Source organism: Pseudomonas sp. BF-B-30, assembly GCF_019956305.1.
Taxonomy (GTDB): Bacteria; Pseudomonadota; Gammaproteobacteria; order Pseudomonadales; family Pseudomonadaceae; genus Aquipseudomonas; species Aquipseudomonas jessenii.
The window spans coordinates 1-53,792 of record NZ_JAHBDG010000038.1 but is presented as its reverse complement, the minus strand read 5'-3'; the positions used below and the strand labels follow the sequence as shown (position 1 = coordinate 53,792).

Genomic DNA, 53,792 nt, shown 5'->3' with positions numbered 1-53,792 from the left:
GGCTTGCTCGCGAAAGCGGTGTGTCAGGCGACGTTGATGTCGACTGAAACACCGCTTTCGCGAGCAAGCCCGCTCCCACAGGGTATTGAGGTGCTTGATAGGGCGGGTTACACCAGAATCGAAGTCCCGGTCATTTCCTTGGGCTGCTCAAGGCCCAGCAACTTCAGCATGGTCGGCGCCACGTCCGCCAGCACGCCGCCTTCGCGCACCTTCAGGTCGCGCTTGCCGACATAGATGAACGGTACCGGCTCGGTGGTGTGCGCAGTGTGCGCCTGGCCAGTGGTTTCATCGGACATTTGCTCGACGTTACCGTGGTCAGCCGTGATCAAGGCTTCGCCGCCGACTTTTTCCAGGGCATCGACGATGCGACCCACGCACCGGTCCAGGCATTCAACGGCCTTGACCGCCGCTTCGAACACGCCGCTGTGGCCAACCATGTCGCCGTTGGCGTAGTTGACCACGATCACGTCGTAACGCTGGTTTTCGATGGCGTCGACGATGCGGTCGGTGACTTCCGGTGCGCTCATTTCCGGCTGCAAGTCATAGGTGGCGACTTTCGGCGACGGAATCAGGATGCGTTCTTCGCCCGGGAACGGTTCTTCGCGGCCGCCGGAGAAGAAGAAGGTCACGTGGGCATATTTTTCGGTTTCGGCGATGCGCAGCTGGGTCTTGCCGTTTTTCGCCAGGTAATCGCCCAGTACGTTTTCCAGGCTGCCGGCCGCGAAAGCCGACGGCGCAGGAATGCTGGCGGCGTATTGGGTCAGCATGACGAAACCGGCCAGTTTCGGCTGGCGGGTGCGCTCGAACTCACTGAAGTTGTCTTCGACGAACACGCGGGTCAGCTCGCGGGCACGGTCGGCGCGGAAGTTCATGAACACCACGGCATCGCCGTCTTCGACTTTTACCGGCTCACCGATGGAGGTGGCCTTGACGAATTCGTCGCTCTCGCCACGCTCGTATGCCGCCTGCAGGCCTTCCTGGGCGGTGGCGGCGTTGAATTCGCCCTGGCCATCGACAATCAGGTTGTAGGCCTGGGACACTCGGTCCCAACGGTTGTCGCGGTCCATGGCGTAGTAGCGGCCGATGATGCTGGCGATCCGGCCTTTGCCCAGGGCCTGGAAGGTAGCGTCGAGCAGTTCGATCGACGACTGCGCGCTTTTCGGCGGAGTATCGCGGCCGTCGAGGAAAGCGTGCAGGTAGATGTTTTGAGCACCGCGCTTGAAGGCCAGTTCGGCCATGGCAACCAGGTGATCCTGGTGGCTGTGTACGCCGCCATCGGACAGCAGGCCCATGAAGTGCACGGCTTTTCCGGCGGCGACCGCTTTGTCCACGGCAGCGCAGATGGTCGGATTCTCGAAGAACTCGCCGTCGCGGATCGATTTGGTGACGCGAGTGAAGTCCTGATACACCACGCGGCCGGCGCCCAGGTTCATGTGGCCGACTTCGGAGTTGCCCATCTGGCCGTCCGGCAGGCCGACGTCCATGCCGCTGCCCGAGATCAGGCCGTTCGGCACGGTGGCCCACAGGCGGTCCAGTACGGGCTTCTTCGCGGCGAAGATAGCGTTGGATTCAGGGCTGTCACTGTGACCGAAGCCGTCGAGAATCATCAGGACCAAAGGTTTAGGCGTGGTAGTCATGGAATCCACTCGTGGCTGAGGTAAAAGGGGTAATGGAAAAAGGGAGTCGCAGTTTAAAGCGAAGTTCCGGCCGCGTCACCGCCGGACGGGGTTTGGCCCACCATAGTGGCTGTGTATACTGGCCGACATTTTAACGCCCTGGAACCTCCTTCGATGGTTGCTAACCTGATTCAATTCGCCACTAACCACTACATTCTCGTCGGTATCTTCGTCGTACTGCTGGCGTTGCTGATTGCCTATCAAATGCAGGGCGGCGGCCGTAGCCTGAGCACCGGCGAACTGACCGGGCTGGTCAACAAGGACGCAGGCGTAGTGATCGACATTCGTCCAACCAAGGATTTCGCCGCCGGTCACATTGTCGGCGCGCTGAACATCCCTCAGGACAAACTGACCGCTCGTGTAGGTGAGCTGGAAAAGCACAAGGCCAAGACCATCATCCTGGTCGATGCCATGGGCCAGACCGCCGGCACCCACGCCCGCGAATTGATGAAATCCGGCTTTACCGCCGCCAAGCTGTCCGGCGGTATCTCCAGCTGGAAAGCCGACAATCTGCCGTTGGTGAAGTGATATGAGTAGCGTCGTCGTCTATTCCAGCGATTACTGCCCTTACTGCTCGCGAGCCAAGTACCTGCTCGAGAACAAAGGTGTGGCCTTCGAAGAGATCAAGGTCGATGGCAAGCCGCAGGTTCGCGCTGCGATGGCCCAGAAGGCCGGGCGTACGTCCGTGCCGCAAATCTGGATCGGCAGCACCCATGTGGGCGGTTGTGATGATCTGTTCGCCCTGGACCGCGCCGGCAAGCTCGACGCGCTGCTCAAGGCCTGACGGCAATACCCCAAACAAGCAAACCTAAAAGAACCCTGGATCAAGAAGGATCTGCGATGACTGACCAACAGAACACTGCTGCGAACGAAGAAGAAACTGCACCGCAATTCTCCTTGCAGCGCATTTATGTGCGTGACCTGTCCTTCGAAGCTCCGAAAAGCCCGGCGATCTTCCGCCAGCAGTGGGAGCCGAGCGTCGGTCTGGATCTGAACACCCGTCAGAAGACGCTGGAAGCCGACTTCCACGAAGTCGTGCTGACCCTGTCGGTTACCGTGAAAAACGGTGACGAAGTGGCGTTCATCGCTGAAGTGCAACAGGCTGGGATCTTCCTGATCAAGAACCTGGATGACGCTTCGATGAGCCACACCCTGGGTGCGTTCTGCCCGAACATCCTGTTCCCGTACGCTCGCGAAACCCTGGATAGCCTGGTGACCCGCGGTTCGTTCCCGGCACTGATGCTGGCTCCGGTGAACTTCGATGCGCTGTATGCGCAAGAGCTGCAACGCATGCAGGCTGCTGGCGAGACTCCGACCGTTCAGTAAGCCTTTCTGAGCGTCGAAGCAAGTCCAATGTGGGAGCGGGCTTGCTCGCGAAAGCGGTTTTTCAGTCAACATTCATGTTGAAGCTGATGACCCCTTCGCGAGCAAGCCCGCTCCCACATTTGCTATGCGGTGTTATTTGAAGTCGTTCTGACGCCAGGCTTCGTAAACGGCCACCGCCACGGTATTGGATAGATTCAGGCTGCGGCAGCCCTCGCGCATCGGCAGGCGCAGGCGTTGCTCGCCGGGCAGGGCATCCAGCACTTCGGCGGGCAAGCCACGGCTTTCCGGGCCGAACAGGAATGCGTCGCCCGGGGCGAAGCTGGCATCGTGGAACGGCCGCGAACCCTTGGTGGTGAAGGCGAACAGTCGTGGATGGCCGAGGCTCTCCAGGCAGCTGGCAAGGTCCGCGTGGCGTTGCAGGGTGGCATACTCGTGGTAATCGAGGCCGGCCCGGCGCAGGCGCTTGTCGTCCATCTCGAAGCCCAGCGGTTCGATCAAATGCAGGTGGCAGCCACTGTTGACGCACAGCCTGATAACGTTGCCGGTATTCGGCGGAATTTCTGGTTGGAAAAGGATGACGTGAAACATGCACGGCTCCGAAGGCAAAGATGACGCGCATTCTACGCCGCCAGAAGGCGTGCGTTCGAAACTATTCCTGCGGGTAATGGGCTCGCTGGCGATTGTCGGGGTGATGGTCGGGATGATGATCGGTCGCCTGACCACGCCAGACCCCAGTCAGTTGCAGCAGGTGGAAGTGACGAACGACGGGCTGGTGGTGTGGTTCAACAATGAACCCAAGACCCACGGCGAAATTGTAGACGGCAGTGTCGCGCTGCTGTTTGGCGCCGAGGGCCAGGCGCAGAAAGGTCAGCTCAAGCTCGGCGGCAAGGACGTGAACTGGCGGGTACGTTTGAGCGATGGGGGGTTGTTGCTGACACTGGTAGCGGCCCGGCCCCTGCGGGGCGAATGGACCGGTAGCGAGGTTGATGACCGCTGGCGACTGGAGATCCATCTCCGGGAGCAATAAAAGAGGGAATCCCCGGCCTGCCTGTACCAAGGTTCCCGAAACGGGAGGCTCGTCGCGAGTGCGGTGTGAGCCTGGTGTAAAGAAGGAACCCCTGACCTGCCTGTATCAAGGGCCCCAAAACGGCTGGGCTCGTCGCGGGTGCGGTGTGAGCCCGATGTAAAGAGGGGAATCCCCGGCCTGCCTGTACCAAGGTCCCCGAAACCGGGTAGGTGAACTGATTCACTTGAAAGGGTTGTTGCAGGGGGCGTGCCAGGTTTTAACAACTTGGAACAAAAAATCGCTTTGAAGCGTTGAAGGCCCCGAGATCCGGGGCTTTTGTGTTTTTGGGTGGCGGGTAGTATCGGGTTTTATGGCGAGGTTTCAGGACAGTGGTTGTGCGCGATTGCGGTTCACGGTGCATTCAGTCGGTGCATTGATGGCTCTAAAAGCATCGCGAGCAAGCTCGCTCCCACAGGGTTCGATGGTGTCTGCACGATCGTGAAAACACCGAAAATCCACTGTGGGAGCGGGCTTGCTCGCGAAAGCGGTGTATCAGTCAAAATTGAAGTCGACTGACACATCGCATTCGCGAGCAAGCCCGCTCCCACAGGATCGTGTGCTCAGTGATTACTTAGCCCTCATCCCCCTCATCTTCATCCCCGCCATCAACCTTCATCCCCAATTCCTTGATCTTGCGAGTCAGGGTGTTGCGTCCCCAACCCAGCAAGACGGCGGCATCGCGGCGGCGACCGGCGGTGTGCTTGAGGGCGGTCTCGATCATGATCCGCTCGAAGGCCGGTACGGCGCTGTCGAGCAGGCTTGACTGACCACGGGCCAGCGCCTGGTCGGCCCACTGGCGCAGGGCCTGCTCCCAGTTGGTCACGGGTGCCGAGTCCTGAGGCAGGCTCAGCAGCTCCGGCGGCAGGTCGCCGATGTGCACTTCGCGACCCGAAGCCATCACCGTGATCCAGCGGCAGGTGTTCTCCAGCTGACGCACGTTGCCGGGCCACGGCAAGTTCTTCAGGTATTCCTCGGTTTCGCTTTTCAGCAGCTTCGGCTCGACTGCCAGTTCCTGGGCAGCGCGGCCGAGGAAGTGCTTGGCCAGGGTCGGGATATCTTCGCGGCGATCCGACAGGCGCGGGATATGGATGCGGATCACGTTGAGGCGATGGAACAAGTCCTCACGGAATTTCCCGGCATGCACCAGGGTTTCCAGATTCTGGTGAGTCGCGGCGATGATGCGCACATCGACCTTCACCGGCACGTGACCGCCGACGCGGTAGAACTCGCCGTCGGCCAGTACCCGTAGCAAGCGGGTCTGGGTGTCAGCGGGCATGTCACCGATTTCGTCGAGGAACAGCGTACCGCCGTCGGCTTGCTCGAAACGCCCGCGACGCAGGTTGGCCGCGCCCGTGAACGCGCCTTTCTCGTGGCCGAACAGTTCGGATTCCATCAGGTCTTTGGGGATCGCCGCCATGTTCAGCGCAATGAACGGCGAAGCGGCGCGCGGGCTGTGGCGATGCAGCGCGTGGGCCACCAGTTCTTTACCGGTACCCGATTCACCATTGATCAGCACGGTGATGTTGGAGTGGCTCAAGCGTCCGATGGCGCGAAACACTTCCTGCATCGCCGGCGCTTCGCCGATGATTTCCGGGGTGCGGGTCAGGGTCGGGGCAACTTCCAGGCCTTGTTGTTCCTGAGCGTGCTGGTTGGCGCGCTTGACCAGGGAAACCGCCTCGTCGACATCGAACGGCTTGGGCAGGTACTCGAAGGCGCCGCCCTGATAGGACGCGACAGCGCTGTCCAGATCGGAGTGCGCGGTCATGATGATCACTGGCAGCCGTGGGTGCTGTTCGCGAATCCGCGCCAGAAGCTCCAGACCGCTGGCGCCGGGCATGCGGATGTCGGAAATGATCACGTCCGGCTGCTGGCGCGCCAGACGGCTCATCACGCCATCGGCGCTGTCGAAGCTTTGCGTGGTCATGCCTTCCTGTTGCAAGGCTTTTTCCAGGACCCAACGGATAGAACGGTCGTCATCGACGATCCACACGGTTTCACTACGGCTCATGTCGATGTGGCTCCTTGTTCCAGTGGCAGAAAGATCGAGAAGGTGGTGTGGCCGGGGTGGCTGTCACACTCGATCAGGCCCTGGTGCTGGCTGATGATGTTCTGGGTAATGGCCAGGCCCAGCCCGGTACCGTCCGGACGACCGCTGACCATGGGGAAGAAAATGGTTTCCTGAAGTTCTGCCGGGATGCCCGGACCGTTGTCTATGATTTCGATCTTGGTCACCAGGCGATGGCGCACGTGGCCGATGGTGAACTGGCGCATGGCGCGGGTGCGCAAGCTGATGCGACCCAGGCGCAGTTCGTTCTGGCTGCTGATGGCCTGCATCGCATTGCGCACGATGTTCAGCACGGCCTGAATCATTTGTTCGCGATCGATCAGGACGTCGGGGATGCTTGGATCGTAGTCGCGCACCAAGGTGATGCAGCCCTGGCTTTCAGCCTCCACCAGATGGCAGACACGCTCAAGCACTTCATGGACATTGCACATGGCCAGCGACGGCAGTTTGTTGGAGCCGAGCATGCGATCCACCAGATTACGCAGGCGGTCGGCTTCTTCGATGATGACGTTGGTGTAGTCGCGCAGGCTCTCTTCCGGCAGTTCCCGGGCCAGCAATTGTGCCGCGCCGCGAATCCCGCCCAAGGGGTTCTTGATTTCATGGGCAAGGCCGCGCACCAGCATCTTGCTGGTTTCCTGTTTCGACAGCTGTGCTTCTTCCTTGGTGATCCGCAGCAGGCGGTCACGGGGGTGGACTTCGAGCAGCAGCATCGTGTCGCCGTTGCTCAGAATCGGTGTTACCGCGTAGTCGACGGTCAGGGTCTGGCCGGTGAGGGCGGTGAGCATGGCTTCGCGCTTGGTGAACGGGTGCGCCTGTTCGACGGCCTGGCGCAACGAGTTCAGCGCTTCGGTCGATTCGGTAAACAACTCACTGATGAACTGCCCATGGCTGCGCTGACCGCTGATGGCCAGCAGCATCTCCGCCGCCGGGTTCATGTACTCGAGGCGCAGTTCGGCGTCGAGCAGGATGGTGGCAGTGGTGAGGTTGTCGAGTAGCAAACGGTGGAGTGCGTCGCTAATGGTCATCGGGACCTCTTTTAGGGCAGAGCGTGCGTAAAAAAATGCAGATACGGGCAAAATGCAAAAACCAAACCAAGGCTCCGAAAAGAAGCGTTCAGCGCCTGAAACAGGCGTTTGACGCTCGTTTACGTGGCGTTCTGCCAGCTATTGCGGGTACTTTCGAACCAAAATGGGTTGGAGCGTGAGTACGGCGCAAACAATTGCACCAATATAGTGCGTAAGCCTGGACGAGGTTAAAAAAGTCTCAAGAAAGGATTTTTTTCTTCGCCTGGTCTGTCGCTGAGCGGGCATTCCGGCCGCTGGCCGTAGTCTTCGAGAGTGCAGGGTTTGATCCTGCGCTTCTGGGCGAGAGACGTGCGCTGCATGTGGAAAGGTTGGTTGGCGGTGCGTTCGACGATGCGCCCCTGTTCGTCGAGGATTTCCACGGACAGGGTATGGCTGCCGCGATCGATGTTGCTCAGCGGGAACACCGGGCTCAGGCCGGGTTCGGCGGTGGGCTGGCCGTCGAGCAGCAACCGGTAGTGGTGACCGGGTTGCAGGGCCGGTTCGTTGGTGGCGCTGACAATGACTTCGCCAGTGTTGCTGCGGATGGTTGCGTCGGGTTCCGGGATCAGGATACGCAGCACCTCATAGTGGAACAGCGCCTGTACTTCAGGACTGCTCTCGGCGATCAACGGTGCTGTGCTGGTGGGGTTGGCCGCTATTCGATTGCTCCTTGTCAGCGGTACACGCCGGGCGTCGCCGGGTTTGGGCTGGTCGGTGAAAACCCGGTTGCCCTGAGCATCGACATACATGAAGACCTCTGCCGAGGCGGGCTGGGCGAACAGGCAGGCGATCAGTAGCCAGGCCTTCAAGGTTTGTGCACCCGCTGTACGGTGAATGTCACCGCAGGGCTCTGCTGCACAACGTTTTCGCCATCGATCACTTGCACGGCGAGGCGGTGTTCGCCGCGATCGATGTTCACCAGTTGCAGGGTCGGCACGTTGCCTGGCTGGCCGTAGGGCTGGCTGTCCAGCAGCAGGCGCAACAGGTGGGGGCCTTGCAGGCGGGGCTTGATCAGTACTGTTACGGTGAACGTGCCGTTGTTGGCGCGCAGGGCTTCGGTGCTGGGCAGGCCTGTCAGCTCCAGCACTTCATAGGTTTTGTGAGGCTGTTCATTGTGAGCGGCTTCAGCAGCAGGCGCGGCTTCGCCGGAAGGCTGGCGTTCGACGCTGTTGAGGGGCGGCAAGTCGACCGGTTGGGCGCTGATGCCATCAGGCGGTTGATTGCTGTACGCGGTGGCGCCGTTGGCGTCCGTGTACTTGTAGATCTGCGCCGTGGCGGGCAGAACAACCAGCAGCAGGATGAAGAGAAAACCACGACCCATGGAATCGACCGGAAACGAAAGCGTTGGGTTGCAGCATAGGCCAGGCTGGGTGGTTATCCCAAGCTACGACACATTCGGGCATGGTTTGCGAAGGAAGTCCGGCAACCCAGATCCCCTGTGGGAGCGGGCTTGCTCGCGAAGGCGCCAGTACATTCAAGATCTATGTGTCAGACAGATTGCTTTCGCGAGCAAGCCCGCTCCCACAGGGTACTTTGTCGGCCATTGAATCGCAGGCAATAAAAAAGGCCTCCCGAAGGAGGCCTCTTTTTGTCACGCCGCGTGCCGCGACGCTACCGGATCAGCAGCTGTAGTACAGCTCGTATTCCAGTGGGTGTACGAAGGTACGTACCTTGATTTCTTCTTCGCTTTTCAGGGCGATGTAAGCGTCGATGAAGTCGTCGCTGAAAACGCCGCCTTTGGTCAGGAACGCACGACCTTTGTCCAGCTCTTCCAGGGCTTCTTTCAGGCTGCCGCAAACTTGTGGGATCTCTTTGGCCTCTTCAGGCGGCAGGTCGTACAGGTTTTTGTCAGCGGCGTCGCCAGGGTGGATCTTGTTCTGGATGCCGTCCAGGCCAGCCATCAACAGTGCGGCGAAGCACAGGTACGGGTTGGCAGCCGGATCCGGGAAGCGTGCTTCGATACGACGGGCTTTCGGGCTCGACACGTAAGGAATACGGATCGAAGCGGAACGGTTGCGAGCCGAGTAGGCCAGCATCACTGGAGCTTCGAAGCCTGGAACCAGACGCTTGTAGGAGTTGGTCGCCGGGTTGGTGAAGCCGTTCAGGGCCTTACCGTGCTTGATGATGCCGCCGATGAAGTACAGGGCGGTGTCGGACAGGCCGGCATAGCCTTCGCCAGCGAAGGTGTTCTTGCCATCTTTCCAGATGGACATGTGTACGTGCATACCCGAGCCGTTGTCGCCGTACAGAGGCTTAGGCATGAAGGTCGCGGTGCGGCCGTAGGCATCGGCAACGTTGTGCACGACGTACTTCAGGGTTTGGGTTTCGTCGGCTTTCTTCACCAGGGTGTTGAACTTGACGCCGATTTCGTTCTGGCCGGCAGTCGCCACTTCGTGGTGGTGAACTTCGACGGTCAGGCCCATTTCTTCCAGTGCGTTGCACATGGAGGTACGGATTTCGTGGTCGTGGTCGAACGGCGGAACCGGGAAGTAGCCGCCTTTGACGCCTGGACGGTGGCCTTTGTTGCCGCCTTCGATGTCCTGGTCGGACATCCACGAACCTTGTTCGGAGTAGATCTTGAACATGGAGCCGGAAATGTCGGACTTGAACTTCACCTGGTCAAAGATGAAGAACTCTGGCTCCGGACCTGCGTATACGGTGTCACCGATAGCGGTGGCTTTCAGGTGCTCTTCGGCGCGCTTGGCGATCGCACGTGGGTCGCGGTCGTAGCCTTGCATGCTCGAAGGCTCGATGATGTCGCAGACCAGGATCAGGGTCGGCTCTTCGGTGAACGGATCCAGAACAGCGGTGGAGTCGTCCGGCATCAGGATCATGTCGGAGGCTTCGATGCCTTTCCAGCCGGCGATGGAGGAGCCGTCGAACATTTTGCCGACTTCGAAGAAGTCGTCATCCAGCGCATCGCGAGCCGGCATGGTCACGTGGTGCTGAGTGCCTTTGGTGTCCGTGAAGCGCAGATCAATCCACTTGACGTCATGATCTTTGATGAGTTGAACCGACTTCGACATAGTGTCCTCCGGGTGTATTAGGGCTGGTAGTGGATGCCCTTAAATGTTTGTGATGCCGGCGCGAATACTCTGCCAAGGCAACCTGCCTCACAAGGGAGCAAATTGCATGCCAGTGCCCCAGCATGGATTTTTTGCCCCAAAATCACGCTTGAGAGGGCGTTTTGCCCTTTAAAGCAGAAAAGCTCGCCCTGTTATGTGGCGTCATATCCAATAAATGACCTGTTTTGGTGCGCGAGAAACCTTCTGCACATTAACTGGTTAAACCTTGAGCAATTTCCGCTATAATCCGCGCCCCCCTTTTTCGGCAGGCCATGCGCGCGCTGTTTCCATGAAATTAATCGTAAAAGTCTTCCCCGAGATCACCATCAAGAGTCGACCTGTCCGGACGAAATTTATCCGCCAGTTGGCCAAAAACATCCGCGCCGTGCTCCGTGATCTGGACCCGGTCGTGGTGGTGAACGGCGTGTGGGACAATCTCGAGCTGGAAACCCGTGTTACCGACCCGAAAGCCTTGAAAGAGATGGGTGAGCGCCTGACCTGCATGCCGGGCATCGCGCACTTTCTGCAGATCGACGAGTACCCGCTGGGCGACTTCGACGACATCACCGAAAAGTGCAGGCAGCACTACGGCGATGCGCTGGCCGGGAAAATTTTCTCGGTGCGCTGCAAGCGTGCGGGCAAGCACACGTTCAGCTCGATGGACGTCGAAAAATACGTCGGCAGCAAGCTGCGTCGCGAGTGCGGCGCCGCCGGGATCGACCTGAAAGCGCCGGAAATCGAAGTCCGGATCGAAGTTCGCGACCAACGGTTGTTCGTGATCCACAGCCAGCACAACGGCATCGGCGGATATCCGCTGGGCGCGCTGGAGCAGACCCTGGTGCTGATGTCCGGTGGCTTCGACTCTACCGTAGCGGCCTACCAGATCATGCGCCGCGGCCTGATGGCGCATTTTTGCTTCTTCAATCTGGGCGGACGTGCCCACGAACTGGGCGTCATGGAAGTCGCGCATTTCATCTGGAAGAAGTACGGCAGCTCCCAGCGCGTGCTATTTGTCAGTGTGCCGTTCGAAGAAGTGCTGGGCGAAATTCTCGGCAAAGTCGATAACAGTCATATGGGCGTAGTATTGAAGCGTATGATGTTGCGCGCTTCCTCCCAAATTGCCGATCGACTGCACATCGACGCACTGGTCACCGGTGAGGCGATCTCCCAGGTGTCGAGCCAGACGCTGCCGAACCTGTCAGTGATCGACTGCGTGACCGAAAAGCTGGTACTGCGCCCGCTGATCGCCAGTCACAAGCAGGACATTATCGACACAGCAATCGAAATCGGCACCGCCGATTTCGCCCGGCACATGCCGGAATACTGCGGTGTCATCTCGGTCAATCCGAAGACCGCGGCCAAGCGCTATCGCGTCGAGCATGAAGAGAAAGAATTCGATATGGCGGTACTCGAGCGTGCGCTCGAAAACGCCAAGCTGGTGCCGATCGATCGCGTGATCGATGAACTGGGCCAGGACTTGCAGATTGAAGAAGTCAGCGAAGCGCTGGCCGGTCAGATCGTCATCGACATCCGTCACCCGGATGCCGCTGAAGACGACCCGCTGGACCTCGCTGGCATCGAGGTACAAACGATGCCGTTTTATGCAGTGAACGCTCGTTTCAAGGAACTGGACCCTACTCGCCAGTACCTGCTGTATTGCGACAAAGGCGTGATGAGTCGCCTGCATGCCCACCATTTGCTCAGTGAGGGGCATGCCAATGTGCGCGTTTATCGACCGAGCTAAGTGCCCGGGGCTGTTTGCCTGTGGCCTGCGTCACCGGCCCCCCGATGCCACCGTCAAGCTGTAACGGCTTTCACGGACGCTACTGTTAATCGCTGCCAAGACTTGTCAGCACACCGAATCCTCTGATCGAGATACACAAGTGATCGAAAATCTACGCAACATCGCCATCATTGCCCACGTTGACCATGGTAAGACCACCCTGGTAGACAAACTCCTGCGTCAATCCGGCACCCTGGAGCGCAACGAGCTCAACGACGAGCGCGTGATGGACTCCAACGACCAGGAGAAAGAGCGCGGTATTACCATTCTGGCGAAAAACACCGCCATCAACTGGAACGGCTACCACATCAACATCGTGGACACCCCGGGCCACGCCGACTTCGGCGGCGAAGTTGAACGCGTAATGTCGATGGTCGACTCCGTTCTGCTGCTGGTTGACGCTCAAGACGGCCCTATGCCGCAAACCCGTTTCGTGACCAAGAAGGCTTTCGAAGCCGGCCTGCGTCCGATCGTGTGCATCAACAAGGTTGACCGTCCAGGCGCGCGTCCGGACTGGGTTCTGGACCAGATCTTCGACCTGTTCGACAACCTGGGTGCCACCGAAGAACAGCTGGACTTCAAAGTCGTCTACGCCTCGGCCCTGAACGGTATTGCCGGTCTGGACCACACCGAAATGGCTGAAGACATGACCCCGCTGTACCAGTCGATCGTCGACAACGTACCGGCGCCGGCTGTTGACCGTGAAGGTCCGTTCCAGATGCAGATCTCCGCACTGGACTACAACAGCTTCCTGGGTGTTATCGGTGTTGGCCGTATCGCTCGTGGTCGCGTCAAGCCGAACACCCCGGTTGTGGCTATCGGTGCCGACGGCAAGAAGCGTAACGGTCGTATCCTGAAGCTGATGGGTCACCACGGTCTGCACCGCATCGACGTTGAAGAAGCTGCAGCAGGCGATATCGTGTGCATCAGCGGTATGGACTCGCTGTTCATCTCCGACACCCTGTGCCACCCGGACACGGTCGAAGCGATGAAGCCGCTGACCGTCGACGAGCCAACCGTTTCCATGACCTTCCAGGTAAACGACTCGCCATTCTGCGGTAAAGAAGGCAAGTTCGTGACTTCCCGTAACATCAAGGAACGTCTGGACAAAGAGCTGCTGTACAACGTTGCACTGCGCGTTGAAGAAGGCGACTCGGCTGACAAGTTCAAGGTTTCCGGCCGTGGCGAACTGCACCTCTCGGTACTGATCGAAACCATGCGTCGCGAAGGCTTCGAAATGGCTGTAGGCCGTCCGGAAGTGATCATCCGTCTGGTTGACGGCGTGAAGCACGAACCGTTCGAAAACGTCACCATCGACCTGCCGGAAGAATCCCAGGGCAAGGTGATGGAAGAGATGGGCCTGCGTAAAGGCGACCTGACCAACATGGTGCCGGATGGCAAGGGCCGTGTACGTCTGGAATACAACATCCCTGCTCGCGGTCTGATCGGTTTCCGTAACCAGTTCCTGACCCTGACCAACGGTGCTGGCATCCTGACCTCGATCTTCGACCGTTACGACGTGATGAAGTCCGGCGACATGTCCGGCCGTCAGAACGGCGTTCTGGTTTCGGTTGAAACCGGCAAGGCACTGACCTACTCCCTGGAAACCCTGCAGGCGCGTGGCAAGCTGTTCGTAGAACACGGTCAGGAAATCTACAACGGTCAGATCGTTGGTCTGAACAGCCGTGACAACGACCTGGGCGTTAACCCTACCAAGGGCAAGAAGCTCGACAACATGCGTGCTTCGGGTAAAGACGAAACCATCGCTCTGGTTCCACCTGTTCGCTTCACCCTGGAACAGGCTCTGGAATTCATCCAGGACGACGAGCTGTGTGAAGTAACTCCTAAGTCCATCCGTCTTCGCAAGAAGATCCTGGACGAAAGCGAGCGTACCCGCGCTGCCAAGAAAGCCAAGGCATAAGATTTAGCCCTGGCTGAACGAAAACGCCCCCGGTCGAGAGACCGGGGGCGTTTTTGTTTGTCTGGGGTTTATGCGGTGTTTGTGCTGGCCTCTTCGCGGGCAAGCCCGCTCCCACATTGGATCTTCAGTGAACACTTGATTTGTGTACATCAGAGATCCCCTGTGGGAGCGGGCTTGCTCGCGAAGGCGGCGGATCAACCGCCGCAGAAATCAGGAAATATCAGAACCGCTCAATCGACCGAGAATTCTGCACACGCTCCACTTCCTTGGGCTTGTACGCGCAATACCCCGGCCGCGGGCCGATTTTCGGGTGATTGCGGCAAGTATCCGGGCGCTTATCATAAATAGTGCACAGACGGCTCTTACGATCCAGGTACAGGCAATCGTTGTTGCTCATGCGCTGGAGGGTAAAGATTCCTGACTTCTGATTGAAGCGTTCGACCAAACCTTCCTTTTGCAGGCGCTTGGCGATGTTCTTCGGCGGATCACCCAGCTCGAACTCATCGACCACGCCGATGCGGATCAGATCCTTGATCTTGACCTCGACGGGCAGGGTGCAGCAGCTGGACATGCACGAGCCGCACATCGGGGCAGAGTACTTGGCCCAGGTATCGAGGCGGTCGATCTCTGCGGCAGCGATCAGGTTCGGCTTCATCATCGTTTGTTACCAGCGTGTGCATCAGGGCGCGCGATCATACCGGGACTGGTGGATTTTTGAACAACCTTTCGCCAGATTTTTTCACGGCCGGCCAATAAACCGCTAATCCGGCACGGCCCCTGCATTGAATCAGGTACACGACAATGTATTGCCGACCCGATTCGCCCTTACAGGAAAAACTGCCGAACCAGAGCCTCTACCGCCTGTCAGACCGTCTAGGCTCAGACAACTCCAAGCTCGCTCGAGGTCCTATCGATGACTCAAGAACCACTTGTTCGCGAAGCAGAGGTGGCCGCATTCCGCGACGCCGTCTTGACCAAACTCACTTATGCAGTGGGTAAAGACCCGGATCACGCCTTCGACCACGACTGGTTCGAAGCCATTGCCCTGGCCGCGCGGGATCACATGGTCGAGCACTGGATGGACCACACGCGGCAGATCTACCGCAAAGGTCAGAAGCGCGTCTATTACCTCTCCCTGGAATTTCTCATCGGTCGGCTGTTGTTCGACAGCCTGAGCAATCTCGGCCTGCTCGACGTGGCCCGCGAAGCCCTGACCGAACTCGGCGTCGACCTTGAGCGCATCCGCACGCTGGAGCCCGATGCGGCCCTGGGCAACGGCGGCCTCGGGCGTCTGGCGGCGTGTTTCCTGGAAAGCATGTCGACCCTCGGCATCGCCGGTCATGGCTACGGCATCCGCTATGAGCACGGGTTGTTCCGCCAGGCGATTGTCGATGGCTGGCAGCAGGAGCAGACCGAACACTGGCTGGATTTCGGCAACCCGTGGGAGTTCGAGCGGCCGGAAGTGGCTTACACCATCGGTTTCGGCGGCAGTGTCGAGACCCTGACCGACGACACCGGCAAATCCCGACAAGTCTGGTCCCCGGCGGAAACCGTGCGAGCGATTGCCTACGACACGCCGGTGGTCGGCTGGCGCGGGGCGAGCGTCAACACGCTGCGCCTGTGGCGTGCCCGGGCCATGGAAGATCTGCACCTGGAGCGTTTCAACGCCGGTGACCACCTGGGCGCCGTGGCCGAAGTGGCCAGGGCCGAAAGCATCTCCCGGGTGCTGTACCCGGCGGACAGCACCGAGGCCGGCCAGGAGTTGCGCCTGCGCCAGGAGTACTTCTTCGTCGCCGCCTCGTTGCAGGATCTGCTGCGCCGCCATCGCAACATGCACACCTCGGTGCTGACCCTGGGCGATCACGCCTCTATCCAGCTCAACGACACTCACCCCTCGATTGCCGTGGCTGAACTGATGCGGCAACTGGTCGACGTTTATGACGTGGCGTGGGACGCCGCGTGGCAGGTCACCGTCGATACGCTGTCCTACACCAACCACACATTGCTGCCCGAAGCGCTGGAAACCTGGCCGGTCGGCTTGATGGAACGCATGTTGCCGCGGCACATGCAGATCATTTACCTGATCAACGCCCACCACATCGACTCCCTGCGGGCCAAAGGCATTCACGACTTCGACGTACTGCGCGCGGTGTCGCTGATCGAGGAAGACAACGGTCGCCGGGTGCGCATGGGCAACCTGGCGTTTCTCGGGTCCCACAGCATCAACGGTGTGTCCGGGCTACATACGCAGCTGATGCGTCAAACGGTGTTCTCCGAACTGCACAAGCTCTACCCGGAGCGGATCAACAACAAAACCAACGGCATCACCTTCCGCCGCTGGTTGTATCAGGCCAACCCCGAGCTGACCTCGATGCTGGTCGATGCCCTTGGCCCCGAGGTGCTGGACAACCCGGAAGAGCGTTTGCTCGCCCTTGAACCGTTCGCCGAGAAAAGTGCATTCCGCAAGGCGTTTGCCGAGCAACGCCTGCACAGCAAGAAAGCCCTGGCGTACCTGATTCATGAGCGACTGGGCGTGGCGGTCAACCCGGCGGCGATGTTCGACGTGCAGGTCAAGCGAATCCACGAGTACAAACGCCAGTTGCTCAACCTGATGCACACCGTGGCGTTGTACCAGGCGATTCGCGCGGAGCCTGAAATCGACTGGGTGCCACGGGTGAAAATCTTCGCCGGCAAGGCGGCCGCGAGTTATCACCAGGCCAAGCTGATCATCAAGCTGACCAACGACATCGCCCGGGTGGTGAACAACGACCCGACCGTGCGCGGCTTGCTCAAAGTGGTGTTCCTGCCCAACTACAACGTCAGCCTGGCGGAGAGCATCATTCCGGCGGCGGATTTGTCCGAGCAGATCTCCACCGCCGGGTTCGAAGCGTCAGGCACCAGCAACATGAAATTCGGCCTGAACGGCGCGCTGACTATCGGCACCCTGGATGGGGCCAACGTGGAAATGAGCGAGCGCATCGGCACCGAGCACATGTTTATCTTTGGTCTCAGCGCGCAGCAGGTGGAGGCGCGCAAACAGAATCATGAGTTCAGCGCGGTGCCGGATATCGCCGCGTCCCATCGTCTGAACGATGTGCTGCAAGCGATTCGTGGTGGGGTGTTCTCGCCGGACGATCCGTCCCGTTACACCGGATTGATCGATTCGCTGGTGGACTACGATCGCTTCCTGGTCTGCGCCGACTTCGATTCCTACTGGCACGCCCAGATGCGCGTCGAAGCCCATTGGCACGATTCGAAGGAGTGGTGGCGCTCGGCGGTGTTGAACACGGCGCGGATGGGCTGGTTCTCGTCGGACCGGACCATTCGCGAGTACGCCACGGAAATCTGGAAGGCACTGGAGTAGTTTTCAGCCAGAACTGCGAGCAAGGCCCGGTTGTTGACGGGCTGGGTCGATATACTAGGCGCTGGATTACCGGGCGGCAGGGTTGATCAGATTCTGAACACACCACAATCCCTTGTGGGAGCGAGCTTGCTCGCGATAGCGCACTGACATTCAACATTAATGCTGAATGTTATGGCCTCATCGCGAGCAAGCTCGCTCCTACACTGGGTTGTGGTGTTTTCGCACTAGACTGATCAGACACTGTACCGCTTGGACTTGCCTCATGATGGGGCCGCTTAGGGATATCGACCATGCAATGGATGTTCATGCTGATAGGGCTGGTGCTCGGCTGGATACTCGACGAGTCATTCAGCGATGCGCTGCTGGGCGCGTTATTCGGATTGGGTATCGGCCAGGCCCTTCGCATGGCTCGCATGGACTCGCAGGCAGTCGAGCAGCAGCGTTTGCTGGAACAGGCGCAGGTAGCGCTGCAGGCGGTCGAGCAACGGCTGGCGCTGCTCGAAGCATCGGGCGTCAAGGCGCCGGAAACCCGCGAGCCACTTGTCTCACCTGAAACCATCCTCGATGAAGCGCCTGCCGCAGCCCCGGAGTTGGTCTGGGAGCTGCCGCCCGAACTCGAGCCGATCGCCGCAGCGGCCACCGAAACCAACCGTTCGCAGCCCGCCGATGCCTGGAAGCCCGAGCCGATCGCTCACCAGGCACAACCACCTGTCCCTCCGCGTGGCCCGAACCTTATCGATCGCGCCATCAGCCGTGCCCGAGCCTGGTTGTTCGGTGGCAATACCGTGTTGCGGGTCGGCGTGGTGCTGTTGTTCCTCGGCCTGGCCTTTTTGCTGCGCTATGCCACCGAAGGCGTGGTGGTGCCGGTTGAGTTGCGGTACGCAGGCGTTGCGGCGGCAGCCTTGGGGTTGCTCGGGCTAGGCTGGTGGTTACGGGCGCGCAACAGCAGTTATGCGTTGATCCTGCAAGGGGCCGGGATCGCCGTGTTGTACCTGACGGTGTTTGCCGCGATGCGCCTGCATCCGCTGCTCGATCCCACGGCGGGGTTTGGCCTGCTGGTGGCGGTGACAGTCTGTTCGGCGATTCTCGCCATTACCCAGGACTCCCTGGGGTTGGCCGCCGCGGCCGCACTGGGCGGATTCGCCGCGCCGCTGCTGGCCTCCACCGGCGCCGGCAGCCACGTCGCGCTGTTCAGCTATTTTGCCCTGCTCAACGCCGGCATCTTCGCCATCGCCTGGTTCAAGGCCTGGCGGCTGTTGAATGTCATCGGGTTCAGCGGCACCTTCGGCATCGGTTTCGCCTGGGGCCTGCGTTCCTACTCGCCGGAGCAGTTGTGGAGCACCGAGCCGTTTCTGATTTTGTTTTTCCTGATGTACCTGGCCATTGGTCTGCTGTTCGCCCGGCGCAGGCTGCTGGAAATGAGCGATGCACCGGCAGAGAGCAGTCGCGAATCGCTGCTGCAATGGTCGGCGCGCAAGGGCGACTACGTCGACGGCACGCTGCTGTTCGGTCCGCCGCTGGTGGGTTTCGGCTTGCAGTTCGCCCTGGTGCAGCATCTGGAGTTCGCTGCGGCGTTCAGTGCCTTGGCGCTGGGCATGATTTACATGGGACTTGCCCGTTGGCTGATGGCCGGGCGCACGCTGTTGCTGGGGGAAACCTGCCTGGCCTTGGGCGTGATCTTCACCAGCCTGGCGATTCCGCTGGGGCTCGATGCACGCTGGACGACCGCGGCGTGGGCGGTGGAGGGCGCGGGGATCTTCTGGCTCGGCCTTCGCCAGCAAAGGCCCCTGGCCCGGGCGTTTGCCTTGCTCCTGCAACTGGGCTCGGCGCTGGTGTTTCTCAGCGAGCTGCACAACAGCGAGAGCAGCCTGCTCGGTGGTGTACCGCTAGGCGCGCTGTTACTGGGCATTGCGTTGTTGTTCAGCTTCTACCAGTTGCGTAAAGCCTTGCCGGAGCAGATCAGGCCTTGGGAGCTAAAAGGCCTGCCAGTCCTGGCGTGCCTCGGGCTGGCGTTTCTCTATTTGCTGGCGCCGTTGTTTTTCTTCAGCCACGGCACGGTGATCGGTTGGGCCTTGGCCGGGGCGTTGACGTTGTTGGTTGGCTTGCGCCTGCCATCGCGCACATTCGTGTTCACCGCGCTCGCTGTGCAACTGTTGGGTGGTGCACTGTTCCTGGCGACGGGGCCGCTGTTCAGTGAAGGGCTGAGTCCCCTGGCTCATGCCGGATTCTGGGCGCCGCTGGTGTTGGGGCTGGCAGCGATGGTCGGGGCCTGGCGTCTGCAGATAGGTCCTTCGCCCGAAGCATTCGAAGGGCTGAGCCTGTTGCGATTGTCCCAGGCGTTGCTGGTGTGGGGCGCGGGCTGGTGGGCGTTGGCCTGGGTCATCGAAGTGCTGCATTTTGCGTCGCTGCCGATGCAGGCGACTTTGTTGTTGAGCGTCGCAGCTGTGAGTGTTGCGCTGTGGGCGGTGTTGGCGCTGCGCCTGAAATGGCCATCACTGGGGGTGCTCGGTACGGTGTTGATTCCCGCGGCGGCGCTGGTGCTGCTGGCGACCTGGCACTCGCGTTACCACCCGGCGGCCGACGTCGGCTGGCTGGCGTGGGCCGCCGTGTTCGTGGTGCATTTCATGTCCCTGCGACGCCTGGCGCCCATGCTGCCAGCACGCGTGACGAGTGTCGCCCATGTGCTCGGCTGTTGGCTGTTGATGGGGGTGCTGGCGCTGGAGCTGCGTTATGGCTTGCTGGTGTTGTCCGAGCAATACAACGCTTGGCGCTGGTTGGGTTGGGCGATTCTGCCAAGTCTGTATCTGGTTCTGATGGCGGCGCCTCGCGCGTGGCCGTGGCCGGTGGCGGCGTACTCGAGGGAATACCGTGTATACGCCGCCGCGCCGCTGGCGTTGCTGATGCTCGGCTGGTTCTGGCTGGCGAATGTCGCCAGTGACGGCAACGCCGAGCCACTGCCCTACGTGCCATTGATCAACCCGCTGGAGCTGGGCCTGTTGTTCGCGCTGTTCGGCATCTATGTCTGGTCCCGCAGCGCCATGACACAACTGTCGCTGCACAAGGATTACGCCGCCATCGCCACGCAAGGGGTCGCAGGTGCCTCGCTGTTCGTGTTCTTTACGGCATTGGTAATGCGTACGGCGCACCATTGGAGCGGGGTGCCGTTCGAGCTGGACCTGTTGTTGGCGTCGATGCGGGTGCAAGCCGGGTTGTCCATCGTCTGGACCTTGATGGCCCTGAGCCTGATGATCGGTGGCCATTTGCGTCGCCACCGCGAAGTCTGGTTGATCGGCGCCGCCTTGATAGGTGTGGTCGTGGCTAAGCTGTTCTTTGTCGAATTGAGTAATCGCGGCGGGCTGGCGCGGATCGTGTCGTTTATCGGTGTCGGCGTGTTGCTGCTGGTGGTGGGCTATTTCGCCCCGCTGCCGCCCAAGCGTGCCGAAGCTGTGCCGGATGTCGAGAAACCGGTCCCGGAATCCGAAGGAGTGTCGTCTTGAGTCAGAAGCTGAACCTGGGTTGGTTGGGCGCTGTTGCCATGGGCGTAGTGTTGTCGGCGGTTGCCCAGGAAAAACCGGCGGACTTCACCACCCAAGTGCCTTTGTCGGTGACGGGCGAAGGGCCCTGGTATCGCCTTGAGCTGCCCCTGAACGTACAACTGAATGCACGGCAGGCCGACCTGAGCGATGTGCGTGTGTTCAATGCGGCGGGCGAAGTTCAGGCGTATGCCCTGGCCCGGGAAACGGCGCGGAGCAATGAAGCGCGCACCTTGACCGAGGTGAAATGGTTTCCGTTGTACAACTCGGTGGACGCCACTGAAACCGCGCCGAGCGTGCGGGTGCAATCGAGCACCAACGGCACATTGGTCGAGGTGCAGCCCTCCAGTCAGCTGGAGGCGGGTGAGGAAGAGCTGCGCGGCTGGTTGCTCGACGCTTCGGCTATCAAGGCGCCGTTGCAGCAGTTGGTTCTGGACTGGAGCAGCGAGCGCGACGGCTTCCAGCGTTTCACCATCGAAGCTAGCGACGATTTGCAGCATTGGCAGTCCTGGGGCGAAGGGCAGGTGGCGCGCCTGACTTTTTCCGACGAGCGGGTCGAACAGCATGAAGTCAACCTTCCGGGCCAGTCGGCACGCTACCTGCGATTACTGTGGATCACGCCGCATTCGGCACCGACACTGACTTCGGCGCAACTACAGAGCGCCAGTACCCGCAGCCTGCCGCTGCCGTTGGTCTGGTCCCAAGGGTTGACCGGCAGCAGTGTGAAGGCGGGTGAATACACCTGGCAGTTGCCGATGGGGCTGAATGTCGAGCGGGTGCAGGTCGAGTTGAGCCAGCCCAACAGTCTGGCGCCAGTGCGCCTGGCCGGCCGTCGCGACAGCAGTCTGCCATGGCAGTCGTTGGGCAGCGGTTTGCTCTATCGCCTGGCCCAGAACGGTCAGGATGTGGTGCAAAACGAATTGCAGTTGTCCGGGCAAATCGTCCAGCAATTGAAGCTGACCGTGGACGAACGCGGTGGCGGCCTGGGTGATCGGGCGCCGACGCTGAAGTATGCCGTGCGTGCCACACAACTGGTGTTCCTGGCGCGCGGGCCTGGGCCTTACACGCTGGTCGTGGGGAATTCGACGGCGAAGGCGGCGAACTTGCCGCTGTCGACGCTGATTCCGGATTACAGCCCGGCGAAGCTCGCGACCTTGGGCAGGGCCATTGTGGATGTCGGGGCGGTGGTTTCGAATGCATCGACAGAGAAAACGCTGGCGACGACGGACATCTCCTGGAAGAAGTTCGGCTTGTGGGCGGTGTTGTTGCTCAGTGTCCTGTTCCTGGCGGCGATGGCGTTCAGCTTGCTGCGCAAGCCCTCTGTCAAATCCTGAAGAAGGCTGGCGCTTCGCGCCATTCGCGAGCAAGCCCGCTCCCACACTGGATCTGCTTTGTGGCACAAATGGTGTGTGCACAGCTGGTCCAATGTGGGAGCGGGCTTGCTCGCGAATACGGACTACCGATCACCAAAGATATCGAAATCTGCTATCCATTGGAGCTCCACGCGCGGCCCATTTCCTACTACGCTCATCCCCGCACATGAACTCTCTTTGGCCGATCACGTCTGATAGGAGGAAATGCGCCCCGACTCGCGTTAAACTGCGCGGGTTTTTAGCCCCCCCATTCCACCGGAGCCTTCCATGTCCCGCGTTACCTTGAGTCGCTATTTGATTGAGCAGACCCGCAGCAACAACACTCCTGCCGATCTGCGCTTCCTGATCGAAGTGGTGGCGCGTGCCTGCAAGGAGATCAACCACGCCGTGTCCAAAGGCGCCCTGGGTGGCGTTCTGGGCAGCATGGGCACTGAAAACGTCCAGGGCGAAGTGCAGAAAAAGCTCGACGTGATCTCCAACGAGATCCTGCTCGAAGCCAACGAATGGGGCGGTCACCTGGCCGGCATGGCGTCCGAAGAAATGGACAATGCCTACCAGATCCCGGGCAAATACCCGAAAGGCGCGTACCTGCTGGTATTCGACCCGCTGGACGGTTCGTCGAACATCGACATCAACGCCCCGGTCGGCACCATTTTCTCGGTACTGCGTTGCCCGAACGAATACCTGAGCCAGAACGAGCCCTTGAATGAGAAGGCTTTCCTGCAGCCAGGCACCCAGCAAGTGGCCGCCGGTTACGCGATCTACGGCCCGCAGACCATGCTGATCCTGACCCTGGGCGACGGCGTGAAAGGTTTCACCCTGGACCGTGAGATGGGCAGTTTCGTACTGACCCACGAAAACATCACCATTCCTGAAACCACCCAGGAATTCGCCATCAACGCTTCCAACCAGCGTCACTGGGAAGCACCGGTACAGCGCTACGTCAGCGAATTGCTGGCCGGCGATGAAGGCCCGCTGAAAAAGAACTACAACATGCGCTGGGTTGCCGCGATGGTGGCTGACGTGCACCGCATCCTGACCCGTGGCGGTCTGTTCATGTACCCACGCGACAGCCGCGAGCCGTCGAAGCCGGGCAAACTGCGCCTGATGTACGAAGCCAACCCGATGTCGTTCCTGGTGGAACAGGCAGGCGGCGCGTCCACCGACGGCCACCAGCGCATCCTCGACATCCAGCCGGAAGGCCTGCACCAGCGTGTTGCGGTGTTCCTCGGTTCGAAAGAAGAAGTTGCCCGCGTCACGGCTTACCATAAGGAATAAACCATGACCGCGCCCTGGCAGCCGTTGCTTGATTGGTGGTTCGGAAGTTTCGGGTCAGCGAAGGAAGTGGCGGCGCAGAAGGGCAAGTTGTGGTTTGGCAAGCGCGACAGCCAGGACCTCGAAGCGCGTGAGCGTTTCGGGGGCCAGGCCGAGCAGGCACTGGCCGGCGGATTGACCGAGTGGATGCAATGTCCAGAAGGTTGGCTGGCCCTGGTGCTGTTGCTCGATCAAATCCCGCGAATGATCTTTCGCGATACTCCCAAAGCATTCTCCGGCGATTCCCGCGCACAGAAATTGGTAGCCCAAGGTATTGCGGCGGATTTCGATCGCCAGTTGCAGCCGATTCAGCGGGTGTTCATCTATCTGGTGTTCGAGCACAGCGAAAACCTCGCGGTGCAAAACGAAGGTGTCTCGCGCTATATCGAACTGGTGGCGCAGCAGCCTGAAGGTGACCGAACGCTGTTTGCCGATTACCTGGATTACGCCGAGCGGCATCAGAGGGTAATTGCGCAGTTTGGGCGGTTTCCCCATCGCAATGCGGTGTTGGGGCGGGAGTCTACGGCTGAGGAGTTGGCGTTTCTGTCGAAGCCTGGATCAAGCTTCTAGCTCTTCTTTGCGGCTGATTCCGTCTTCGCGAGCAAGCCCGCTCCCACAAGGGATTCGTGAACGACACAGATCCACTGTGGGAGCGGGCTTGCTCGCGAAGAGGCCCGCTACATCACCTCAAATCCTGAAGCTACCAACCAACTGCTTCAACCGCGCCGCCTGCTGCTCTAGATCGGCACACGCACGCAAGGTCGACTGCAGGTTCTCCACACCTTCCTGATTCAGCGTGTTGATTTCGGTGATGTCGACGTTGATCGACTCCACCACGGCGGTCTGTTCCTCGGTCGCGGTGGCCACCGATTGGTTCATGCCATCGATCTCCCCGATGCGTTGGGTCACGCTGCCCAGACGTTCACCCGCCTGGTTGGCGATGCCGACGCTGCTTTCGCTCTGGCGCTGGCTGTCGGTCATGATGCCCACCGCTGCCCGGGCACCGACTTGCAGCTCTTCGATCATCGTCTGCACTTGCTGCGCCGAGTCCTGGGTGCGGTGAGCGAGGTTGCGCACCTCATCGGCCACCACGGCAAAACCACGGCCGGCCTCGCCAGCACGGGCCGCTTCGATGGCGGCGTTGAGTGCCAGCAAGTTGGTCTGCTGGGAGATGCTGGTGATCACTTCCAGGATCTGCCCGATGTTGACCGTGTTGCTGTTGAGGGTCTCGATGTTGCCGCACGAGTCGCTGATCTTGGCCGACAGTTGCTGCATCGCTGCGATGGTCTTATCTACCACCTGTTGGCCGTCTTCGGCCAGGCTGCGGGCATCGCTGGAATGTTGCGAGGCGAGGGCGGCGTTCTGGGCGATTTCCTGGGCGGCGGCACCGAGCTGGTTGATCGCCGCGGCCACGCTGCTGGTGCGCGAGGCTTGCTGGTCGGAGTTGAACATCGACGAGTTCGAGGCGGCGACTACCCGCAGCGCCACTTCGTTGACTTGGCCGGTGGCCGAGGATACTTCGATGATCGAGGTATGGATGCGTTCGACGAAACGGTTGAACGACAGCCCCAGCGCGCCGAATTCGTCGTGGCCGTGAATGGTCAGGCGTTTGGTCAAGTCACCTTCGCCTTCGGCGATGTCATGCATAGCGCGACCCATGGTCAGCAGCGGTTGCATCAACAGGCTGATCAGCATGCCCAGCAGGGCGATGATGATCACCACCGCAATGACCATGGCGATGATCGCCGAGGTGCGGAATTCGCTGAGCATCGAGAACGCGGTTTCCTGGTCGAGTACCAGCGCTACGTACCAGTCCGCCGATGGCACGCCGTTGACGTGGGTGAATGAGATGAACTGGCGCTTGCCGTCGATCTCGACTTCCTTCATGCCCGGGCTGACTTTCGGCGCGCCGTTGGGGTAGGCCTCGGTCAGGTTCTTGAGTACCAGCTTGCTGTCCGGGTGAATCAGGATCTTGCCGTCGGCACCGACGATGAACGCATGGCCGTGACCGCCGAAGTTCAGCGAGTTGATGATCGCGCTGACGCTGGACAGGTCGATGTCGGCGCCGGCGACACCGATCATCTGGCCCAGGTGCTGCACCGGGGTGGCGACTGTGATCACCAGCTTGCCAGAGGAGGCGGCGATGTAGGGTTCGGTGACGATGGTCTGTTGCGCACTATTGGCCGCCTTGTACCAGCCACGGGCGCGCGGATCGTAGTCCGCCGCGCGGTTGCCCGCCGGGACCGAGAACATCACGCCGTCGGCGCCACCGAAGTAACTCAGCTGGAAGTTGCCGGTGTAGGCGGGCAGGTCGATGATTCGTTTCAGGCCAGCGGGAGCATTGCCGTCGGCGTTGATCTGTTGGGCCATCGACTGCAGCAATTGCATGCGGCTTTCCAGCCAGGTCTGGATGTTGCTGGTGGTCAGGCTGCCGAGCTCCTGCATCGAGGCTTCGGTACTGTTGCGCAAGGTTTCGCGTTGGCGATAGTCGTTGAACAGGATGAAACAAGCGAATGCGACGGCCACCACGAGGGCGGCAGCCAGCAAAATCTTGTGGCTGAACTTCATGTTTCTGGTCATGGATGAGCTACCGCAGAGGGGCTGTTCTACAAAATGAGGGAGCAAATGCCACTGACGTGGCTTTGCGTTGCATTTATGTCGACTGAACGGCGCCAAAGATTAGGCGAATTCTCTGAAAAACGACGAAATGCCCGATAAACAGGCAAAGTGGCTGATTTTCGGCAAAAGGCAGACGAGTGGCCCGATAAATAGCCTGTCGGGCAGGGAACCTGACAGGGGTTTTCTCTTCTAAGCTTCAGCTTGGCAGCCATGCCAATCCCCTACGCCCCCGGAGTTTCACCATGTCGTTGCGTTCCATCGCCCTGCTTTCATTCTGCGTATTGCTCGCTGCCTGCAGCAAGGTCAATCAGGAAAACTACTCGAAGCTCTCCGCCGGCATGGCCAAGGCCGATGTGGAGACCCTGTTGGGCAAACCCGCCGATTGTTCAGGCGCGCTCGGCATGTCCAGCTGCACCTGGGGCGACAAGAACAGCTTTATCAGCGTGCAGTTCGCCGGTGACAAAGTGCTGATGTTTTCCGGCCAAGGCCTGAAGTAAACCGGGGCGATCGCCCACGGGAGAAAAATAATGAAGCGGTTATTGATCATCCTTTTTGCCGGCCTGGTGTTGGCCGGCTGTGCCACGTCTGGCCAGGACCCATTGGCCCCCAAGACGGTCAATAGCGTCAACCTCAAGCGCTACCAGGGCACCTGGTACGAGCTGGCTCGTATGCCGATGTACTTCCAGCGCGACTGCGCGCAGTCCGAAGCCCATTACACGCTCAAGCCCGACGGCAACCTCGCAGTGCTGAACCGCTGCCTGACGGCACAGTGGCAATGGGAAGAGGTCAAGGGCACGGCTTATCCACAGGTACCCGGCAAGAGCGACAAGCTGTGGGTCGAGTTCGATACCTGGTTTTCCAGGCTGATCCCGGGTTCGGCGAAGGGCGAATACTGGGTGCTGTACGTCAGCGATGACTACAAGACCGCCATCGTCGGTGACCCGAGCCGCAAGTATCTGTGGCTGTTGTCGCGCACGCCGACCGTGAACGGTGTGGTGCGTGAGGAGTTGCTGAGCAAGGCACGTCAGCAGGGGTACGACACCACGCGGCTGATCTGGCGGGCCTCGGAAAAGCAGATGGCCGAGACCTCGAACTAACTGTCGGCACATATCCAAATGTGGGAGCGGGCTTGCTCGCGAAGAGGGTGTCATATTCAACAGAGATGTTGATTGACAGTCCGCCTTCGCGAGCAAGCCCGCTCCCACATTTTTGTTTTGTGTCAGCCCAGGAGTTCGCGCAGTACCTGGGTGAAGGCGCGACTGCTTTCTTCCTCGTCGGCATGCTGCCCGTCACGCACTACCCACTGGCCATTGACCAACACATCCCGCACCTGGCGATCGCCGCCGGCAAACAACCAGCGGTTGAGAATTCCGTCGCCGCTGGCCGTTGCCAGATACGGGTCGTTGCCATCGAGCACTAGCCAGTCGGCGCGCTTACCGACTTCCAGAGCGCCAATCGGCTGCCCCAGCGCCTGGGCACCACCATCCAGCGCGGCATCAAACAGCGTGCGGCCGACCATTGGCTGATCCGCGCCGTACAAACGATTACGCCGCTGATCACGCAGACGCTGGCCGTATTCCAGCCAGCGCAATTCTTCCACCACGCTCAATGACACGTGACTGTCGGAACCGATGCCCATGCGGCCGCCCTGGGCGAGGAAATCCACCGCCGGGAAAATCCCGTCGCCAAGGTTGGCTTCGGTGGTCAGGCACAGGCCGGCGATGGCGCGACTCCTGGCCATCGACGTGACTTCTTCCGGGTTGGCGTGGGTCGCGTGGACCAGGCACCAGCGCTGGTCGACTTCGACGTTTTCGTACAGCCATTGCAGCGGACGACGACCGCTCCAGGTCAGGCAGTCGTCGACTTCTTTCTGCTGCTCGGCAATGTGGATGTGCACCGGGCATTGTTTGTCGCTGGCGGCCAGCACTTCGCTGATCTGTTGCGGCGTGACCGCGCGCAGCGAGTGAAAACACAGGCCCAGGGCCTGCGCCGGCTGCTGCGCCAGGAGCGGTTGCAGGCGCGATTGCAGCTTGAGGTAATTTTCGGTGCTGTTGATGAAGCGACGCTGACCTTCGTTCGGAGTCTGGCCGCCGAAACCGGAGTGGCTGTAGAGCACCGGCAGCAGGGTCAAACCGATACCCGCGGAACCTGCGGCCTGGCTGATACGCAGGGCCAGTTCGGCCGGGTCCGCGTAAGGCTGGCCACTGATGTCATGGTGTACGTAATGAAATTCCGCCACCGATGTGTAACCGGCCTTGAGCATTTCGATGTACAGCTGACGGGCGATGACGCCGAGTTGTTCCGGGCTGATTTTTCCGACGAGGCGATACATCAGGTCGCGCCAGGTCCAGAAACTGTCGTTCGGATTTCCCGCCACTTCCGCCAGCCCGGCCATGGCCCGCTGGAAGGCGTGGGAGTGCAGGTTCGGCATGCCAGGCAGCAGCGGACCGCTCAACCGCTCGGCGCCATCTGCATGGGAATCGGCCTGGATATGGGTCAAAACGCCGTCGGCGCTGACCTCAAGACGTACATTGTTGGCCCATCCACTAGGCAGCAGCGCGCGTTCGGCAAAGAAGGCGGACATGGTTCAGCACCCCATCGTGTGTTATTTGTATATACATATACAGACGTTTGCCTGCCCGGTAAACTCCGGCAAGCTAGCAATCTCTTTTCAACGAACAAGGATTAACCGTGCCGACTCCGCCTCCAGTCTCTCCGTTGGCCGCGAACATGGGCGACAGTCCGGCGCCCTTGTACGCCCGCGTCAAACAAATGATCACCCAGCAAATCGACAGTGGAAACTGGCCGCCGCACTACCGCGTTCCGTCGGAAAGCGAGCTGGTCAGCCAGCTTGGCTTCAGTCGCATGACCATCAACCGCGCCCTGCGCGAGATGACCGCCGATGGCCTGCTGGTGCGCATGCAAGGCGTCGGCACGTTCGTCGCCGAGCCGAAAAGCCAGTCTGCACTGTTCGAGGTGCACAACATCGCCGACGAAATCGCCTCTCGCGGTCATCGCCACACCTGCAAGGTCATCACCCTTGAAGAAGAGGCCGCCGGCTCCGAGCGCGCCCTGGCCCTGGACATGCGCGAAGGGCAGAAGGTGTTCCACTCGCTGATCGTGCATTTCGAAAACGATATTCCGGTGCAAATCGAAGACCGTTTCGTCAATGCGCTGGTGGCGCCGGACTACCTCAAGCAGGATTTCACCCTGCAAACGCCCTACGCCTACCTGAACCAGGTCGCGCCGCTGACCGAAGGCGAGCACGTGGTCGAGGCGATCCTGGCCGAGTCGTCCGAATGCAAATTGCTGCAGATTGAAAAAGGCGAGCCGTGCCTGCTGATCCGTCGCCGCACCTGGTCCGGCCGTCAGCCGGTGACCGCCGCTCGCTTGATCCACCCCGGTTCCCGTCATCGTCTGGAAGGTCGGTTCCATAAATGAATGAGCTGAAAGTTTTACGCGCCAAGGATTACCCGCGCATGCCGTGGAAGAACGGCGGCGGCAGTACCGAAGAAATCACCCGCGATGCCGGCACCGGCCTGGACGGGTTTGGGTGGCGCCTGTCGATTGCCGACATCGGTGAATCGGGCGGGTTTTCCACCTTCGCCGGTTACGAGCGAGTGATCACTGTTTTGCAGGGTGACGGCATGAGCCTGACGGTGGATGGCCAGGATACTCGGCCACTGTTGCCGCTGGACCCGTTTGCCTTCAGCGGTGAAAGCAAGGTTTCCTGCACATTGCTCGGCGGTGCGATTCGCGATTTCAACCTCATTTACGCACCGCAGCGTTACGCCGCGCGGTTGCAGTGGTTGTCGGGCGAGCAGCGGTTTTTCAGTGAGGCGGGGACTGTGCTGGTCTTCAGCATCAGCGATGCGCTTGAAGTAAAGGTCGGTACCAGCGCTTCGCAACTGGGTCGCCACGATTGCCTGCAACTGGTCGGTAACACCGGATTGCTGGAAGTCTCCAGCAATGGCGCTTGCTGCGTGATCGAACTCATCGCACGCTGATACACCATCCCTGTAGGAGCGAGCTCGCTCGCGAATAACCCGAATTCGCCGCTGGGCATCTGGTTCTACGCGTTATCCTTCACGACCATCGCGAGCAAGCTCGGCTCCTACAGGGGGCCATGTTTGCCCGCGATGTTGTGCTACCCCTCAGACCGTTTCCGTCCGCGCACCAACTTGTTACCGAACGCCCCAGTGTGGCGCAAGACCACGCTCAAGTAACAACCCGCCTATCCTCCAAAAAATCCTCTCGAAAAATTTCATCTACGCCAAAACCCTTGTTCCAAGGGCTCTCCAGCTGTTTCCGAATTTTTCTTGAATGCTCATCCAGCAAGTTGGCCGCTTGATTGCATATGCTTGTATGTACAAGTAAAGACGTATGTGTATGAGTCACGAAGACTCAACCATCGTCCACTGATTCGCCGGTGTGCACTGATGCCCATTGGCTTGCTCGCCCACTGCCTGGGTTGGTTTGGATTGATTGCTGAGGAGTTCTTTTCGTGACCGAGAATAAACGTACCAAGTTTCGCGACGTCGAAATCCGTGCCGCACGCGGTAACAAGCTGACCGCCAAGAGCTGGCTGACTGAAGCGCCGCTGCGCATGCTGATGAACAACCTCGACCCGGAAGTCGCCGAGAACCCTAAAGAACTGGTGGTTTACGGTGGTATCGGTCGCGCTGCACGTAACTGGGAATGCTACGACAAGATCGTCGAAAGCCTGACCAACTTGAACGACGACGAGACCCTGCTGGTGCAATCCGGCAAGCCGGTCGGCGTGTTCAAGACCCACAGCAACGCCCCGCGCGTACTGATCGCCAACTCCAACCTGGTTCCTCACTGGGCGAGCTGGGAACACTTCAACGAACTGGACGCCAAAGGCCTGGCCATGTACGGCCAGATGACCGCCGGCAGCTGGATCTACATCGGCAGCCAGGGCATCGTCCAGGGCACCTACGAAACTTTCGTCGAAGCCGGTCGCCAACACTACAACGATGACCTCAAAGGTCGTTGGGTCCTGACCGCAGGTCTGGGCGGCATGGGTGGCGCCCAGCCTCTGGCTGCAACCCTGGCCGGCGCTTGCTCGCTGAACATCGAATGCCAGCAAGTCAGCATCGATTTCCGCCTGAAAAGCCGCTACGTCGACGAGCAAGCCAAAGACCTCGACGACGCACTGGCCCGCATCGCCAAATACACCAAAGAAGGCAAGGCGATTTCCATCGCTCTGCTGGGCAACGCCGCTGAAATCCTGCCTGAACTGGTCAAGCGCGGTGTGCGTCCGGACATGGTCACCGACCAGACCAGCGCCCACGACCCGCTCAATGGCTACCTGCCAGCCGGCTGGACCTGGGACGAATACCGCGCTCGCGCCAAGACCGAACCTGCCGCCGTGATCAAAGCCGCCAAGCAATCGATGGCCGTGCACGTTAAAGCGATGCTCGACTTCCAGAAGCAAGGCATCCCGACCTTCGACTACGGCAACAACATCCGTCAGATGGCGCAAGAAGAAGGCGTGGAAAACGCATTCGACTTCCCGGGCTTCGTACCGGCCTACATCCGTCCGCTGTTCTGCCGTGGTATCGGCCCGTTCCGTTGGGCGGCACTGTCGGGCAACGCTGAAGACATCTACAAGACCGACGCCAAGGTCAAGGAACTGATCCCGGACGACGCCCACCTGCACAACTGGCTGGACATGGCCCGCGAGCGCATCAGCTTCCAGGGTCTGCCGGCACGTATCTGCTGGGTTGGCCTGGGCCTGCGTGCCAAGCTGGGTCTGGCGTTCAACGAAATGGTGCGCAGCGGCGAGTTGTCCGCACCAATCGTGATCGGTCGCGACCACCTGGACTCCGGTTCGGTATCGAGCCCGAACCGTGAAACCGAATCGATGCAGGACGGTTCCGACGCCGTGTCCGACTGGCCACTGCTCAACGCTCTGCTCAACACCGCGAGCGGCGCGACCTGGGTGTCCCTGCACCACGGCGGCGGCGTCGGTATGGGCTTCTCCCAGCACTCGGGCATGGTGATTGTCTGCGACGGTACCGATGAAGCAGCCGAGCGTATTGCTCGCGTTCTGCACAACGACCCGGCCACCGGTGTCATGCGTCACGCCGATGCCGGTTACCAGATCGCCATCGACTGCGCCAAGGAACAAGGGCTGAACCTGCCGATGATTACCGGCAAGTAACGCTGTACGGCTTTATGTGGGAGCGAGCTTGCTCGCGATGAGGCCGGCACATTCAACACTTGTGCTGGCTGACAGATTGCTATCGCGAGCAAGCTCGCTCCCACAGAAAAGCAGATCACAACGACGCTCAGTGAACTATTAGAACAATCCACAGAGGTTGAACCATGGCTGTTAACAGCGAACGTGCAGGCAACAAACCGTTGATCGAGAAGCGTTCGATCGACTACATCCCGGAAGCGGAAAGACACGGTCGTCTGTTTAGCCAGTTCACCCTGTGGATGGGTGCCAACCTGCAAATCACCGCGATTGTCACCGGCGCATTGGCCGTGGTCCTTGGCGGTGATGTGTTCTGGTCGTTGATCGGTCTGTTGATCGGTCAATTACTGGGTGGTGGCGTGATGGCGCTGCATGCGGCGCAAGGCCCCAAGCTTGGCCTGCCGCAGATGATTTCCAGCCGGGTACAGTTCGGCGTGTACGGCGCGGCCATCCCGATCGTGCTGGTCTGCTTGATGTACCTGGGCTTCACCGCAACGGGAACCGTGTTATCCGGCCAGGCGCTGGGCCAGTTGTTTGGCGTCAGCGACAGCGTCGGTATCCTCATTTTTGCCAGTGTCATCGTGCTGGTCACGGTGCTCGGTTATCGGGTGATCCATTGGATCGGCCGTGTTGCCAGCGTCATCGGTGTGATTGCCTTCGTTTATCTGTTCTGGCGCCTGATGAGCCAGACCGACGTCGGCGCTCTCCTGCAAATCCGTCACTTCAGCTGGAGCAGCTTCCTGCTGGCGGTGTCGCTCGCGGCGTCCTGGCAGATCGCGTTCGGCCCTTACGTGGCTGACTACTCACGCTACCTGCCGAGCAATATTTCCTCGGTGAAGACCTTTTTCGCCGCAGGTGCGGGTTCGGTCATTGGCGCACAGGTGGCGATGGTCCTCGGCGTGTTCGCTGCCGCTTCGGCCAACGGGCAATTCGCCGGTCACGAAGTGGCCTACATCGTTGGTCTGGGCGGTACCGGTGCCACTGCTGCGCTGCTGTACTTCAGCATCGCGTTCGGCAAGGTCACCATCTCCACGCTGAACTCCTACGGTAGCTTCATGTGCATTGCGACCATCATCAGCGGTTTCCGTGGCGACCTGAAGGTGACGCACTTGCAGCGTCTGGTCTTCGTGCTGGTCATCGTCGGTGCTGCGACCCTGATGGCGTTGCTCGGTCAGCACTCGTTCCTCGGCGCGTTCAAGTCTTTCATCCTGTTCTTGCTAGCGTTCTTTACCCCCTGGAGCGCGATCAATCTGGTGGACTACTACTGCATCACTCGCGAGCGCTATGACGTACCGGCTCTGGCCGATCCGAATGGTCGCTACGGTCGTTGGAACCTCCTCGGTATCAGCGTCTATGTGTTCGGTGTGCTGGTGCAGCTGCCGTTCATCTCCACTAAGTTCTATACCGGTCCGCTGGTGGCGGCCCTGGGTGATGTGGATATTTCCTGGGTCATCGGCCTGGTGCTTCCCGCCGCCCTGTATTACCTGTGTGCAAAAAAATGGCACGGCACAGTGCCTGATCGTTTGATCCTGCCGGTCGAGCAGGGCGCGATCACCGAACAAAAGCTGAATGTCGGTCGCGCTGCGGCGCAGGCCTGATTGGACGTGGACAGGGCTGGATGCCTCTTGACTGCCGTAAGCCAATTCATGATTAGGAGCGTCATAACAATGAAATCGAACAAGACCCTGCTGACCGCATTGCTTTCCATGGGCCTGCTGGCCAGCGCTGGCGCCACTCAGGCGGCGGGTTGGTGCGAGTCGGGCAAACCGGTGAAGTTCGCCGGTTTGAACTGGGAAAGCGCCATGCTGCTGACCGACGTGATGCAAGTCGTGCTGGAGAAAGGCTACGACTGCAAGACCGACAGCCTGCCGGGCAACTCCATCACCATGGAAAACGCCCTGAGCAGCAACGACATTCAAGTGTTTGCCGAAGAGTGGGTCGGCCGCAGCGAAGTCTGGAACAAGGCCGAGAAGGCCGGCAAAGTCGTCGGTGTCGGCGCCCCGGTTGTTGGCGCAATCGAAGGCTGGTACGTGCCGCGCTACGTGATCGAAGGCGACGCCAAGCGTAAGCTGGAAGCCAAGGCTCCGGACCTGAAAAACATTGCTGACCTGGGCAAATACTCGGCGGTGTTCAAGGACGCCGAAGAGCCTTCCAAGGGCCGTTTCTACAACTGCCCGGCCGGCTGGACCTGTGAGCTGGACAACAGCGAAATGCTGAAAAGCTACGGCCTGGAAAGCACCTACACCAACTTCCGCCCAGGTACCGGCCCGGCGCTGGATGCCGCTGTGCTGTCGAGCTACAAGCGTGGCGAGCCGATCCTGTTCTACTACTGGTCGCCAACGCCTTTGATGGGCCAGATCGACGCGGTGAAACTCGAAGAGAAACCAGGCGTGAACAAGACAGTGACCATCAAGGTCGGCTTGTCCAAGACGTTCCACGACGAAGCGCCTGAACTGGTGGCCGTGCTGGAAAAGGTCAACGTGCCAATCGACCTGCTGAACCAGAACCTTGGGCGCATGACCAAAGAGCGGATCGAATCACCAAAACTGGCCAAGATCTTCCTGAAGGAACATCCTGAAGTCTGGCACGCATGGGTGAGCGAAGACGCAGCCAAGAAAATCGACGCGGCCTTGTAGGTTGGGCTTCTCCGGCTGTCGGCAACGGCAGTCGGACGCTTGATCGCAACCCCTTGATTGAGAGTCTCTTATGTTTCCCGAAAGCTTTACCTTTTCCATCGCCGACTGGGTCAACGGTTGGGTCGATTCGCTGGTTACCAACTACGGCGACGTTTTCCGCAGCATCTCCGACACCTTGCTGTGGGCCATCGTCAATCTTGAAGGCCTGCTGCGTGCTGCACCCTGGTGGCTGATGCTGGCGATCGTGGCCGGTGTGGCCTGGCACGCGACCCGCAAGGTTGTGACCACCGCCGTCATCGTTGGTTTGCTGTTCCTGGTGGGCGCGGTCGGCCTCTGGGACAAGCTGATGCAGACCCTGGCGCTGATGATGGTGGCCACGGTCATTTCGGTGCTGATCGGCATCCCGTTGGGCATCCTCTCGGCGCGCAGCAATCGACTGCGTTCGGTGCTGATGCCGTTGCTGGACATCATGCAGACCATGCCGAGCTTCGTGTACCTGATCCCGGTTCTGATGCTGTTCGGCCTGGGCAAGGTCCCGGCGATTTTCGCCACGGTGATCTACGCCGCACCACCACTGATCCGTCTGACCGATCTGGGCATTCGCCAAGTCGACGGCGAAGTGATGGAAGCGATCAACGCCTTCGGTGCCAACCGCTGGCAGCAACTGTTCGGCGTGCAACTGCCACTGGCCCTGCCGAGCATCATGGCCGGGATCAACCAGACCACCATGATGGCCCTGTCGATGGTGGTGATCGCCTCGATGATCGGTGCCCGTGGCCTGGGTGAAGACGTGCTGGTGGGGATTCAGACCCTCAACGTCGGGCGTGGCCTTGAAGCCGGTCTGGCGATCGTGATTCTGGCTGTGGTGATCGACCGCATTACACAGGCGTATGGTCGCGCACGGCATGAGGTGAGCAAATGAACAACGCAACCGTGAGCAAGATCGAAGTCAAGAACGTCTTCAAGATTTTCGGCAACCGTTCCAAGGATGCGCTGGCCATGATCGGCCAGGGCAAGACCAAGGACCAGGTTCTGGCCGAAACCGGCTGCGTGGTCGGCGTGAACGACCTGTCGCTGAGCATCGGCAGCGGCGAGATCTTCGTGATCATGGGCCTGTCGGGCTCAGGCAAGTCGACCCTGGTGCGCCACTTCAACCGCCTGATCGACCCGACCAGCGGCGCGATCCTGGTGGACGGCGTGGACATCCTGCAATACGACATGGAAGCCCTGCGCGAATTTCGTCGGCGCAAGATCAGCATGGTGTTCCAGAGCTTTGGCCTGTTGCCGCACAAGAGCGTGCTGGACAACGTCGCCTACGGCTTGAAAATCCGTGGCGAAAGCAAAGCCATGTGCGCTGAGCGTGCGCTGCACTGGATCAACACCGTGGGCCTCAAGGGCTACGAAAACAAATACCCGCACCAGCTATCCGGCGGCATGCGTCAGCGTGTGGGCCTGGCCCGCGCCCTGGCGGCGGACACTGACATCATCCTGATGGACGAAGCGTTCAGCGCCCTCGACCCGCTGATCCGCGCGGAGATGCAGGACCAGTTGCTGGAACTGCAAAAGACCCTGCACAAGACCATCGTCTTCATCACCCACGACCTCGACGAGGCCGTGCGCATCGGCAACCGCATCGCGATTCTCAAGGACGGCCGCCTGATCCAGGTCGGCACGCCAAGGGAGATCCTGCATTCGCCGGCGGATGAGTATGTCGACCGCTTTGTGCAGCGTCGGGCGGCGGTGGTTTAACGAGATTTGCAGTGAATTGGCGGGCCTCTTCGCGAGCAAGCCCGCTCCCACAGTTGATCGCGTTCCAATGTGGGAGCGGGCTTGCTCGCGAAGGCGGCGGTAGAGCTGCATCAACATTCAGGTTGTACGCACGAGGTTAATGATGTCCCAGGCTGAAAAAATCGTTATCACCGAGTCGCAGGTCAGTTGGCAGGATGTGGTCGCCGTTGCTCGTCATGGCGCACAGCTTGAACTGTCGGCACCGATCTGGGCGCGCATCGAAAACGCACAGGCCATCGTCCAGCGCATCGTCACCAGCGGCGAACGTGCCTACGGCATCAACACCGGCCTGGGCGCGCTGTGCAACGTTTCGCTGCAGGACGAACAACTCAGCCAGTTGTCGCGCAACACCTTGCTCAGCCACGCTTGCGGCGTGGGTGCACCGCTGACCGACGAGCAGACCCGCTCGATCATGTGCGCGGCCATCGTCAACTACAGCCACGGCAAATCCGGCCTGCACCGTCAGGTCGTCGAAGCGCTGCTGGCGCTGCTCAACCGGGGCATCACCCCGCAGGTGCCGTCCCAGGGGTCCGTGGGTTACCTGACTCACATGGCGCACATCGGCATCGCGCTGCTGGGCGTGGGCAATGTCAGCTATCGCGGGCAGATCGTTTCCGCGCAGCAAGCGCTGGCCGAAGAAGGTCTGCAACCGGTCAAGCTCGGTGCCAAGGACGGTTTGTGCCTGGTCAACGGTACGCCGTGCATGAGCGGCCTGAGCTGCCTGGCGATTGCCGATGCCACGCGCCTGCTGGAATGGGCCGACGTAATCGGCGCCATGAGCTTCGAAGCCCAGCGCGGGCAGATCGATGCGTTCGACGCGGAGATCATCGCGCTCAAGCCGCACCCGGGCATGCAACAGGTCGGGATCAACCTTCGGGCCTTGCTCGACGGCAGCGAAGTGATCGCCCAGAGCAAAGGCATTCGCACCCAGGATGCCCTGAGCATTCGCTCGATCCCGCAGGTGCACGGTGCTGCGCGCGATCAACTGGTGCACGCGATCAAACAGATCGAAACCGAGCTCAACGGCGCCACCGACAACCCGCTGGTGCTGGGTACCGCGGACAATTACCGGGTGGTGTCCCAGGCCAACCCTCATGGCCAGTCCGTGGCAATGGCGGCGGACCTGCTGGCGATCGCCATGGCGGAAATCGGCTCCATCGCCGAGCGTCGTCTGGACCGTTTGATCAACCCGCACGTCAGCGGCCTGCCGGCTTTCCTGGTGGCCAACCCGGGTGTGAACTCCGGGATGATGATCGTGCAATACGTGGCCGCTTCGCTGTGCGCGGAGAACCGTCAATTGGCGCAACCGGCAGTCCTCGACAATTACGTCACTTCCGGACTTCAGGAAGATCACCTGAGCCTGGGCACCAACGCTGCGCTGAAGCTGCATCGCGCCTTGGAAAACTGCACGCAGATCCTCGCCATCGAGTATTTGCTGGCGGCCCAGGCGTTTGAATTCTTGAAGGAACAACGCTTTGGTGCGGGCACCGATACCGCTTGGCGTCTGCTGCGTGAGCGAGTGCCTGCCTACGACCAGGACCGCTGGCTGGCACCAGACATTGCCGCCGCTGCCGCGGTATTGAAAGACCCGATTTTGCTGCACAACGCTTTTCCAGACCTGAACTGATTTCAACAACACCAGCGTGCCAAGGCGCGGCTCCCTAAAAGGTAGACGCGACGGACAACGGACATCTCCGGAGCGTCTGGTGAGTTAATAACAACTCTCAAAAGGAGCAAAAAAATGACTGCGCTAAACCTGATTCCCGGCCAACTGACCCTCGCCCAACTGCGTGACGTCTATCAGCAGCCGGTGAAACTGACCCTCGACAACAGCGCCTCGGCCCAGATCGAAGCCAGCGTTGCCTGCGTGGAACAGATCCTCGCCGAGAACCGCACCGCCTACGGAATCAACACCGGTTTCGGTCTGCTGGCCTCGACCCGCATTGCCAGCGAAGACCTGGAAAACCTGCAGCGCTCGCTGGTGCTGTCCCACGCCGCCGGTGTCGGCCAGCCGATCAGCGATGAGCTGGTGCGTCTGATCATGGTGCTCAAGGTCAACAGCCTGAGCCGTGGTTTCTCTGGCATCCGCCGTGTGGTGATCGACGCGCTGATCGCCCTGATCAATGCCGAGGTTTACCCGCACATTCCATTGAAAGGCTCGGTCGGTGCTTCCGGTGACCTGGCGCCTCTGGCCCATATGTCGCTGGTGCTGCTGGGTGAAGGCAAGGCTCGCTACAAGGGCGAGTGGATGGAAGCCACTGAAGCGCTGAAAGTTGCTGGTCTGACCCCGCTGACTCTGGCTGCGAAAGAAGGTCTGGCGCTGCTCAACGGCACTCAGGTGTCCACCGCATTTGCCCTGCGTGGCCTGTTCGAAGGTGAAGACCTGTTTGCTGGTGCCCTGGCACTGGGCGGCCTGACCGTTGAAGCGGTCCTGGGCTCGCGTTCGCCGTTCGACGCCCGTATCCATGCTGCCCGTGGCCAGAAAGGCCAGATCGACGCCGCCGCCGCTTATCGCGACCTGCTGGGCGAGCGCAGCGAAGTTTCCGACTCCCATGAAAACTGCGAGAAGGTACAAGACCCGTACTCCCTGCGTTGCCAGCCACAAGTCATGGGTGCCTGCCTGACCCAGTTCCGTCAAGCGGCCGAAGTACTGGCGATCGAATCCAACGCCGTTTCCGACAACCCGTTGGTTTTCGCCGCTGAAGGTGACGTGATCTCCGGTGGCAACTTCCACGCCGAGCCGGTGGCCATGGCCGCTGACAACATGGCATTGGCCATCGCTGAAATCGGTTCCCTGAGCGAGCGCCGTATCTCGCTGATGATGGACAAGCACATGTCGCAACTGCCGCCGTTCCTGGTGGCCAACGGCGGTGTGAACTCCGGCTTCATGATCGCCCAGGTGACTGCAGCGGCATTGGCCAGCGAGAACAAGGCGTTGTCCCATCCGCATTCGGTGGACAGCCTGCCGACTTCTGCCAACCAGGAAGACCACGTATCGATGGCTCCGGCGGCTGGCAAGCGCCTGTGGGAAATGGCCGAGAACACCCGTGGGATTCTCGCGGTGGAATGGCTGGCGGCAGCCCAGGGCCTGGACCTGCGCAATGGTCTGAAGACTTCGCCAAAACTGGAAAAAGCCCGTGCCATTCTGCGTAACGAAGTGCCGTTCTATGAGAAGGACCGCTTCTTTGCACCGGATATCAACGCTGCGAGCGAGTTGCTGGCTTCCCGTTGCCTGAACGAGCTGGTTTCGGCGAAGTTGCTGCCTAGCCTGTAATTGCCCCTTCGCGAGCAAGCCCGCTCCCACATGGATTGCGTTGAACCTGTAGGAGCTGGCTTGCCAGCGATTCGATTTTGCGTCGGATAACAATAATTAGGGACGAGAAATGCAACAGCCAGAAAAAGGTTTGAAACGCGGGCTCTCTGCCCGACATATTCGCTTCATGGCGCTGGGGTCGGCAATCGGCACCGGGCTGTTTTATGGATCTGCCTCGGCCATTCAAATGGCCGGTCCTGCGGTACTGCTCGCTTACCTGATCGGTGGCGCGGCGGTGTTCATGGTCATGCGCGCCCTCGGTGAGATGGCGGTGCACAACCCGGTGGCCGGCTCTTTCGGCCAGTACGCCAGCACCTACCTGGGGCCGATGGCGGGCTTCATCCTCGGTTGGACCTACGCATTCGAAATGGTCATCGTCGGCATGGCCGATGTCACTGCATTCGGTATCTACATGGGCTTCTGGTTTCCGGAGGTTTCCCGCTGGATCTGGGTGCTGGGTGTCGTTTCCATCGTTGGCGGCCTGAACCTGTGCAACGTCAAAGTCTTCGGTGAAATGGAGTTCTGGTTGTCGCTGCTCAAGGTCGCCGCCATCGTCGCGATGATCCTGGGTGGTTTCGGCATCATGTGGTTCGGCATCAGCTCGGCCCCCGGCCAAGCGACCGACATCAGCAACCTCTGGAGCCACGGCGGCTTCATGCCCAATGGCATGGGCGGTCTGATCGCTTCGTTCGCGGTGGTGATGTTTGCGTTTGGCGGTATTGAGATCATCGGCGTAACGGCAGGTGAAGCCAAAGACCCGCAGCACGTGCTGCCCCGGGCGATCAATGCTGTACCGTTGCGGATCCTGCTGTTCTATGTGCTGACGATGCTGGTGCTGATGTCGATCTTTCCATGGCAGCAGATCGGCAGCCAGGGCAGCCCGTTCGTGCAGATTTTCGACAAGCTGGGGATCAGCTCGGCGGCCACCATCCTCAACATCGTGGTGATCACGGCGGCGATTTCGGCGATCAACAGTGACATCTTCGGCGCTGGCCGCATGATGTTCGGTCTGGCCCAGCAAGGGCATGCACCCAAAGGCTTCGCGCGCCTGTCGCGCAATGGCGTGCCATGGATGACGGTCGTGGTGATGAGTGCCGCGTTGTTGCTGGGCGTGCTGCTGAACTACCTGATCCCGGAAAACGTGTTCCTGCTGATCGCTTCCGTCGCGACCTTTGCCACCGTGTGGGTCTGGCTGATGATTCTGGTGACCCAAGTGGCCATGCGCCGGTCCATGAGCGCCGAGCAGGTTGCACAACTGAAGTTTCCGGTACCGCTCTGGCCTTATGCACCGGCGGCGGCGATTGCCTTCATGCTGTTCATTTTCGGCGTGCTGGGCTATTTCCCGGACACCCAGGCAGCGCTGATCGTCGGCGTGGTCTGGATCGTGTTGCTGGTGCTGGCTTACCTGACGTGGGTGAAACCGGCGGCGGGCCAGGCAGCCCTGGTGACGCAGGATCCTACTTTTTCTCATCGATAACCTAATGGAGGCCAAGGATGAAAACTCTCTGGCAACACTGTCACGTCGCAACCATGGCACAAGGCGTCTACTCGATCATCGAGGATGCGGCCATCGTGACGTCAGGAGCGCACATTGAGTGGATCGGCCCGCGCGGTGAGTTGCCGGCGGGCGAGTACCCGGCCGTCAATGATTTGAACGGGGCTTGGGTCACGCCGGGCCTGATCGACTGCCACACTCACACGGTGTTCGGCGGTAACCGCAGCGGTGAATTCGAACAGCGCCTGCAAGGCGTCAGCTACGCGGAAATCGCCGCCAGTGGCGGCGGTATCGCCAGCACCGTACGCGCCACCCGCGCAGCCAGCGAAGATGAACTGTTCGCCAGTGCCGCCAAGCGCCTGAAAAGCCTGATGCGTGATGGCGTTACCAGCATCGAAATCAAGTCCGGCTACGGCCTGGACCTGGCCAGCGAGCGCAAGATGCTGCGTGTGGCCCGTCGCCTCGGCGCCGAACTGCCGGTCAGCGTGCGCAGCACCTGCCTGGCGGCTCACGCCTTGCCGCCGGAGTACAAGGATCGCGCTGACGACTATATCGATCACATCTGCGCCGACATGCTCCCGGCCCTGGCTGCCGAAGGGCTGGTCGACGCCGTGGATGCGTTTTGCGAGTACCTGGCGTTCTCCCCGGCGCAGGTCGAGCGGGTGTTCATTACCGCCCAGGCACTGGGCCTGCCAGTGAAGCTGCACGCCGAGCAGTTGTCGTCGCTGCATGGCTCGAGCCTGGCGGCGCGCTATCACGCGTTGTCCGCCGATCACCTGGAGTTCATGACCGAGGACGACGCCATCGCCATGGCCAAGTCCGGTACGGTCGCGGTGCTGTTGCCCGGCGCCTTTTACTTCCTGCGTGAAACCCAATTGCCGCCGATGGAAGCCCTGCGCAAGCACGGCGTGAAAATCGCCATCGCCAGCGACCTCAACCCGGGCACCTCGCCGGCGCTGTCGTTACGCCTGATGCTGAACATGGCTTGCACCTGCTTCCGCATGACCCCGGAAGAAGCCCTGGCCGGCGCGACGATTCATGCCGCCACCGCGCTGGGCATGGCCGATACTCATGGTTCGCTGGAGGTCGGCAAGGTCGCGGATTTTGTCGCTTGGCAAATCGATCGCCCGGCCGACCTGTGTTACTGGCTGGGCGGCGACCTGGAAAAACGCGTCGTGCGCCACGGCGTCGAATCAAGTCTGTAGGAGATCTGTTGTGGATAAGGTTCTGAACTTCAAACAAGGCCGCGTACCGCTGCTGATCAGCATGCCCCACGCTGGCGTGCGCCTGACGCCTGCGGTCGAAGCCGGGTTGATCCCTGACGCGAAAAGCCTGCCGGACACCGACTGGCACATCCCGCAGCTTTACGACTTCGCCGCGGAACTGGGTGCAAGCACCCTGGCGGCCGAGTACTCGCGGTTCGTCATCGACCTTAACCGACCGTCCGACGACAAGCCTTTGTACGTGGGCGCGACCACCGGCCTGTACCCGGCAACGCTGTTCGACGGCATTCCGTTGTTCCGCGAAGGGCTGGAGCCTTCTGCCGATGAGCGCGCGACTTATCTGGAGCAGATCTGGACGCCATACCACAGCACCTTGCAGCAGGAACTGGCGCGACTGAAGGCCGAGTTCGGCTATGCGCTGCTGTTCGATGCGCACTCGATCCGTTCGATCATCCCGCACCTGTTCGACGGCAAGTTGCCGGACTTCAACCTCGGCACCTTCAACGGCGCCAGTTGCGATCCACAGCTTGCGACCCGACTGGAAGCGATCTGCGCGCTTCACGACAACTACACCCACGTACTCAACGGGCGCTTCAAGGGCGGGCACATCACCCGCCATTACGGCAATCCGGCCGAGAACATCCACGCGGTGCAACTGGAGTTGGGGCAGTGCACCTACATGGAAGAGTTCGAGCCGTTCCGCTATCGCCCGGATCTGGCGGAACCGACGCGGTTGGTGCTCAAGGAGTTGCTGCAAGGCTTGCTGGCCTGGGGTGAAAAACACTACAAGCGCTAAGCCTGACGCGTAACCCTGTGGGAGCGAGCTTGCTCGCGATAGCGGTCTGTCTGTTACATCTATGTCGACTTATCCACCGCCATCGCGAGCAAGCTCGCTCCCACAGGTAAGTGTTCATTTTGAAAGCGCGACGTAACAGTCGCCACCGTGCAAAACACGGTCGCCACAGGTCGCTTTTACCGCTCGTCTGCTGCGTAATGTTCTGGCCACGGTGCACAAAGACACCGGCCTCACAATAATCGCTGCCGCACGAGATGCTCTCTATGACAAGCACCAAAGGTTTGTTCGCCCGCTGTCTCTCAATCCTCTGCGGCACGGCTCTCCTGAGCACCAGCGCCCTGGCCGCTGACGACGCCTCCTGCAAAACAGTGCGCATGGGCGTGGTCAACTGGACCGATGTGATCGCCACCAGCGGCATGGCCGACGTGTTGCTCAATGGCCTCGGCTACGAAAGCAAACAGACCAGTGCCGTTCAGCAAATCATCTTCGCCGGGATCCGCGACAAGCGCCTGGACATTTTCCTTGGTTACTGGAAACCGGCGATGGACAAAAACATCGCGCCGTTCCTGGCCGCCAATCAGGTCAAAGTCATGGACAAACCGAGCCTGGCTGATGCCCAGGCCACCCTTGCAGTCCCTGACTATGTAGCAGCGGCGGGCCTGAAGACCTTCTCCGACATCGCCAGATTCAAGGATCAGCTTGGGGGCAAGATCTACGGCATCGAGCCGGGCAGCGGCGCCAACACCACGATCAAGACCATGATCGAAACCAATCACTTCGGCCTGAAGGATTTCAAACTGATCGAGTCCGGTGAAGCCGGCATGCTCGCCGCCGTACAGCGCGCCGTGAATCGCAAGGAGTTCGTGGTGTTCGTCGGTTGGACTCCACACCCGATGAACATCAACATGCAGATCGCCTACCTGACCGGCAGCGAAGACGTGTACGGCCCGAATGAAGGTGCAGCGACCGTTTCCACCGTAACCGCGCCGGATTACGCCCAGCGCTGCCCGAACGTCAATCGACTGCTGGAAAACCTGACCTTCACCGCCGCCCAGGAAAGCCAGTTGATGGTGCCGATCATGGAGCGCCAAACGGCTCAGGATGTCGCGAAAAAATGGCTGCGCGAGCATCCGGAAGATCTCCAGCGCTGGCTGGCGGGTGTCAGCAGTTTTGATGGCAAGGATGGCGTGACCATGGTTCAGGCCAGTCTGAAAAACTGACACCTTTCCAGATGTTTGCAAAACCTGCGGGAGCGAGCTTGCTCGCGATGGCGCCCTCACATTCAACATCTATGTTGCCTGTCAGTTCGCAATCGCGAGCAAGCTCGCTCCCACAGGTCATAAGTACGTCTTAAAAACCTGAACAGGCTTGCACCAGTCTTATGGCTCCTTATCCACTTTCCGAGCAGATGACGGCTTTCGTCGAGAAAACCGTCAGTTTCAACAGCACTGACGGCAGCCCCGACGGTCTGCGCCAGGCCTACAGCGAGATGTGCCGGGCATTTACCCCTGCACGCCCTGCCGGGTTGCACGTGGTCGATTTCGAGTTGGCCGGTGTTGCTGTTCGTTCCTATCAACCAGCGACCAGCGGTGCGTCGTGCGTCGTTTATCTACATGGTGGTGGCTGGGTGGTGGGGGACCTGGATTCCCACGACTTCATTTGCGCGGAACTGGCCTCGACCCTCGGCGTGTTGGTGATTGCCGTCGATTACCGTCTGGCGCCGGAACATCCGTTTCCGGCGGCCTTCGACGATTGCCTCAAAGTCTGGCGAGCACTGCGCACCGGGCCGTTTAAACTTGACCCTGCGCGTACGCTGGTGGTCGGCGACAGTGCCGGTGGCAACCTCGCGGCAGCGTTGTGCCTGGCGCTGCGCGATGCCGGCGAGCCGGTGCCGTGCGCGCAGGTCCTGATCTATCCGGGGTTGGGCGGCGATCAACGGCTGCCGTCGCGCAGTGAGTGCATCGACGCGCCGTTACTCAGCACCAGTGACGTCGATTGCTATCACGCGCTTTACCTGCAGGGCACCCGCCATCCGAACGCCTACGCCATGCCATTGCTTGCCACGGATTTCAGCAGACTGCCACCGGCATGGATCGCCGTGGCGCAATTCGATCCGTTGCGCGATGACGGCGTGCTGTATGCCGAGCGACTGAACGCTGCCGGTGTGACGGCGACGCTGTATTACGGCGAAGGGCTGGTACACGGTTGTTTGCGGGCGCGGGGGCAGGTAGCCGAGGTGGATGTGTTGTATGAAAGGTTGCTCGGATACCTGGCTGTAAAGCTCTGATCTACAGCAACCGTTTGTCGAGACTGTTATTTCTGACAGGTCATTAATTTTTTGCTTCACGTTAAAACACTTCTGGAACGCAGGCGATCGTGCCTGCCCACAGGAGCAAGAAAATCATGGCACGTACAAACATGGATACGAAGGATAGTGCGGCGGACTCTCGCGAACGTGCGGTGGCTACAAAACCGCCTGCCCCCGAAATGCTCTGGCCAAAAGAAGGTATCGAGCACGACGGAGGTTTTGTTCGTTGCGCAGGCACCTGCCTGGAAGGTGCCGTTGTCCAGATGTTGATCCTCCCTGATACCACATGGAAAGATGTGCCGGCGATCGGGACTAATTGGAGTCTTACGCTAGAAAAGATGGTGCCTGGAGTCCAGCGCCTCCACGTACGGCAAATCCTCGACGCTGCTATTTCAGATCCAACTCCAGTGCGCGAGATCATTGTGCGCGAGCCGTCCTCCAATGTACCCCCGCCGGTGGTAACCCTTCCGCTCGTCAACAGCCTTATGCCAATCAACCAGGAAGTGCGGTTCGAGGGAACCTGCGAACCAGGCGCGAGTGTGTACATCCGCGATGTCGACGAAACCTTGATCGGGGAAGCCAGCGTCACCGGCACCACATGGTCTTTTGAACACATCTGGACTAGTAGTGAAGTTGTCTATATCAAAATCGTACAGTCAGTAAGTAACGTGTTGTCTGACCCGACGGAGCGCTGGATTGGCGTAGGACTGGGGAACGACAGGATCGAAGTGACCGTGACGGAGCCTGAGGCCGAAAATGTCAATGTTCCCTTTGGAGGTTATCTTGATTTGGAGGGTACCTGCACGCCCTGTTCGAATGCGGGGAGTGTTATCCAGGTGGAGATTGTTCGAATTGGATTATATACAGGTTATGTAGTGGGCAATCGTTGGGTGGTCCGCCGCGTCGGACCATTTACTTCTCGTCCTCCTGAATTCGAACGCCTGATGGTTTATGTGCAAGATGGAGCCGAAAAGAGGATTCCGTCTCGTCGTGTCCCCCTCTTTGTCACCACTGAGCCGGTCGGCGTCAAGCCCCCTCCGCCATCGATCAGGGTGCCTGTATCAGGAGGCACATATCCCATCGGCGGCATGGCTATCGACGGTATTTGCGAAGTGGGAGCGACTGTCGAGCTTTTGGATGAAAGAGGTGTCAAGTTGAACGATGCATTAGTGGTGGATAACAAGTGGTACACATCGTTTACTTGGGGCCCAGGAGTTCATCGCATCAAAGCGTGGCAGAAGAAAGGCGACATTGTTTCCGAGCCAAGTGTACTCGTTGAGTTCACTGTGACGCCGTAGAATGGGTGATGTACTTGAGTTCATCATTCGATAGCGCCTGAACCAGGATTGCGGCTCAACGCTCCAAAAAACCGCTGTTTCAGTCGTGCGCTGAAATAGCGGTTTTCTTTATTGCATACGAATGCCTTCACAGGCTTCATTTTCGGGCGCGAGCCTGAGTGCGACAGGTATCCAGAGCCCTCAATCTCTCCAAGGACATGCTCATCGCTCCATTCGGGTTTATGATGCCCAACGGCAGAATAATAGAAGTCCCCCCAGGGATGACCTCGACCCCTTACGGAGTGCGCAATGCAGACTTTGTACCCGCAGATCAAACCCCACGCCCGGCACGATCTGGCCGTCGACGAGACCCACACGCTGTATGTCGACGAAAGCGGTTCACCGGAAGGTTTGCCGGTGGTGTTCATCCACGGCGGCCCCGGGGCCGGTTGTGATGCCCAGAGTCGGTGCTACTTCGATCCAAATCTTTATCGCATCGTCACCTTCGACCAGCGCGGTTGTGGTCGCTCGACCCCCCACGCCAGCCTGGAAAACAACACCACCTGGGACCTGGTCGCCGACCTCGAGCGGATTCGCCAGCATCTGGGCATCGACAAATGGGTGCTGTTTGGTGGCTCCTGGGGTTCGACCCTGGCGCTGGCCTACGCGCAAACCCATCCTGAGCGTGTGCACGGCCTGATCCTGCGCGGGATCTTTCTCTGCCGTCCGCAAGAAATCGAATGGTTCTACCAGGCCGGCGCCAGCCGCCTGTTCCCCGATTACTGGCAGGACTACATCGCGCCGATCCCGCTGGACGAGCGCGACGACTTGCTCACCGCGTTCCACAAGCGCCTGGTCGGCAATGACCAGATCGCCCAGATGCACGCAGCCAAGGCCTGGTCCACCTGGGAGGGCCGCACCGCGACCCTGCGTCCGAACCCGATGGTGGTCGATCGCTTCTCCGAGCCACAACGTGCCTTGTCGATTGCCCGCATCGAATGCCACTACTTCAGTAACAACGCCTTCCTGGAGCAGAATCAGCTGATCCGCGACATGGGCAAGATCGCCCATTTGCCCGGCGTGATCATTCATGGTCGCTACGACGTGATCTGCCCGCTGGATAACGCCTGGGAATTGCATCAAGCCTGGCCGAACAGCGAATTGCAGGTCATCCGCGATGCCGGTCATGCCGCTTCCGAGCCGGGCATCACCGACGCGCTGGTACGCGCCGCCAATCAGATGGCCCGGCGTCTGCTCGACCTGCCGCCTGAAGAAGCATGAAGGGCCTGTTGCAGCGGGTGCGCGGCGCGCGGGTCGAGGTCGCGGGCGAGATCGTGGGTGCCGTCGATCAGGGATTGCTGGTCCTGGTAGCCGTCGAGCCCGACGATACGCGGGCCAGCGCTGACAAACTCCTTAATAAGCTGCTTAACTATCGGGTATTCAGTGACGCTGAGGGCAAGATGAATCTGTCCTTGGCGGATGTGGGCGGCGGGCTGCTGCTGGTCTCCCAGTTCACTCTGGCTGCCGATACAAAAAACGGGCTGCGTCCGAGTTTCTCGACCGCGGCCCCTCCGGAGTTGGGCGAGGAACTGTTCGACTATCTATTAAGCAAAGCGAAACAGGTGCATGGCACTGTGGCATCAGGTAGATTCGGCGCGGATATGCAGGTGCACCTGATCAATGATGGCCCGGTAACCTTCCTGTTACAGACCTGAAAGCGCTTGAAACAAGTTTTTGCGTTCATTTCGGCTGAAAACAGGGCTTTTTCGCGATAAATACTTTGTTACCCCTGATGCGTTGTAACGCGGCCTACTAGATAATCCCGCGCTACGGGGATCAGCGTTCGTTGGTCCATTTTGACTTAGGTAGAGACTTGTCCGGATCCGATTGGGGAATCATTTCGCCACAGCGGAGTCGGAACAATGCTCGCCAACTTGGCAAGAGTGGTTTGCAAGGGCGGTTTTTTCATACCGTACACCGTGCAGGCCCTTTAACTGGCCGTTGGTTTTTTGATCTGTTTTCGGCGAGGGTTGCTCGTGATTGTTAGTCCCTGTAACGCACCAAAATTGTCTGCCAAACGGTTACGCAGCGCCCTGGTAGCGGGCTCTGCACTGCTCTGCCTGCTCAGCGCCGGTCAGCTTTGGGCATTCAGTCTGGATGATGTATCGGTCAAGGCAAAAGAACTGGCCGCGCAGAAATTCGAAGCGCCGCGCAGTAACCTGCCGAACGAGTTCCGCGACATGAAATTCGCGGACTATCAGAAAATTCGTTTTCTGACGGAAAAAGCCGAGTGGGCTGACCAGAAGACGCCGTTCAAGCTGTCCTTCTATCACCAGGGCATGCATTTCGATACGCCGGTGAAAATCAACGAAATCACCGCGAACACCGTCGAAGAGATCAAATACGATCCGAGTCGTTTCGACTTCGGCGATATGAAGTTCGATCCAAAGGCCACCGAACAACTGGGTTATGCCGGTTTCCGTGTGCTGTACCCGATCAACAAGGCCGACAAGCAAGACGAAATCATGACCATGCTTGGCGCGAGCTACTTCCGCGTCGTCGGCAAGGGTCATGTCTATGGTTTGTCCGCTCGCGGCATGGCGCTTGATACCGCATTGCCGTCCGGCGAAGAATTCCCGCGTTTCCGCGAGTTCTGGATTCAGCAGCCCAAGCCGGGCGACAAGCACCTGGTGATCTTCGCCCTGCTGGATTCTCCTCGTGCCACCGGTGCCTACCGCCTGACCCTGCGTCCGGGCAGCGACACCATCGTCGACGTCAAGGCGCAGATGTTCCTGCGTGACAAGGTCGGCAAACTGGGCATCGCCCCGTTGACCAGCATGTTCCTGTTCGGCGCCAACCAACCGTCGAAAGTACTGAACTACCGTCGCGAGCTGCACGATTCCAGCGGTCTGGCGATCCATGCCGGCAACGGCGAGTGGATCTGGCGTCCACTGAACAATCCGAAGCACCTGGCCGTGAGCAACTTCAGCGTTGAAAACCCGCGCGGCTTCGGTCTGCTGCAACGTGGCCGCGACTTCAGCCACTACGAAGACCTCGACGACCGCTACGACAAGCGCCCAAGCGCCTGGATCGAGCCGAAGGGTGACTGGGGCAAGGGCACGGTCGACCTGGTCGAGATTCCGACCGCCGACGAAACCAACGACAACATCGTTGCCTTCTGGAACCCGGAAAAATTGCCGGAACCTGGCCAGCCGCTCGATGTCGCTTATCGTATGCACTGGACCATGGATGAAGCCTCGATTCACGCGCCGGACAGCGCCTGGGTCAAACAGACCCTGCGCTCCACTGGTGACGTCAAACAGTCCAACCTGATTCGTCAGCCGGACGGCAGCGTTGCCTACCTGGTGGACTTTGAAGGCCCGTCCCTGGCGGCTTTGCCGGCCGAAGCGGACGTTCGCAGCCAGGTCAGCGTCGGCGACAACGCCGAGCTGGTGGAAAACAGCGTTCGCTATAATCCTGAAACCAAAGGCTGGCGCCTGACCTTGCGGTTGAAGATCAAGGATCCGAGCAAGTCCACCGAGATGCGTGCCGCGCTGGTGCAGAACATCGTGCCGGCGGACCTGGCCAAGACTTCGATTCCGTCGTCGAACTCGTCGGTTGCCAAGGCCGACAAGGTTGCCGCCAAGCAACAAGAGAAAGCGGACAAGGAAGCCAGGCAAGCGGAGGCCAAACAGGCCGAAGCCAAGCCTGTTGCAGATGCCAAGGACAAGGCCAATAAAGACGCCAAGCAGCCTGTCGCTGCCGACGCGGCCCCAGCCACACCGGAATCGGCCCCGACTGAAGAAGTCCTGACCGAGACCTGGAGCTATCAGTTGCCTGCCGATGAGTAACTCTCAAGTACGGCCAGAAACTCTTTCCGAGTATCTGGCGCATCTGCCGATGACCGACCAGCAGCGCGCGGAACTCGCGGGCTGCAGGTCTTTCAGTGAACTGCATGAGCGTCTGTCGTCCTCGACTTTCGACGCGCCAGCCGAGGCCGCCCAGGCTTCGGTCGGCAAGCGCTTGACCCTGAGCACTGCCGAAGAATTGCAGGACGCCGAAATGCTGGTGCTCGACGCCAGCGGTCGCGTCTGCCTTAAGGCGACCCCACCGATTCGTCGGACCAAGGTCGTGCCGGAGCCGTGGCGCACCAATATTCTGGTGCGCGGCTGGCGGCGTCTGACCGGTCGCACCAATCCGCCGAAGCCGCCGAAAGACGAGAACGTGCTGCCGGCCGCGCGCTGGCGCACCGTCGGTTCGATCCGCCGCTACATTCTGCTGGTACTGATGCTCGGTCAGACCATCGTCGCCGGCTGGTTCATGAAAGGCCTCATGCCTTACCAGGGCTGGTCATTCGTCGACCTCGACGAAGTCTTGCACCAACCGTTACTGCAAACCGCCACCCAAGTGCTGCCATATGCATTGCAGACCAGCATCCTGATCCTGTTCGGGATCCTGTTCTGCTGGGTTTCGGCGGGTTTCTGGACCGCGCTGATGGGCTTTCTCGAGTTGCTAACCGGGCACGATAAATACCGCATCTCCGGTAAAAGTGCTGGTAACGAGCCGATTCCAAAGGATGCGCGCACCGCGCTGGTGATGCCGATCTGCAACGAAGACGTGCCTCGGGTATTCGCCGGTCTGCGTGCAACGTTCGAATCGGTCGCGGCCACGGGTGACCTGGACCGCTTCGACTTCTTCGTCCTCAGCGACAGTAACGACGCCGATATCTGCGTCGCCGAGCAACAGGCCTGGCTGGATGTCTGCCGCGAAGCCGGGGGCTTCGGCAAGATTTTCTATCGCCGCCGTCGTCGTCGCGTAAAACGTAAAAGCGGCAACCTCGACGACTTCTGCCGTCGTTGGGGCGGTGACTACAAGTACATGGTCGTACTCGACGCCGACTCCGTGATGAGCGGTGAGTGCCTGACCAGTCTGGTACGCCTGATGGAAGCCACGCCGGACGCCGGCATCATCCAGACCGCGCCGCGTGCGTCGGGCATGGACACCCTTTATGCGCGCATGCAGCAGTTCGCCACCCGCGTGTACGGGCCGCTGTTCACCGCCGGCCTGCACTTCTGGCAGTTGGGCGAGTCGCACTACTGGGGCCACAACGCGATCATCCGCATGAAGCCGTTCATCGAGCACTGCGCCCTGGCGCCATTGCCCGGTAAAGGCGCATTCGCCGGTGCGATCCTGTCCCACGACTTCGTCGAAGCCGCGCTCATGCGTCGTGCCGGTTGGGGCGTGTGGATTGCCTATGATTTGCCCGGCAGCTATGAAGAACTGCCGCCGAACCTGCTGGACGAACTCAAGCGCGACCGTCGCTGGTGCCACGGCAACCTGATGAACTTCCGCCTGTTCCTGGTCAAGGGCATGCACCCGGTGCACCGCGCGGTGTTCCTGACCGGCGTGATGTCCTACCTGTCGGCGCCGTTGTGGTTCTTCTTCCTGGTGCTGTCGACCGCGCTGCTGGCGGTCAACACGCTGATGGAGCCGCAATACTTCCTCGAACCGCGTCAGCTCTATCCGCTGTGGCCACAATGGCACCCGGACAAGGCCATCGCGCTGTTTTCGACCACCATCGTGCTGCTGTTCCTGCCGAAGCTGTTGAGTATCATCCTGATCTGGGCCAAGGGTGCGAAAGAGTTCGGCGGCAAGTTCAAGGTGACCCTGTCGATGCTCCTGGAGATGCTGTTCTCCATGCTGCTGGCGCCGGTGCGGATGATTTTCCACACCCGTTTCGTACTGGCCGCGTTCCTCGGCTGGGCCGCGACCTGGAACTCGCCGCAGCGTGACGACGACTCCACGCCGTGGAGCGAGGCGGTCAAGCGCCACGGTCCGCAAACCCTGCTGGGCTTCTTCTGGGCCATGCTGGTGATCTGGCTGAACCCGAGCTTCCTGTGGTGGCTGGTGCCGATCGTCGGTTCGTTGATGCTGTCGATCCCGGTGTCGGTGATCTCCAGCCGTGTCGGCCTGGGCCTGAAGTCCCGTGACGAGAACCTGTTCCTGATCCCTGAGGAATACAATCCGCCGCAGGCACTGCTGGCGACCGACCAGTACACCCACGAAAACCGCTGGCACGCGCTGAGCGACGGCTTCGTCCGCTCGGTGGTCGATCCACAGCAGAACGCCCTGGCGTGCTCGTTGGCGACTTCCCGGCACAATCAGTCCGAGCCGATCGAATGGCTGCGGATCGAACGGGTACGGCATGCAATGAAAGTCGGGCCTGAAGGCCTGACCAACAACGAGCGCGTGCAACTGCTGAGCGATCCGGTGGCTCTGGCCCGCCTGCATGAGCAGGTTTGGAGCGAAGGCCATCCAGAGTGGCTGGGCGCCTGGCGCAAGTCGGTGAAGGCCGATCCTCACGCGCCGCTGCTGCCGCTCAAGCCAATGAGCGAACAGCCTCAGTTGGCATAACAAGAAAACCCGCGAAAGCGGGTTTAATGAGATGGTCAGCCTGACCGAGAAGCCCTGCAGGTTTACGCTTGCAGGGCTTTTCTCGTTTTCGGCGGAGGATCTCTCATGAACACGATGACGCTTCTCGGTATCGACATTGGCAAACACAGT

42 protein-coding genes and 1 pseudogene are annotated in these 53,792 nt (G+C 60.2%); 32 read left to right on the top strand and 11 right to left on the bottom strand.

Annotated features, from left to right (window positions below):
• Window positions 1-107 precede the first annotated feature (107 nt).
• Entirely contained in the window at window positions 108-1,637 is a 1,530-nt protein-coding gene (gpmI, locus tag KGB29_RS19655) for a 2,3-bisphosphoglycerate-independent phosphoglycerate mutase (RefSeq protein WP_154861216.1), read from the bottom strand.
• Between the two features lie 153 nt (window positions 1,638-1,790).
• Between gpmI and KGB29_RS19650 the strand changes: the two genes are divergently transcribed.
• From KGB29_RS19650 to secB, 3 genes are read left to right on the top strand one after another with little or no spacing between them, the layout of a single operon-like run.
• On the top strand, window positions 1,791-2,204 hold the full coding sequence (locus KGB29_RS19650) for a rhodanese-like domain-containing protein (protein WP_008047735.1): 414 nt from the start codon (window positions 1,791-1,793) through the stop codon (window positions 2,202-2,204).
• Window position 2,205: 1 nt separating this feature from the next.
• The gene (grxC, locus tag KGB29_RS19645) at window positions 2,206-2,460 is read left to right on the top strand and encodes a glutaredoxin 3 (protein ID WP_154910705.1); all 255 of its coding nucleotides are present in this window, start codon (window positions 2,206-2,208) and stop codon (window positions 2,458-2,460) included.
• Between the two features lie 56 nt (window positions 2,461-2,516).
• Window positions 2,517-3,002, top strand: coding sequence for a protein-export chaperone SecB (gene secB, locus KGB29_RS19640; protein ID WP_008047739.1), 486 nt, complete (start codon window positions 2,517-2,519; stop codon window positions 3,000-3,002).
• A gap of 132 nt (window positions 3,003-3,134) precedes the next feature.
• Here the strand turns inward: secB and KGB29_RS19635 are convergent, their stop codons facing one another.
• Window positions 3,135-3,590: a tRNA (cytidine(34)-2'-O)-methyltransferase gene (locus tag KGB29_RS19635; protein WP_223616474.1), complete on the bottom strand. Its 456-nt coding sequence runs from the start codon at window positions 3,588-3,590 to the stop codon at window positions 3,135-3,137.
• Between KGB29_RS19635 and KGB29_RS19630 the strand changes: the two genes are divergently transcribed.
• Window positions 3,589-4,029 (top strand): hypothetical protein, encoded by a 441-nt coding sequence (locus KGB29_RS19630; protein ID WP_150812000.1) that lies wholly within the window; start codon window positions 3,589-3,591, stop codon window positions 4,027-4,029. The two genes, KGB29_RS19635 and KGB29_RS19630, sit on opposite strands and share 2 nt — an antisense overlap.
• A 610-nt stretch (window positions 4,030-4,639) precedes the next feature.
• Here the strand turns inward: KGB29_RS19630 and ntrC are convergent.
• The 5 genes from ntrC to glnA form a co-directional block, all read right to left on the bottom strand.
• On the bottom strand, window positions 4,640-6,076 hold the full coding sequence (ntrC, locus tag KGB29_RS19625) for a nitrogen regulation protein NR(I) (protein WP_150811998.1): 1,437 nt from the start codon (window positions 6,074-6,076) through the stop codon (window positions 4,640-4,642).
• Window positions 6,073-7,158 carry a nitrogen regulation protein NR(II) gene (glnL, locus tag KGB29_RS19620; protein WP_057712404.1) on the bottom strand — a complete coding sequence of 362 codons (1,086 nt, stop codon included), beginning with the start codon at window positions 7,156-7,158 and terminating at the stop codon, window positions 6,073-6,075. Before glnL ends, ntrC begins: the two co-directional genes overlap by 4 nt.
• A 227-nt stretch (window positions 7,159-7,385) precedes the next feature.
• Window positions 7,386-8,006 (bottom strand): DUF4124 domain-containing protein, encoded by a 621-nt coding sequence (locus KGB29_RS19615; RefSeq protein ID WP_154910704.1) that lies wholly within the window; start codon window positions 8,004-8,006, stop codon window positions 7,386-7,388.
• Complete coding sequence (locus KGB29_RS19610; protein ID WP_154910703.1) at window positions 8,003-8,518, bottom strand: DUF4124 domain-containing protein; 516 nt, start codon at window positions 8,516-8,518, stop codon at window positions 8,003-8,005. The genes KGB29_RS19615 and KGB29_RS19610 overlap by 4 nt, the downstream gene beginning before the upstream one ends.
• Before the next feature lie 298 nt (window positions 8,519-8,816).
• Window positions 8,817-10,223 carry a type I glutamate--ammonia ligase gene (glnA, locus tag KGB29_RS19605; protein WP_008002929.1) on the bottom strand — a complete coding sequence of 469 codons (1,407 nt, stop codon included), beginning with the start codon at window positions 10,221-10,223 and terminating at the stop codon, window positions 8,817-8,819.
• 328 nt (window positions 10,224-10,551) lie between these two features.
• On the opposite strand from glnA, the gene thiI reads away from it, so the two are divergent.
• Both thiI and typA read left to right on the top strand, forming a co-directional pair.
• On the top strand, window positions 10,552-12,006 hold the full coding sequence (gene thiI / locus KGB29_RS19600) for a tRNA uracil 4-sulfurtransferase ThiI (protein ID WP_090452611.1): 1,455 nt from the start codon (window positions 10,552-10,554) through the stop codon (window positions 12,004-12,006).
• 139 nt (window positions 12,007-12,145) lie between these two features.
• Window positions 12,146-13,966: a translational GTPase TypA gene (gene typA / locus KGB29_RS19595; RefSeq protein WP_057712399.1), complete on the top strand. Its 1,821-nt coding sequence runs from the start codon at window positions 12,146-12,148 to the stop codon at window positions 13,964-13,966.
• A 220-nt stretch (window positions 13,967-14,186) separates the two neighbouring features.
• On the opposite strand, the gene KGB29_RS19590 is transcribed toward typA, so the two are convergent.
• On the bottom strand, window positions 14,187-14,624 hold the full coding sequence (locus tag KGB29_RS19590; protein ID WP_150811994.1) for a YkgJ family cysteine cluster protein: 438 nt from the start codon (window positions 14,622-14,624) through the stop codon (window positions 14,187-14,189).
• Window positions 14,625-14,879: 255 nt separating this feature from the next.
• Here KGB29_RS19590 and KGB29_RS19585 point away from each other — a divergent pair, with 255 nt between their 5' ends.
• From KGB29_RS19585 to KGB29_RS19565, 5 genes are all read left to right on the top strand, one after another.
• The gene (locus KGB29_RS19585) at window positions 14,880-17,330 is read left to right on the top strand and encodes a glycogen/starch/alpha-glucan phosphorylase (protein WP_154910701.1); all 2,451 of its coding nucleotides are present in this window, start codon (window positions 14,880-14,882) and stop codon (window positions 17,328-17,330) included.
• A 290-nt stretch (window positions 17,331-17,620) separates the two neighbouring features.
• Window positions 17,621-20,827, top strand: coding sequence for a DUF2339 domain-containing protein (locus KGB29_RS19580; RefSeq protein WP_154910700.1), 3,207 nt, complete (start codon window positions 17,621-17,623; stop codon window positions 20,825-20,827).
• Window positions 20,824-22,197 (top strand): DUF3999 domain-containing protein, encoded by a 1,374-nt coding sequence (locus tag KGB29_RS19575; RefSeq protein ID WP_154861210.1) that lies wholly within the window; start codon window positions 20,824-20,826, stop codon window positions 22,195-22,197. Before KGB29_RS19580 ends, KGB29_RS19575 begins: the two co-directional genes overlap by 4 nt.
• 306 nt (window positions 22,198-22,503) lie before the next feature.
• Window positions 22,504-23,514: a class 1 fructose-bisphosphatase gene (locus KGB29_RS19570; RefSeq protein WP_150811990.1), complete on the top strand. Its 1,011-nt coding sequence runs from the start codon at window positions 22,504-22,506 to the stop codon at window positions 23,512-23,514.
• 3 nt (window positions 23,515-23,517) lie between these two features.
• Window positions 23,518-24,120, top strand: coding sequence for a DUF924 family protein (locus KGB29_RS19565; protein WP_154861209.1), 603 nt, complete (start codon window positions 23,518-23,520; stop codon window positions 24,118-24,120).
• 117 nt (window positions 24,121-24,237) lie between these two features.
• Here the strand turns inward: KGB29_RS19565 and KGB29_RS28970 are convergent, their stop codons facing one another.
• Window positions 24,238-25,002, bottom strand: a complete 765-nt coding sequence (locus KGB29_RS28970; RefSeq protein WP_371318464.1) for a methyl-accepting chemotaxis protein — start codon at window positions 25,000-25,002, stop codon at window positions 24,238-24,240.
• 93 nt (window positions 25,003-25,095) lie between these two features.
• A pseudogene (locus KGB29_RS28965) lies at window positions 25,096-26,118 on the bottom strand (cache domain-containing protein); the annotation flags it as partial.
• A gap of 293 nt (window positions 26,119-26,411) precedes the next feature.
• Here KGB29_RS28965 and KGB29_RS19555 point away from each other — a divergent pair.
• Both KGB29_RS19555 and KGB29_RS19550 read left to right on the top strand, forming a co-directional pair.
• The gene (locus tag KGB29_RS19555; RefSeq protein WP_007975531.1) at window positions 26,412-26,666 is read left to right on the top strand and encodes a hypothetical protein; all 255 of its coding nucleotides are present in this window, start codon (window positions 26,412-26,414) and stop codon (window positions 26,664-26,666) included.
• Between the two features lie 30 nt (window positions 26,667-26,696).
• A complete protein-coding gene (locus KGB29_RS19550) occupies window positions 26,697-27,266 on the top strand; it encodes a lipocalin family protein (RefSeq protein WP_057712393.1) in 570 nt (189 codons plus the stop codon).
• 122 nt (window positions 27,267-27,388) lie between these two features.
• Here the strand turns inward: KGB29_RS19550 and KGB29_RS19545 are convergent, their stop codons facing one another.
• Window positions 27,389-28,753, bottom strand: a complete 1,365-nt coding sequence (locus KGB29_RS19545; RefSeq protein ID WP_154861207.1) for a formimidoylglutamate deiminase — start codon at window positions 28,751-28,753, stop codon at window positions 27,389-27,391.
• 146 nt (window positions 28,754-28,899) lie between these two features.
• On the opposite strand from KGB29_RS19545, the gene hutC reads away from it, so the two are divergent.
• The 19 genes from hutC (at window position 28,900) to mdoH (ending at window position 53,642) form a co-directional block, all read left to right on the top strand.
• A complete protein-coding gene (gene hutC, locus KGB29_RS19540) occupies window positions 28,900-29,610 on the top strand; it encodes a histidine utilization repressor (protein WP_173677901.1) in 711 nt (236 codons plus the stop codon).
• Window positions 29,607-30,176 (top strand): HutD family protein, encoded by a 570-nt coding sequence (locus KGB29_RS19535; RefSeq protein ID WP_150811987.1) that lies wholly within the window; start codon window positions 29,607-29,609, stop codon window positions 30,174-30,176. Before hutC ends, KGB29_RS19535 begins: the two co-directional genes overlap by 4 nt.
• A 497-nt stretch (window positions 30,177-30,673) precedes the next feature.
• The gene (gene hutU, locus KGB29_RS19530; protein WP_102672710.1) at window positions 30,674-32,356 is read left to right on the top strand and encodes a urocanate hydratase; all 1,683 of its coding nucleotides are present in this window, start codon (window positions 30,674-30,676) and stop codon (window positions 32,354-32,356) included.
• Window positions 32,357-32,520: 164 nt separating this feature from the next.
• Complete coding sequence (locus tag KGB29_RS19525; protein ID WP_057712389.1) at window positions 32,521-33,990, top strand: purine-cytosine permease family protein; 1,470 nt, start codon at window positions 32,521-32,523, stop codon at window positions 33,988-33,990.
• A 69-nt stretch (window positions 33,991-34,059) separates the two neighbouring features.
• Window positions 34,060-35,028: an ABC transporter substrate-binding protein gene (locus KGB29_RS19520; RefSeq protein ID WP_057712388.1), complete on the top strand. Its 969-nt coding sequence runs from the start codon at window positions 34,060-34,062 to the stop codon at window positions 35,026-35,028.
• Between the two features lie 70 nt (window positions 35,029-35,098).
• Window positions 35,099-35,950: an ABC transporter permease gene (locus KGB29_RS19515; protein WP_008058061.1), complete on the top strand. Its 852-nt coding sequence runs from the start codon at window positions 35,099-35,101 to the stop codon at window positions 35,948-35,950.
• A complete protein-coding gene (locus KGB29_RS19510) occupies window positions 35,947-36,777 on the top strand; it encodes a glycine betaine/L-proline ABC transporter ATP-binding protein (RefSeq protein WP_052961897.1) in 831 nt (276 codons plus the stop codon). Before KGB29_RS19515 ends, KGB29_RS19510 begins: the two co-directional genes overlap by 4 nt.
• 142 nt (window positions 36,778-36,919) lie before the next feature.
• Window positions 36,920-38,443 (top strand): histidine ammonia-lyase, encoded by a 1,524-nt coding sequence (gene hutH, locus KGB29_RS19505; protein WP_150811985.1) that lies wholly within the window; start codon window positions 36,920-36,922, stop codon window positions 38,441-38,443.
• A gap of 114 nt (window positions 38,444-38,557) precedes the next feature.
• Window positions 38,558-40,090 (top strand): histidine ammonia-lyase, encoded by a 1,533-nt coding sequence (gene hutH, locus KGB29_RS19500; protein ID WP_090452629.1) that lies wholly within the window; start codon window positions 38,558-38,560, stop codon window positions 40,088-40,090.
• A 109-nt stretch (window positions 40,091-40,199) separates the two neighbouring features.
• Complete coding sequence (locus KGB29_RS19495) at window positions 40,200-41,606, top strand: amino acid permease (RefSeq protein ID WP_102672199.1); 1,407 nt, start codon at window positions 40,200-40,202, stop codon at window positions 41,604-41,606.
• Between the two features lie 17 nt (window positions 41,607-41,623).
• The gene (gene hutI / locus KGB29_RS19490) at window positions 41,624-42,829 is read left to right on the top strand and encodes an imidazolonepropionase (protein ID WP_154861204.1); all 1,206 of its coding nucleotides are present in this window, start codon (window positions 41,624-41,626) and stop codon (window positions 42,827-42,829) included.
• A 10-nt stretch (window positions 42,830-42,839) separates the two neighbouring features.
• Complete coding sequence (gene hutG, locus KGB29_RS19485; RefSeq protein WP_150811983.1) at window positions 42,840-43,643, top strand: N-formylglutamate deformylase; 804 nt, start codon at window positions 42,840-42,842, stop codon at window positions 43,641-43,643.
• Window positions 43,644-43,906: 263 nt separating this feature from the next.
• Window positions 43,907-44,863 carry a choline ABC transporter substrate-binding protein gene (locus KGB29_RS19480; protein ID WP_154910699.1) on the top strand — a complete coding sequence of 319 codons (957 nt, stop codon included), beginning with the start codon at window positions 43,907-43,909 and terminating at the stop codon, window positions 44,861-44,863.
• Between the two features lie 161 nt (window positions 44,864-45,024).
• The gene (locus KGB29_RS19475; protein WP_154910698.1) at window positions 45,025-45,930 is read left to right on the top strand and encodes an alpha/beta hydrolase; all 906 of its coding nucleotides are present in this window, start codon (window positions 45,025-45,027) and stop codon (window positions 45,928-45,930) included.
• A gap of 116 nt (window positions 45,931-46,046) precedes the next feature.
• A complete protein-coding gene (locus KGB29_RS19470; protein ID WP_154910697.1) occupies window positions 46,047-47,249 on the top strand; it encodes a hypothetical protein in 1,203 nt (400 codons plus the stop codon).
• A gap of 288 nt (window positions 47,250-47,537) precedes the next feature.
• A complete protein-coding gene (gene pip, locus KGB29_RS19465; RefSeq protein WP_150811979.1) occupies window positions 47,538-48,509 on the top strand; it encodes a prolyl aminopeptidase in 972 nt (323 codons plus the stop codon).
• Window positions 48,506-48,943, top strand: a complete 438-nt coding sequence (dtd, locus tag KGB29_RS19460) for a D-aminoacyl-tRNA deacylase (RefSeq protein WP_154910696.1) — start codon at window positions 48,506-48,508, stop codon at window positions 48,941-48,943. The genes pip and dtd overlap by 4 nt, the downstream gene beginning before the upstream one ends.
• A 321-nt stretch (window positions 48,944-49,264) precedes the next feature.
• The gene (locus KGB29_RS19455) at window positions 49,265-51,079 is read left to right on the top strand and encodes a glucan biosynthesis protein G (protein ID WP_057712377.1); all 1,815 of its coding nucleotides are present in this window, start codon (window positions 49,265-49,267) and stop codon (window positions 51,077-51,079) included.
• Window positions 51,072-53,642, top strand: a complete 2,571-nt coding sequence (gene mdoH / locus KGB29_RS19450) for a glucans biosynthesis glucosyltransferase MdoH (RefSeq protein ID WP_154910695.1) — start codon at window positions 51,072-51,074, stop codon at window positions 53,640-53,642. The genes KGB29_RS19455 and mdoH overlap by 8 nt, the downstream gene beginning before the upstream one ends.
• The last annotated feature ends 150 nt before the right edge of the window (window positions 53,643-53,792 follow it).

Excerpts from the sequence above, each read along its gene's own strand:
- gpmI (WP_154861216.1), bottom strand. The coding sequence starts at position 1,637 with ATGACTACCACGCCTAAACCTTTGGTCCTGATGATTCTCGACGGCTTC.
- KGB29_RS19650 (WP_008047735.1), top strand. The coding sequence starts at position 1,791 with ATGGTTGCTAACCTGATTCAATTCGCCACTAACCACTACATTCTCGTC.
- grxC (WP_154910705.1), top strand. The coding sequence starts at position 2,206 with ATGAGTAGCGTCGTCGTCTATTCCAGCGATTACTGCCCTTACTGCTCG.
- secB (WP_008047739.1), top strand. The coding sequence starts at position 2,517 with ATGACTGACCAACAGAACACTGCTGCGAACGAAGAAGAAACTGCACCG.
- KGB29_RS19630 (WP_150812000.1), top strand. The coding sequence starts at position 3,589 with ATGCACGGCTCCGAAGGCAAAGATGACGCGCATTCTACGCCGCCAGAA.
- KGB29_RS19635 (WP_223616474.1), bottom strand. The coding sequence starts at position 3,590 with ATGTTTCACGTCATCCTTTTCCAACCAGAAATTCCGCCGAATACCGGC.
- ntrC (WP_150811998.1), bottom strand. The coding sequence starts at position 6,076 with ATGAGCCGTAGTGAAACCGTGTGGATCGTCGATGACGACCGTTCTATC.
- glnL (WP_057712404.1), bottom strand. The coding sequence starts at position 7,158 with ATGACCATTAGCGACGCACTCCACCGTTTGCTACTCGACAACCTCACC.
- KGB29_RS19610 (WP_154910703.1), bottom strand. The coding sequence starts at position 8,518 with ATGGGTCGTGGTTTTCTCTTCATCCTGCTGCTGGTTGTTCTGCCCGCC.
- glnA (WP_008002929.1), bottom strand. The coding sequence starts at position 10,223 with ATGTCGAAGTCGGTTCAACTCATCAAAGATCATGACGTCAAGTGGATT.
- thiI (WP_090452611.1), top strand. The coding sequence starts at position 10,552 with ATGAAATTAATCGTAAAAGTCTTCCCCGAGATCACCATCAAGAGTCGA.
- KGB29_RS19590 (WP_150811994.1), bottom strand. The coding sequence starts at position 14,624 with ATGATGAAGCCGAACCTGATCGCTGCCGCAGAGATCGACCGCCTCGAT.
- KGB29_RS19585 (WP_154910701.1), top strand. The coding sequence starts at position 14,880 with ATGACTCAAGAACCACTTGTTCGCGAAGCAGAGGTGGCCGCATTCCGC.
- KGB29_RS19580 (WP_154910700.1), top strand. The coding sequence starts at position 17,621 with ATGCAATGGATGTTCATGCTGATAGGGCTGGTGCTCGGCTGGATACTC.
- KGB29_RS19570 (WP_150811990.1), top strand. The coding sequence starts at position 22,504 with ATGTCCCGCGTTACCTTGAGTCGCTATTTGATTGAGCAGACCCGCAGC.
- KGB29_RS19565 (WP_154861209.1), top strand. The coding sequence starts at position 23,518 with ATGACCGCGCCCTGGCAGCCGTTGCTTGATTGGTGGTTCGGAAGTTTC.
- KGB29_RS28970 (WP_371318464.1), bottom strand. The coding sequence starts at position 25,002 with ATGTTCAACTCCGACCAGCAAGCCTCGCGCACCAGCAGCGTGGCCGCG.
- KGB29_RS19555 (WP_007975531.1), top strand. The coding sequence starts at position 26,412 with ATGTCGTTGCGTTCCATCGCCCTGCTTTCATTCTGCGTATTGCTCGCT.
- KGB29_RS19550 (WP_057712393.1), top strand. The coding sequence starts at position 26,697 with ATGAAGCGGTTATTGATCATCCTTTTTGCCGGCCTGGTGTTGGCCGGC.
- KGB29_RS19545 (WP_154861207.1), bottom strand. The coding sequence starts at position 28,753 with ATGTCCGCCTTCTTTGCCGAACGCGCGCTGCTGCCTAGTGGATGGGCC.
- hutC (WP_173677901.1), top strand. The coding sequence starts at position 28,900 with ATGGGCGACAGTCCGGCGCCCTTGTACGCCCGCGTCAAACAAATGATC.
- KGB29_RS19535 (WP_150811987.1), top strand. The coding sequence starts at position 29,607 with ATGAATGAGCTGAAAGTTTTACGCGCCAAGGATTACCCGCGCATGCCG.
- KGB29_RS19525 (WP_057712389.1), top strand. The coding sequence starts at position 32,521 with ATGGCTGTTAACAGCGAACGTGCAGGCAACAAACCGTTGATCGAGAAG.
- KGB29_RS19520 (WP_057712388.1), top strand. The coding sequence starts at position 34,060 with ATGAAATCGAACAAGACCCTGCTGACCGCATTGCTTTCCATGGGCCTG.
- KGB29_RS19515 (WP_008058061.1), top strand. The coding sequence starts at position 35,099 with ATGTTTCCCGAAAGCTTTACCTTTTCCATCGCCGACTGGGTCAACGGT.
- KGB29_RS19510 (WP_052961897.1), top strand. The coding sequence starts at position 35,947 with ATGAACAACGCAACCGTGAGCAAGATCGAAGTCAAGAACGTCTTCAAG.
- hutH (WP_150811985.1), top strand. The coding sequence starts at position 36,920 with ATGTCCCAGGCTGAAAAAATCGTTATCACCGAGTCGCAGGTCAGTTGG.
- hutH (WP_090452629.1), top strand. The coding sequence starts at position 38,558 with ATGACTGCGCTAAACCTGATTCCCGGCCAACTGACCCTCGCCCAACTG.
- KGB29_RS19495 (WP_102672199.1), top strand. The coding sequence starts at position 40,200 with ATGCAACAGCCAGAAAAAGGTTTGAAACGCGGGCTCTCTGCCCGACAT.
- hutI (WP_154861204.1), top strand. The coding sequence starts at position 41,624 with ATGAAAACTCTCTGGCAACACTGTCACGTCGCAACCATGGCACAAGGC.
- KGB29_RS19480 (WP_154910699.1), top strand. The coding sequence starts at position 43,907 with ATGACAAGCACCAAAGGTTTGTTCGCCCGCTGTCTCTCAATCCTCTGC.
- KGB29_RS19475 (WP_154910698.1), top strand. The coding sequence starts at position 45,025 with ATGGCTCCTTATCCACTTTCCGAGCAGATGACGGCTTTCGTCGAGAAA.
- KGB29_RS19470 (WP_154910697.1), top strand. The coding sequence starts at position 46,047 with ATGGCACGTACAAACATGGATACGAAGGATAGTGCGGCGGACTCTCGC.
- pip (WP_150811979.1), top strand. The coding sequence starts at position 47,538 with ATGCAGACTTTGTACCCGCAGATCAAACCCCACGCCCGGCACGATCTG.
- dtd (WP_154910696.1), top strand. The coding sequence starts at position 48,506 with ATGAAGGGCCTGTTGCAGCGGGTGCGCGGCGCGCGGGTCGAGGTCGCG.
- mdoH (WP_154910695.1), top strand. The coding sequence starts at position 51,072 with ATGAGTAACTCTCAAGTACGGCCAGAAACTCTTTCCGAGTATCTGGCG.